This is a genomic window from Halovivax limisalsi, from assembly GCF_023093535.1.
GTDB classification, from domain to species: domain Archaea; phylum Halobacteriota; class Halobacteria; order Halobacteriales; family Natrialbaceae; genus Halovivax; species Halovivax limisalsi.
In genome coordinates this window covers 1879051-1936721 of sequence record NZ_CP095757.1, presented here as the reverse complement: position 1 = coordinate 1936721, position 57671 = coordinate 1879051, and the positions used below count along the sequence as shown (strand labels likewise).

Sequence of the window (57671 nt, the reverse complement as noted above, 5' to 3'; positions counted from 1 at the left end):
GAAGAACGGCTCGGCCGTCTCGCCCTCGACGAACTCCGGGGTCGAGACGTCGATGACGGTCTCTAAGACGTCGGCCCAGCCGTCGATGAATCCGTTGTTCATGATCTGTCCGACTTCGGTCGCCGCGGACTGGCTCAGTTCGTCGAACTCGTCGGTGTCGGCCTCGGCGAGCAACGCTTCGAGGATCGTCTGGACGCTCTCGCGCTCGAAGACCACGACCGAGTGGCCGTCGATGCCGCCGGAGAGTTCGACCCGGATGCCAACCTTGCTCGTCCCGTCCTCGAAGTCGTGGCGGATCTCGTCGCCGCGCATGAAGTTGAGTTTCGTTACGCCGACCTGCGTGTCGACGCCGGTCATGCCGGTGAGTCGGCCGGCCGCGAGGCCGGCGCCCTCGCGGGCCATCCGGTAGAACGTGCCGAGGGCGTTGACGTCCAGTTTCATGCGGGCTGTGGTTCGATCTCGTTGACCATCGAGACGAACTCCTCGAGGTCGGGGAAGGCGTAGATCTCCGCCTCGATCTGGTAGCTCGGGACTGTCAGGTTCGAGTCGAAGAACAGCGCCAGGTCGTCGCCGCCGAGCCCGGCCGTGCGGACGACGATGTCGCCCGCCGGCGCGTAGACGAGTTGCGGCGCGGCCGTGTCGATCGCCCGACCCAGGACGTCCGCCCAGCCATCGATGAAGCCCGACGCCATCATGTTGCCCATCTCCTCGACGGCGCTGCGGGCCATCTTTCCGGAGACGTTGCCCATGTCGTCGACGACGTCTCTGAGCATGAGCGCCGTGATCTTCTTCGCGCTCGACTCCGGAAAGAGGACCAGGATGTGGCCGTGCGGTTCGTCGAGCAGTCGGACGCGGACGCCGACGCGCTTCCCGGCGTCGAGCTGGGACTGGATGTCGTCGACGTCGATGAAGTTCGTCTTCGTGACCTCCATCCGGGCGTCCTCGCCGGTGAGCTTGCTCAGGTTGTCCGCGACCCCGTTCGTTCCGACCTTGGCCATCTCGTTGATGAAGCTCAGTTTTCGAATGTCTACTTTCAGCGTCATGATCTGTCGTTCCTCTCTGGTTGTCTCGGACCGGTCATAATTATAACGTTGCCACGTCGAGAATCGTAACCACCTCGCCCCGGCCGCGGACGGTCGCCCCGCCGACGCCTGGCACGTCGCGCATGAACCCCTCGAACGGGTTGACGACGACTTCCCGACGCCCGTGGACCGTCTCGCAGTGCAGCGCCACCGATCGAACGTCGTCGCGGACCCGGACGACCATTCCGTCGCGATCGTCACCGGGTCCCGGTGCGTCGAGGGCGTCGTCGAGTTCGATGACCGGCAGCGGGTCGTCGCCGTCGTCGAACACCCGCCCCTCGTCGGTCTCGGTGACGAACCGGCCGTCCGCGACGTCCCTGACGACGTCGACCGGCAGGCCGAACTGCTCGCCGCCGCTCTCGACGAAGAGGACGTCGTCGATGGCCACGCTCACCGGCAGCGTCATCGTCACCGTCGTCCCCTCGCCCGGCTCGCTCTCGATCGAGACGCTCCCGTTGAGCGTCTCCATGGTCCGCCGGACCACGTCCATCCCGACGCCGCGACCGCTGACGTCGGTTACCTCGCTGGCCGTCGAGAGCCCGGGGTGGAACACCAGGTCGTAGACCGCCGACTCCTCGAGTTCGGCGGCCTCCGTTTCGGTGACGACGCCGGCCTCGACCGCCTCCTCTCGAATGCGATCCGCGTCGAGGCCGCGCCCGTCGTCGGCCACCGTGATCGTGACTCGATCGCGCACCCGGTCGGCATCGATCGTGATCGTCCCCTCCGGCGGCTTCCCGGCGTCCTCGCGTTCCTCGGGCGGTTCGATCCCGTGATCCACCGCGTTTCTAACGAGGTGGATGAGCGGATCGCCGATCTCGTCGAGCAGCCGCCGGTCGAGTTCGACGCCGTCGTTTTCGCGCTCGAGGTCGATCTGCTTCTCCTGTTCCCGAGCCAGGTCTCGGACGAGGCGCGGCAGCCGGTTCGTCACCGTCTCGAGCGGGACGAGTCGGACGTCCATCACCGTCTCCTGGAGTTCCGTGGTGATCTCTTCGAGGTCGTCGAGTTCGCGATCGAGTTCCTCGTAGGGGGCCCGATCGTCGACCGCGGATCGCAATCGCACCCGCGAGGTGACGAGTCCCTCGACCAGTTGGAGCAGGGAATCGATGGACTCGCGATCGACGCGGACCGACTGCGCCCCGTCTTCGACCGCGGACTCGGCGTCGACCTCGGCGCGTTCGGGGATGGTGATGTCCGGGATCTCCATCGCGTCGAGTTTCGCGAGAACCGGATCCTCGGGATCGTCCCCGTCCGCCGACGCGTCTGCATCGTCGGCCGGGTCCGCGAACGACGCGTCGTCTTCGTCGAATTCGACGAACGCGTCGGCGCCGGACTCGTCCACGCCGAACTCGTCGTCGAATTCGGCCGATTCTGCCCCCGTCCCGACCGCGGAAAACGCGGCCGCGTCGTCCGCGTCTGCGTCCCAGGGTGACGGTTCCTCGCCCCAGTCGTCGACGCCAGCATCCGGTTCGCCGGTCGCCGATCCGGCTGCGTCCGCGTCCGGATCGAACGAGACGTCGCCGAGGTCAGCCGACGGGTCGAAGGCGTCGGCCGGCGCCGCGACGTCATCGGCCGAATCCGGCTCGACGTCATCGGCCGCATCCGCATCGACGTCCACGTCGGCCCCGATCGACGACGGATCCGGAATGTCGGTCGGGTCGAAGACGTCGTCGGCGTCGGAATCCGCACCCGCAGCGGCCTCGAACCCGCCGCCGTCCGGGTCGGCATCGGCCGTCGGTTCGGGTTCGTCTGGTTCGTCGACCGCCGATTCGTGACCGTCCACACCGGCCGACTCCGTGGGCGCAGGGTCCGATTCGGCAGCCGCCGAGTCGACCGAATCCGATTCTTCGATCGGCGATTCAGCTCCCTCCGGCGACTCGTCCGGCGATTCGGCTCCCTCCGGCGACTCGTCCGGCCGTTCCGACGATACTGTCGCCGCTTCGTCGGTGACGCCCTCGGCCGCTGGGGCCTCGGCGGACTCTTCGCGCTCGGACTCCCCCGGCGCAGTCGGTTCGACACCCCGGTCAGCCGGTTCGTCGTCGGCCGAGCCGTCATCCTCGGTTTCGTCGGCGTCCGACGGCGGGCCGCCGAAGAGCGCGTCGGCGAACTCGTCGGGATCGGCCTCACCCGCGGGCGATTCCGGTTCGTCGACCGCCGAACCCGTCGCCGCCGCGTCTGGATCGGTACTCGACCGATCGGCGGCGCCCGCTTGGTCCACCGAAGACGACGGAGCGTCGTCCGCGGCCGCCGCGTCGGGCCCGATTTCGGCGATCCAGTCCGGTTGGCCCTCGGCGGGCGCGTCGGCCCGGGTCGGTTCCGTCTCGGAGGAATCCGCCCGGGTCGACTCTCCCGCCGTTGCCGGTCGGGATGCGTCGTCGGCCGAGGCGCTCTCGGGCTCCGAGTCCGGTTCCCAGTCGGCCGCCGGATCCGGTTCCCAGTCGACCTCGGATTCGTCTGGGGTCGCCGATTCGCCATCCGCGTCAGCCGCGTCGTCGACGACCGTCGCCGCCTCCGAGTCGTGGGCCGTCGCGGCCTCCGCATCCGTCTCTACCGTCACGTCGGCCGCGTCGTCGGCCGCCGAACCGTCGCCCGCGTCCACCGACGGGTCCGCGTTTGCGCCGATCGTGGCTTCGTCCGTTTCGGCGGCCGTCTCCCACGACGTCGCGGCTACGTCCTCGCCCGAATCGTCGGCGCCCGCCGCCTCCTCGTCGCTCTCGATATCGAGGAAGGTCGGGTCGTCGGGGTCGACGTCGTCACCGAGGAGTTCGTCCATGCCGATCTCTTCCTCGTCGAACTCGTCGAATTCGAGCTCCTCGAGTTCGGCCTGGAGTTCGTCGAAGCCGACCATCTCGACTTCGTCCTGCAGTTCCGAGAAGACGGCGTTGGCGTCCTCCACATCCTCCGTCTCGGACGTGCTCTCCGTCGACGACGCCGGTTCCGTATCGGCCGCCGCGTCAGTCGACTCCGAGTCGAACAGATCGTCGAACGAACCGGCGTCGTCGATGTCGTCGAACTCGCTCGCATCGTCGATCGTCTCGGCGAGCGCGTCGATATCGTCGAGTTCGGAAAATTCGTCGAGCAACTCGTCGACCGAGAGCGCGTTGGCCTCGTCCGACGAGAGATCGATCGCGGCGAGATCGTCCTCGACGGTCGATCCGGTCCCCGCCGCCTCGAACCGGTCGGTCACGCGCGTGATAGTGAACGATTCGACCGCGTCGACCGGTTCCAGCGCCGCCCGGATCGCGGACGTTCCGACGGCGGTCGCGAAGACGGCGTCGATCCGGTCGCCGTACCCGTCGTTCTCGATAGCCGTCCGGGAGGGGTCGGTGCCGATCAGGTCGAACGCGTCGATCAGCGCCTCCACGACGACAAGCCCGTTGTTCAACCGGTCCGACTCGGCGATCCGCATCCGGGCGAGATACGCCTCGTGGTCCGGGTGGGTTGGCGGGTCGAACCGAGCGAGGATCGCGTCGACCGCCTCGTCCGTCGGCTCCTCGAGCGTTCGGGTCCCAGCAGCGAGAGGGTCTCGAAGCCGACGGACCATCGGTTCCGGGTCCGTTTCGATCGCACCGGTTCGAGCGACCTCCTCGATCATCGCTTCGAGCGCGTCGACCGTCTCGAAGATCGTGTCCATCAGCGAGGGCGTGACCTCGACCGTTCCGGCCCGAATCGCGTCGAGCAGGTCCTCGAACGCGTGGGCCAGATCGCTGACTCGATCGAGCCCGATCGCTCCGGCGTTGCCCTTCAGGGTGTGCGCCGTCCGAAATATCTCCTCGAGAACGGCCTCGTCAGACGGCGAGCGCTCCAGTTCGAGCAGGAGCGTGTTTAGTTCCGTGATCGCTTCGTCTGCCTCTTCGACGAACTCCCGAACGTACTCATCCATTTGTCTCGACACCTCCGATCGCGTCGTCCGTCGGCCCGGCGACGGCCCCCACGATGCGGCGAGCCAGCCGATCGATCGGGACGACGGCGTCGACGGCGTCCGTCTCGATCGCCCGTCGCGGCATCCCGAACACCGCCGCCGTGCGCTCGTCCTGCGCGAACGTCGTCCCGCCGGCGTCGCTGATCGCCTCGACGCCGCGGGCGCCGTCTCGCCCCATCCCGGAGAGAACGACGCCCAGCAGCGGCGACGAACAGGCGGCCGCCGCGGATTCCATCGCCGCGTCGACCGACGGGCGAGCGCCGTCGCGCCGGTCGGCGTGGGTCGGGGCGACGACGAGGGTTCCGTCGCTGTCGTCGCGGACCTCGAGATTCTTCCCGCCCGGGGCGACGATCGATTCGCCCGGCGCCACGGCCGTCTCCGCGGTCGCTTCGGAGACGTCATAGGCCGACACCTGATCGAGCCGGGCCGCGAACCGATCGGTGAAGTCGCCCGGCATGTGCTGGACGACGACGATTCGCGCGCAGAGGGCGCGGGGAAGGCTCGCCAGGAGGTGCTCGACGAGACGCGGGCCGCCGGTCGACGCGCCGATAACGACGACCGGTGACGGCGAAACCGGTCCGTCGAGGGCGACTGTTGCCGGTTCTAGCGGCGGTCGAACGCCGTTACTGGCTGCGTCGACGGGGGCCCTCACAGTCTGTCCGGTAGATTCGTCCGCGGATCGGGGTCGCTCGTTCGCTCGTGAGTTGTCGGGTGCCTCGTCTCCGGCGTCGTCGTAATCGGGGTCCCTGGCGGTTCGCGCCGCCGTCCGATGGGCGCTCGCGGTCGTCCGCGCCACGGCCAGCGACGACTGTGAGGCGGACGATAACTCCGTAACCGTTTCGCGAAGGGCCGTTTCGAACCGTTCGAGAGCGCGCCCGGTCGGGGGGTCGGGGCGTTCGAGGACGGCCATCGCGCCGCGTTCGTACGGCGCCATCGACTCCTCGGCCGCCGTGGCTCTCGGGGAGGTTACCGCGAGAATCGGCGTCGGCCGCGTCGCCATGATCCGCTCGACGATGGCGAGCTCGCTGCTCGTTCCCGCGTCGGCGACGACCACGACGACGTCGGGATCGCCCGCCGCGACGGCCGCGACCGCGGCGTCCGGCTCCCGTACTTCCTCGACGATGTCACCGTCGGCTGCCAGCGCGTCACCGACGACCGTCCGATCGACCGCCGAGTCGTCGACGACGAGTACGCGCGTCATGCAGCGACGACGTCTGCCAGTGCCTTCCGAACGCTCGGTTCCTCGAACGGCTTCGTGACGTAGCCGTCGGCACCGGCTTTCACGGCGAGTTTCATCTTTTCGCGCTGTCCGACGCTCGTACACATGATGACGCGCGATGTGGGATCGAGCTTCTTGATCGCCGCCGTGGCCTTGATGCCGTTGCATTTTGGCATCACGATGTCCATCATCACCACGTCCGGCGATTCCTCCTTGTACAGCTTCACCGCCTCAGCCCCGTTCGACGCCTCGCCGACGATGCGATACTCGTCCTCCATTATTTGACGAAGGAGATTACGCATAAAATGTGAATCGTCGACGATAAGCACCCCTTTCGACATTTAGTTGTACACCAAGACTCCATAGAAATACGACGACCATAAATGCTGTTCCCCGGTTATCAGAATCGATAATCCATCTCCTGGCGGGTCACGATGGGGCGACGTGGGCTGGTACAGGGTGGACAATCGACGGACGGATTGCGTTCGCGACCGGCACGCGCGGCCATCAGCGAATCGGATTACTCTTCGGTATCGACGCGTCCCTCGGTGGCGACTGAGTTCTCGCCCTCACCAGCTGCCTCCTCGCCAACGGCCGCCTCCCCGGCGGGTGATTCTACGGGATCGGCGTCGGTGTCCTCGCGAGCCGCGTCGGTGGAATCGGCGTCGGTCTCGTCAACAGTCGATTCCTCGGCACCGACGTCGGTCTCCGCTGGGGTTGCGTCCGCAGAATCGGCGTCGGTCTCGACGGAATCGAGATTCGCGACGGGCCCGGAGGCCAGAAGCAGTCGGTCGACGTCGACGAGCGGGACGACTTCGATTTCGACGGCCGCCGGATCCGACGCGACGTCCGATTCGGCCTCCTCGTCGAGGGAGAATTCGGCGACCTGGACGTCGCCGTCATCGCCCAGGCCGTCCGCGCCGACGGTCGATTCGGGGATCGACGATCGGTCAATCGACCCGGCCTGCTCGGCCCCCTCTCCATCGGCGCTCGCGTACGATTCGACGACCGTTCGGCGGTCGACCCGCTCGATACGGACCGCGTCAGAGATGAGCGGGTGGGCCAGCGCCGTGCCGTCGATCGCTTCCGGTTCGTACTCCTCGGCTCCGATAACGTCGTCTTCGGCGACCGTCTCGACGCCGTGCACTTCGTCGACGCGGATCGCGGCGGGCTGATCGGGGCGGTCGAACACGAGGAGGGAGCCGCCCGCGTCCGGACCGCCGCTGTCCGGGAAGTGGACGTGGGGATCGACGAGAACCGTAATCTGGCCGCGAACGTCGGTCACGCCCGCGATCGCGGGCGGCGTTCGCGGGACGCGCGTGACCGTCTCCGGCGGATCGATGATCGCGCGGACTGACTCGACCGGGATGGCGAGTCGATGTCGGCCGAGCTGAATGACGGCGAGTCGACGAACCGGTACCTCGTCGTCGTCCGACCCGGGCCGGTCCGCCTTCCCACCCGCTCCCAAGGCCCCGTCCGGAAGATCCGAAGACATGTACGTACCGGAGTATTACAGCGCATCGTTAAAACTGTGACCCCCGTCGGAGTCCTCGGTCGGGTGGTCGATGCGGACTGCCATCCCGGCCGACGGGTCGCGCCCATCCGGACGGCCGCCCCCAGGTCGGCCGCGGTTCGCCAGTACCCGCCGCTCGCTCATCACCGACGCCAGGGCGGCGATCCGCCGTCGTCGGTCGCGTCGAGCGAGCCGTCGATCGCCTCGCGCGTTCGCTGTAACCGCCTGAGTTTCAGGTAGGTGTACGTCAGCGCGACCGCGCCCGCACTCAGCACGACGAGGACGATACCGACGAAGATGGGGACGTCGCGCTCCTGATAGTAACTGATCGAGATGGAGCCGTCGACCTCGTCCCAGACGAGCCGCTCGCGGTCGTCCTCCACGGTCCGGTCGTAGCCCGACGGAGAGACGGAGCCGAAGAGGTACATCGACGTCCGGTGGTCCTCCGGCAGCGTGACGTCGTAGGAGCCCTCGACGTAGGCGGGCAGCGAGAACGACGACCCATCGGTGTTCGCGGTGAACGCGAGCGTGCCGTTCGAAGCGGGGAGCGAGATGTCGGTACTGCTTCGGTCCTGTTCGACGTCCAGTTCCGATCCTGTCACCATCGTGCCGTTCTCGTACCAGAAGCGAACGGCGCTGACGTCGAGGGGCTGCGTCGAGAAGAACGACGACGTGTAGAGCTCGAGTTCGTCCGTCCCGTTCAGGGTGTAGACCGCGCGGAACGAGCCCTCGTCCAAAAGCCCGCCGTCTTCGACGTCGATCGCGACCGTCGCGTTTCGCTCGCGCAGGTCGTCGTAACTGCCCTCCCGGTCGAGCTGTTCGTCGGAGATACCGCCGAAGAGCCCCGAACACCCCGAGAGCGCGAGCAGACACAGGACGGCGGCCGTCGCCAGCACGAGTCGGCGCGATCCCGACGGCATGCTCACGGGACGACGCAGCGAAGCTCCGCCGGGAGGTACGAACCGACGCTCGAGAGCAGTCCCGGCGGGTCGGTGTCGTCCGTGCAGATGATGCTCTGTTCGAGGAGGCCGAGGCGCTCGACGGTCACGTAATCCTGCGCGTGCCCGGCGCGGTTCAGCGTCGCCCGAACCTCCCCGCGCGTCGCGCTGTTGACGTTCACACGGCCCGAGCCGCGCTGCCACTCGAAGAGACGGTCCCGTTCGTCGTCCGCGAGCCGGCTCGGCTCGTCGCCGCCGTAGACGAACGCCATCGGGAGGTGCTGGACGAGCCCGAAGCGTTCGCGGACCTGGATCGGATCGCCGGGCCCGAGCCCGAGTTCGTCGGTCGGAATCCGGACGGCCGTGCCCGCGTCGAGGACGATGCCGTCCTCGTCCCAGGATTCGAACGTGCCGACGGCTCGCTCGCCGGGTTCGAGTTCCGGCAGGATCTCGCCCCACGTCTCGCGCAGGACGTTGCGCGCGACGACCGCGTCCGGGCCCTCGACCGTCACGCTCGGGAAGTCGTCGTGGCGGAGACCGATCTCGTACTCGACGTCGAGGTCGTCGAGGTCGTTCCCGACGAGCGATTCGAGCGAGCGAAGGGCTCGCTCCCGGGCGTCACCCTCGACGTAACACTTGGATGCGAGGACGACCATCAGGCCTCGGCGTCGATGTTGAGTTCGTCTTCGAGCGCGTCGATGCGTTCGTCCATCGCGTGGACGAGTCGGTCGTTGTCCATCGCGTCCATCGGCGTCCCGCACTCCGGACACTCGAAGCCGAAGTCCATCGCCTCGCCGAACTCGAAGCGGATCGAGCAGATCTCGCAGAGGTAGAACTCGTGGGTCCGCTCGTACTCCCGGCGCTCTTCGAGCGCACCGTGAAGCCGTTCGAGTTCCGATTCCAGGTTCTCCGGAATGTTCTCGTACTCGAAGGTCCAGAGGTAGGTGAGCCAGCCCGAGTCTTCGTCGCGAAGCCGGCGATAGGTGGCCAGGTCGTTCTCGTAGAGGATGAACAGCGACCGGCGCACGTCGTTGAGTTCGAGGTCGAGTTCCTCCGCGAGTTCCTCGTCGGTCACCTCGCCGTCGGGCGGCGCCGCCGCGACGGGCATCCCCTTCGGACCGACCAACTCGTGTAGGTACTTCTGGATAACGGGGTCCTCGAGCAGGTCTTCAAAAGCCATCGGCCGCCACTAGCCCGATGACACAATTAAGTCTTTTGAGGCGACCGCGCCCGCCGACGCCGCCGGGAGCGCGTCGCACGCGGTGAGACGGAGGATAACTCCAATAAACGACGGACGATTAGGCGGAGATGACTATTGTCCGACCGGGCCGTCCGATCGCCCATGGATGCCCCACATCCACTCGACCGTCGACAGTATCTGACCGCTGCCGGTGGCGCCATCGGTGCCGTCCTCGTGGCCGGCTGCGGAGACGATGGCGGCGGAGACGGCGCCGGCGGCCCCGGCGAACCCGAAGACGGAGCCGACGGCGGCGTCGGTGACGACGGGGATACTGGCGGTGGAGATGACGGCGGCGTCGGCGACGGCAACGAGACGGACGGTGGTATCGGCGACGATAACGAATCCGACGGCGGTGTCGGCGACGACAACGAGACGGACGATGGCGGCCCGGGTGACGACAACGAGTCCGACGGCGGTGACGTCGGCGACGACAACGAATCCGACGACGGCGCCTGATTCGCCGCCACGGACGGTCCAAGACCCGGTGGCACCGCCCGACGAATTGGCCCCGATCGATTCTTTTTTCGGAACGTCGATAGCGACGACGGCGGCCGACGAGGCGCGTGGACCGGATCGGGCGTCCGATCGGACGCGGCGGTCGTCGGATGAACCGTCACGTGGGCGTCGAGTCCGCCGGTTCGTCTTCGACGGAAACTACCTCCTTCCCCGTCGACTTCGGGACGACGCGCCGGTCGGCACCCTCCCACGCCCGATCGAGTTCCGCACCGTCGAACAGTCGATCGAGGAAGACGGCGAGGCCGGCGACCTCCGAGTGGGGCTGGTTCGTCACGCCAACGTTCCAGTCGGCGGCCTCGTAGATCTCGAACGGGACCTTCTCGGCGCCGACGACGATCAGCAGCGGCTCCCGGTCGTCGACGAGCGTCGTTCGCACCTCGTCCTCGACGTCCTGGACCGCCAGCCCGTACATCGTCAGGTGGACGACCCGGCCATCCCAGTTCCGGACGACGCCGCGCGGCGACTCGGTCCGTTCGACGGCGAACGGGCCGCCGAACCGGTCGGTGATGTCGCGGGCCGTCCGCGCCGCGTCCGTCGCGTTCTCGGGCAGGACGACGCGATCGGCTCCCAGCGCGCGAGCGGTCAACCCCACGTGCGTCGTCATCCGGTCGTCCCGGCCGGGCCGGTGGCCAAGCCGGCAGACCGCGACCTCGGGAAGGTGCTCCATACGGGGACTACGCGGTCGCGTCGCTTTGTCAGTTCGGATCACGCCGCGAGCGTCGGTCCACCGCTCGAACGTTTATGGTTCGACCACCGGAATCAGCCCCCATGGACGTTCGAGAACTGACCGACGAGGCCGAGCGTCGTGCGGCGGTCCCGCTCGTGCGTCAGCTGTGGAGCGAGGCGAGCGCCGACGAGGTACTGGCGTGGACCGCTGCTGAGGAGTACCACCTGTTCGGCGGCGTCGTCGACGGGGAGCTGGTCGGCGTCGCCGGCGTCGTCGTCACCGATTTCCTCCACCACGCTCGCCACGCCTGGCTGTACGATCTCGTCGTGGACGAGCCCCGACGAGGAGCGGGACACGGGACGACGCTCGTCGAGTTCGTCGAGGAGTGGGCCGCCGATCGAGGCTGCGAGTCCGTTGCGCTCGCCTCACCGTTGGAGAAGCCGGGGGTTCACCGGTACTACGAGTCGCAAGGGTACGAACGGTGGGGCTACGTCATCGAGAAAGAACTCTAATTGCGCCCGCACGCCTCCACCGACCTGGTGGCGGGGCCCTCCCGATCCGCCGCGGCCCCGCCGTTAGGACTCCGCCGCTGTGCGTTCGAGCCACGCGTCGAGCAGTTCGCCGACGGCCGCCTCCCGGTGGAGATGCGATTGCCGACAGTATTTGTCGAGGTCAGCGACCAGTTCGTCCGGGAGCGTCACCTCACAGGTGGTCATCGCCCGATCGTCGAGGGCACACGGCCGGCCGTCGACCCCGTTCGACCGAGATTCCGTATCCGCCGGCCGGTCGCCCGCCGACGCCGATTCGTCACCCGGTCCCGACTCGGCCACAGGCTCCGTCCGGCCCTCGCGAACAGGGGCACGGTCGCCCGTCGATTCGAAACGGTCGTCCATCGCCGCATCACCCCCGTCCGTGTCGCGTCAGACACTTCGAGAGGCCGATCAGTTCGACGGGCTCGGAGTTATCGGGCGAGTAGACCACCATCTGACCCTGCTCCATGTAGGGCACCTTCGACTCGAGCGATCGCGGGATGTTGACGCTCTTGATCGCGTCCTCGTCGCCGAGGTTGAGGACGATCGTCGTGTTGATCTGTTTGAACACCGCGTCGTCGATGTCCTGTGGGTCCTGCGTGACGAGGAAGAGGCCGAGTCGCTCCTTGCGACCCTGTTTGGCGGCCTCGGTGAACTTGGTGATGACCTTTCGGGCCTGGACCGACTCGGCGTCCGTGAGGAAGTTGTGCGCCTCGTCCATCCCCAGGAGCAACGGCGTCTCGGCGATCCGCTCGTAGGTCGGGTCGTTCGAGAGCTTCTGGTCGATGAGGAGGCTCGACAGCGCGAGGACGACCGCCTCCGTCGCCCGCGAGTCCGAGACGTGGTAGGTCGGGACGACCGAGAGCCGGCCGGGTTTCACGAAGTCCGAGACGAGGTCGGTTATGGGGCGGGCGTCCTGGTCGAAGACGTGGCTAAAGCCCCGTACTCGGCGACCGACGGCGTCGAACGTCGCCTCGTGGACGGCCCCCTGCTCGTCGAGTTCCTCGCGCAGGGCCGGATCAGAGAGGAACTCGACGAACTCGTCGTAGGTCGCCTCGGCGCCGTACTGGCGTTCGAACCGCGGGAGCAGGACGCGCACCAGCGCGCCGTACTGGTTGTCGTTGAGACCGCTCCCCGCGACCAGCCACGGGTCGTCGTGGACCATCGAGAAGGGGATCGTGAACTCGATCTGCTCCGCGCGGTGGTGGTCGGCGGCGTAGGTCGCCGACCCCACTTTCGGGACGAAGGCGACCGTATCGTCGTGGCCACCGTGGGCGATACCCTCCCGATCGAGTTTTCGGGCGAAGTCGGCGTCGTACTCCCCGTCGTCGTGCATCTGGGCGTACTCGTCCTGCGGATCGAACTGGACGACCGCCGGGTTGACCGTCCGCCCGTCACCCATCGGATAGCGCCGCTCCTCGGCGAGAAACTGGCGCAGCATGTTCTTCGCGGCGTGGGTCTTGCCAGACCCGGTGCCGCCGGCGACCAGCGTGTGCCGGAAGACGAGCGGATCGCCGTTCTCGTAGTCGTCGTTCAGTCGGTAGTCGATCGTCGGCGGCGTGGCAGCCGTCCGGACTTTCTCCCCGCCAACGGAGAGGTGGCCGAGGAAGACGCCGTCCTCGGGCATCTTCAGGCCCGTCTTGATCTGGGTCGGGTCGCTCGCCCGCGAGAGCGTGGTCTCGGGTTTGGGGACGCGGTCGGTCATCCGTCGCTTCAGGTCGCCGCCGTCGTCGTACAGTACCGCCACCGGTTCCAGACCCGCCAGCAAGCGGTAGTCCGCCTCGTCGAAGTCGTCGGAACGCATCGCTCGCCGGGCGTGGATCTCGGTGGCGTCGTCCGCGTGGAACTGCTGGCCGTACTCGAGTTCCGTGACGCGACAGAACAGGAGTTCGCCGTCGGGGTACGGCGCGATGAGGTAGCTCCCGAGTCGGACCGCAGGCCGGTTCTCGCGCGTGACGTAAGCCTGCAGCGTGGTGTCGTCGCCGTCCTCCGCCACGCGAAGGCCGCGCGAGACGCAGAGCGTCCCGACGCCCTCCTCGCGTCCGGCCGGGTCGACGTCGGCCGGTTCGAACCGGGCCGACGGTTCGTCGCGCCCGTCTGCCCCCGAGTGGCCAGTAGCGCCGGCCGACTCCACGTCCGCATCGGCGGAATCGACCGCCGAGGCGCCCGCGTCGTCGACCTCGGCGACCGGTTCGTCCCCTGGGTCGTCCACCTCGTCGGAGTAATTCTCGAAATCCCCAAGGTCAGTCATACCAACACTGTCAGACTCCGCGTTCAAACACGTTTCCCCTCGCCGGCAGACGCTCGTCAGACGAGCGGCCGACCCGGTAACCCATGCCTGAAGCGACGGAGAGCGCGACAGGACAGTCGCTCCCACGACCACCGCGGTCCCTCGTCGCGACGTCCCATCCGGTCACTCCACGTCGCCGTCGTGGGGTACCGCGTCGACGAGTCCGCTCGCCTCGTCGTACGTGACAACGTCGGCGGCGGAGAGCGCCGGGAGGTGCGAGTGGACGAGCGAGATCCGAATCCGGTCGACGGTGGGTGCCGAAACCGAGTCCGGTTCTCGGGCCGTTTCGGCCGCAGCGACGTCCCTCGCGAGTTCATCGAGCGAGAGGGGCGTCTCCCGCGCCCCCAGCGCCGCCAGCACGAGGCGCCGTCGCGGCTGGGACAGCGTCCGGAACAGTCTGGCGAAGGCGGGGGTGGAGACGTCGGTCGGATCGACCGGTAGCCGGGGCGGCGTCGCGTCGTCCGACAGCCCCACCACCGACTCGTCGCGGTCCCAGTCGACGACCGAGTACGAGGCGAGCCTCGGCAGGTGCGCGTGTCGAAGCGAGATGGCCAGCCGGTGGACGTCGCGGTCGTCGATCGACGTCGCGGTCGCCGATCGCTCCCCGGCGACGACACGACGGGCCAGCTCGGCGACGGACATCGGACCCTCGGCCTCGGTCAGCACTTCGAGTATTGCGACGCGGCGCGGGGAAGCCAGGAGTCGCGACGCGTCGACCGAATCCGACGGATCGGCCGCCGGCTCCCGACCGCGAACGCGTCGATCCGGTCGCATGGGACAGGTACACCAGCAGGGACCAAAAGGTCACCACACGATGGCCGTGACAATCGGACCTCTGCGCGCCCGCGCCGAAACCCCCTACGACGGTGTCAGTCGTCGTCACCGGTCTCAGTCAGACCGACGCCGCCGCGTCGGGACTGGAGTCGACGGTGACGTCGACGGCGTCGGGGTCGACGCCGATGCGCGCGAACTGGGTCCGGACGTGTTCCTTCGCGGCCGCGATCGCGCGTTCCTTCGTGTCGAACCCTCGCGGGAGCGGGGACTCGAACGCGACGTTGAGCGCGCGCCCGTCGAGTTCGAGGCGCGAACCCCCGCTCTCGACCTCGTAAAATTCGTCGCAGATCCAGACGTACGCCGCGTTGCCGTCGGGCGCGCCGCTGAACGTCGGGGCGTCCTCACCGCGTTCGTAGATCGTCCCGGTGAGTTCGGTCTCCCCCGCGCGGCCGTGGACCTGGAGCATCGTCCACCGGTACGGTCTCAGCGGAGAAAAGCTGTCGGGCGCCGCCCGGGCCGGCGTCAGCCGTCGAAGGTCGGCGGCTCGGCGCCGCCCCACCGGTGGTCGTCGTAGTCGCGCTGGCTGGTCGTCTCGAACCGGTCCTCGAACGTCTCCCGCAGGGAGTGTTTCTCCGCGGCGCTGATGCGAGCCAGTTCGTCGGCTTTCTCGACGACGCCGGGCGGCCCCTGCGCGGTCGCGACGTCGGCGAGCAACTGCCTGGCGAGCGCGTCCCGGCGATCCGCGTCGCGCGTGAACGCGTACGGCGCCTCGACGCGATAACAGAGGTCCGTCCGCGGGTCGTAGACGACGAAGAAGGTGACCTCGTACAGCGCCGGGTCGAGTTCGCGTTCGACGCCGAGCGCGTCGCCCGCGGCCGAGAGCGGGGCGTCGACGCCGCCTCGCGAGCGGAACCAGCCGGTGTAGGTGAGCGCGTCGGTGGCTCGCTCCCAGCGGGTTCCGTCGACGTCGTCGACGAACTCGCCGCGTTCGAGGACGCGGGTGAAAAACGCGGTGTCGTCCGCCCACGGAGCCGCCTCGCCCTGCTTCGCCACGGTCCGCGAGATGACCCGACTCGCGGGGTTCTTCACGAAACCGACCAGCGGGACGTCGCGCTCGACGAACGACTCGACGAGCCTGACGTAGTTCTCGAGGACGTCCCGGGGCTGCTGGTCGGTCACCAGCAGATCCGCCAGCTCCGGGTGCTGGTCGTTCCAGCGGAGGATCCCGCGCGGGTAGAGCGGCCCGTCGAGGACGAGCAGATCGGAGACCTCGCCGGCGTGCTCGCGGGCGTGTTCGCTCTCGGCCAGGTAGAGCGCGAGCGCGTGGACGATTCCCTCCGCGAACCGGGGCAACCGCGGAACCTGGATCGCGCGCGATCGGCTGTAGCTCTCGTCGAAGGTCTCCCAGCGGTCGTCGACCGACGCCGTCCGGTCGTTCGAGTGGACCGATGCGACGACCGTCCGCGAGCGGTGGAGGTCGAGGTCGGTCGGCGTCGCGGCCATCGCCGCCTGCGCGACGTCGATCACGAGGCCGTTGCGAAACGTCGTCGGGTTGATCGTCCCGGCGTCGAGTCCGTGCTCGGTGGGGAACGGCCGATCGATCAGCGCGACGTCTTCGACGTCGACGAGGTGCCGGGAGACGTCGTCGACCGGTTCGATCACGACCCTGCCATCGTCGGCGAGCGGGTCGAGAAACGACTCCCAGACCGTCTCCGCGAACGCCCGGTGATCCCGTTCCGAGGCGCCGTGGTCGATCCGTCGCGCGAGCCGCGCGATGCCGTCGAAGTGAACCGGATCGAGCGTCATGACTCGCCCATCCGACGGCACCGCCAAAAGCTTCGCGGTGGCCGACCGGCCACCCCGCTCGCCGTTTCCCCGCCGCCCCGATCGAACCGCGGCGAGAGCGATAGCTAGTTGGTCGGCGATGGAGTCCGTTCGCGCATGGACGCGGCGCTGATCGTGCTCGACGGCTGGGGCCTGGGCGACGGCGACCCGTTGTGCGACCGACTGTCGGCCGACGGACGGACGACGGGATCGTCCGCAGGATCCGAACCGATCGACGGAACGGTGACGGAACCGGGGGTCGGCTCCGAGCGGGCCGAGGACGCCGGTCGCAACGCCGTCGCCGCGGCGAACACGCCCGTCTTCGAGGAGCTGACGACCCGCGGGGCGGTCGGGAAACTCGAGGCGAAAGGCCGGACCGTCGGCCTGCCAACTGGCCAGATGGGCAACAGCGAGGTCGGCCACCTCACGATCGGCGCCGGTCGGGTCGTCGACCAGGAGTACACCCGGATCACCGACGACATCGCATCCGGCGAACTCGGCGAGAACGAGGCGATCGACGGCGCGTTCGCGTCCGCCCGCGAGCACGGGGGCCGCGTTCACTTCCTCGGCCTCGTCAGCGACGGCGGCGTCCACTCCGATCAGGCCCACCTCCACGCGCTGATCGAACTCGCCGCCGACCGCGGCGTCGAGGCCGTCACGCACGCGATCACGGACGGCCGGGACACCTCGCCGACCGGCGGACGCGAGTACCTCGCGACGCTCGAGGACGTGATCGACGAGCAGGGAACCGGCCGCGTCGCGACCGTCACCGGGCGATACTACGCCATGGATCGCGATCAGAACTGGGCACGAACGAAGCGCGCGTACGACGCCATCGCGAACCGGGAGGCCGACTACCGCGCCGCGTCGGCGGTCGACGCCGTCGAGGCGTCCTACGACCGGGGCGAGACGGACGAGTTCGTCGAACCCACGCTGATCGACGGCGGACCGGCGCTCGAGGACGGCGACGCGGTCGTCTGGTTCAACTTCCGGGCCGATCGCGCGCGGCAGCTGACCAGGATGCTGGCCGATATCCGACCGGGCGACTGGTCGCCCGAAATCGAGACGTCACCGCCCGACGCCGCGGTCGTGATGCTGACCGAATACGACAGGACGTTCGATCTGTCCGTGGCCTACCCGCCCCACCAGCCGGAGAACGTCCTCGGCGAGGTGCTGGCCGATTCGGAGAAGACGCAACTGCGGATCGCCGAGTCGGAGAAGTACGCCCACGTCACGTACTTCTTAAACGGCGGCCGCGAGGTCGAGTTCGACGGCGAGCGCCGGGAGATCGTCCGCAGTCCGGACGTTCCGACCTACGACGAGCAGCCCGAAATGAGCGCCCGCCAGGTCACCGACGCGGCGATCGAGCGCATCCGGGCGGACGATCCGGACGTCCTCGTGCTCAACTACGCGAACCCGGATATGGTCGGCCACACCGGCGACTTCGACGCGGCGGTCGCCGCGGTCGAGGCGGTGGACGAGCAGCTCGGTCGCCTCGTCGGGGCGCTGGCGGAGGCGGGCGCCCGCACGCTGATAACCGCAGACCACGGCAACGCGGACGACATGGGGACGGCCGACGATCCGCACACGGCCCACACGCTGAACGACGTGCCCGTCATCTACCTCGATCGCGACGGTGGGAACGGCGAGCGGTCGATCCGCGAGGGCGGGACGCTCGCCGATCTCGCACCGACGCTCCTCTCGCTGATCGGGCTCGATCGACCGTCGGAGATGACGGGTCGGTCACTCCTCGACAGCTGAGATGCGGTGGAGAACGTCTCCCAACGGCTGGCTCTGGAGCGGTACATAGGGCTATTATAAACCATTACCCCCTCGGGTCTCGCCTCGACCACCATGGCCACGGTGCCAGCCACTGACGACTCGACCGAATCGACCGTGGAATCGTACGGCTTCGGGATCGCCATCGTCGAACGCGACACGGACGCAGAGACCGATCGGTATCGATTCGTCGCTCCCGACCACGCCGAGATCACGTTCGAGTCGCTCGACGATGTGCGATTGTACGCGGACGTCTACTTCGACGTGAACGGGTTCGTCGAGGCCGGGACGGGTGATCGCGGCGTCCCACCGGAGATCGTGCAGGCCGGCAAAGACACGATGGCGGCCTACCTCGTGAGCGCTCCCTGGGCCGACACGAACTGGGTGGCGTCGTTCTACGGCACCACGCCGGCGGAAATTGAGCGCTACTGTGATTGGGTTCGTCGCCGTGCCGACTCGATTCGAGCGTCCGCCGACGAAGCGGCGAACGAGTAACGACCGAATTGGTCACTCACACGCTTCCACCCATCCCCTACTCACACCCCATCCCCCCGAATTCCCACCCACTCCCCTCGAATCTCCACTCACACCCCATCCCACCCACTCCCCTCGAATCTCCACTCACACCCCATCCCACCCACTCCCCTCGAATTCCCACTCACATCCACTTTTTTCACGAAGTCCCAATTCACTTCCACATATCTCGCCCTGTTGATTCCACCGTCTATTGCGTGGTATGTATCGACCGGGCCAGTATTGAGTCAGGTTGTCCCACACCGCTTCGTCCCTGGCCGAATATATCAATATTATAAAATGTAATACGGTGATGAGTACTCGACTGACGTGCATGGTGGAATTCACCAGACGCAGTCTGCTCGCAACGTCGACGGTGGCCGCGATCGGATCGGGCACGATCGGCTCGGTGGCAGCCAGCGACCGGCCGGAGGAACACGAGACGCCCGCGGCACCGTTCGTGAACGGGCGGTTGAAGCGCTTTCTGACCACGGCCCGCGGTGCGGAGGTGACGGGTCCCTTCGTCTTCGAGACGGGTGAGCTGGTCTTCAGCGTCCAGCACCCGAGTCGCGACAACCCGGCGCCGTTCGACCGGGCCGGCATCGGCGTGTTCGAGGGGTTCCAGTTCGAACTCGACGGATCGAACAGCGACTTCGAGGAACTCGAACCACCCCAGACGGAGGCCGAACGGGGACGGGTGCAATCGGCGGGCGGCGACTTTACGTACCTCGCTCAGGAAGGCGAAGAGATAAACGGCGGAAGCGAACGATGGGGGCACCCCCAGACGCCAGACGGAACGGACGTCGCGGACCTCGTCGGCGAGAGTTACGAGTCGGTCGGCTACAATCCCGACATGAACTTCTTCGTGGCCACGGACGACGCCGGGACCGAGGGTTATCTCTTTACGAACAACGAGACGACGCCCGGCTGTATCACGCGGACGCCGCTCAGTCGCGACGAATCGGGCTCCTGGACGGCCGATCTCGACGGAGCGATGGAACTCGAGAACACGCCGGCGTTCCGCGAAATCGGCGGGACGAAGATCAACTGTTACGGCGACCTGAGTCCGTGGGGGACGCCGCTGTCCGCCGAAGAGGACTACGGCCACCCGCGCGTGAACGGGCTGGCGACGGTGGGAGACATCGTCGCGGCCGAAAGCGGGGTCGGCCTGCGAGGCGGGAGCGAGTTCTTCAATCGCCCGAACCTGACCGAGGTTCCCGCTTCGCTCGAAGACATATTCGGCGACGACGCCTGGAACCCGATGGGGATCTGGGCCAACAGCGGCGTCGAGAAGCTGGCGTACTACCTCGGCGCCGATCCGATCGACCGATCTGACGGCGAGAACACCGCGACGCCGATCGACGGTCCCTTCCCGAACCGGTATCGCTACGGTAAGATCGTCGAAGTCACGAACCCGGCGAGCGACGAACCCGTGCCGGTCAAGCACCACGTCTTCGGCCGCGCCGCCTGGGAGTGCCCCGAAGTCATGCCCGACGAGCGCACCGTCTACCTGTCCTCGGACGGCGGGGCCAAGGGCATCTACAAGTTCGTCGCCGAGGAGCCGATCCCGAGTTACGACGACCGGGCCGACGTCCGCGGGACGCTGTACGCCATGCAGGCCACCGAGGACGGCGAGGGCGCCGTCGGAGAGATCGACCTCGACGTCGAGTGGCTCGAACTCGGTACCGCGAGCAACGGGGAGATCGAGTCCTGGATCGCCGACTACGACGACGTGACGCAGGTTGACTACCTCGAGACGCACGCGGAGACCGATTGGGAGGAGGACCTCGAAGGGGCGCTCCGCGAAGCCGACGAGGCGGTCGCGATCGAGGGCAACCAGGACTACGTCACCGACGAAGAGATAGTCGAGTGGGCCGGCCAGTACGACGAACGGGGCCCGGACGACGTCGACGAATCCCTCCGCCGGGTGCCGTTCCTCGAGACGCGGGCCGCGGCCAAGGAGATCGGCGCCACCGTCGAGTTCAACAAGGCGGAGGGTATCGACGCCGTCGACGACGCCGGTCCCGGCGACTACGTCTACTTCGGTATCTCGTCGCTCGGCGGGTACATGACCGACGAGCGCGGCGACCTGCGATTCGACGAGGTCGATACGGGCGTCCTCTACCGGGCCGAACTCGGGCCCGAGTACGACGTCGACCGCCTCGAACCGGTCGTCGTCGGCCCGAATCCGAGCGATCCAGGCTCGCTCCAGGACGTCTCGCTCATCAACGTCGACAACGTCTACGCGCTGGATGACGGTCGACTCTTGCTGTGTGAGGACAAGGGAAGCTTCGGTCGCTCGTACCCGAACGACGCCATGTGGGTGTACGAGCCGCCGGCCACCGTCGATGCCGGCTCGCTCGCCGTCGGCCACGGCGCGACGGGCGAACTGGCGGTGACCGTCTCGTCGCTGCCGGACGGCCTCTCCGGCGGGCGGGTCACCGTCACCGTCGAGCATCCGTCGGTCGCGAGGATCACCGACGCGTCGTACGCCGACGCGTTCGAACTCACGTCGGAGCCCGTCATCGGCGGGGAGGGCGCCACCGTCGCGTTTCGATTCGCGGACATCGACGAAATGATCGACCCCGGTGCGGGCGAAACGACGCTCGCCACCATCGAATTCGAGGGAGTGGAGACGGGGACGACGGACGTCACCGTCGACGTCAACGCGTTCGACGACGATGCCGGCCGGGCGATCGAGCCGGGTCGGCGACCCGGCGTCGTGATCGTCGGGCCACCGCCGATCGGCGACGACCCGGGCGGGATCGGTGCGCCGACCGATCCGGACGGAGACGGGCTGTTCGAGGACGTCAACGGGAACGGCCGCCTGGACTACGACGACGTCGTCACGCTGTTCGAACACTTGGAGGACGACGCCGTTCAGCTCAACGAGGACGCCTTCGACTTCAACGAGAACGGCCGGATCGACTACGACGACGTCACCGCCCTCTACGACGAACTGTGAGCCCGCTCAGCCGCGCCGCGGATCCCGCTCGCCACGGGCACCAGCGGTCACCCGATAGGTCTCCCGGCTGGAAAACGGCGATCGCGACTGGGGTCCTGGCGGCCCTCGTCATCCTGCTCGCCGGAAGCGTCGTCGGGGGTACACCTGACGGAACGGCCCTCCCAGCAGAGCAGGCAGAGCCGGCGCTCGTCGTCGAGGATGCCACCGTCGCCCCCGGCCAGGAGGCATCGGTCCCGGTCGTGCTAACACAGGCCCCCGACGGCCTGGCCGGGTACGACCTGACGCTCACCATCGACGGCGAGTCCGGTGCCTCGTTCGAGGACGCCACCTATCCGGACGCGTTCGGCCTTACCACGGACCCCGTCCTCGACGCCGACGGCCAATCGGTCACCGTCGAAGCCGCCGACCTCGACGACGAGATCGCCGCCGGCGCCGAGGACGTCGCGCTCGCCACGATCGAGGTCTCGCCGCCCAAATCGGGCGACATCGCGATCCAGGTAACCGACGCGAAAGTCGACGCGGACGACGGCAGTGCGATCGACGTGCGTCCCGATACCGGTACGGTCTCCGTCGAAAGGGCGGGCGACGGTCGCTCGCCCGGGAGTAGCGGGGGACCCACGGACCAAGACGATAGCGGGTCCGCCAATAGCAGGCCCGATGATACCGGGTCCGGCGATGACGAGTCGGTCCTCGCTGACGAAGTTCCCGGGTTCGGCCCCCTTGCTGCCGTCCTCGCCCTCTGTGCCGTCGCCGCGGGCCGCTCCCGGCGCGGATCCTGACGCGCCGGAGACGGCCACTCACACCCCCTGACTGACTCGAACGACGCCCGATTGCCGACCGGAACGAGCGATCGGGGTGCGCACCACATCGACTGTTTTTATTTGAGGTCGTCCCAAACGACCGCCAGCATGCTCGAGGTCCTCACGCTGCTCTCGATCGCCGTCGTGGGAACGGCCGTCGTCTGGGTCGGGAGTACCTGGCTCGAACGCGCGGCGGCCGACCTCGCCGCCGCGTACGGCGTGCCAGCCGTCGTTCACGGCGCCGTCATCGCCGCGGTCGGGTCGAGCACGCCGGAACTGGTGAGCGTGCTCCTCGCGGCCGTGCGGGGTGAGTTCGAACTCGGCGTCGGCGCCATCGTGGGGTCGGCGGTGTTCAACCTCCTCGTCATTCCGGGCGTCGCCGTCGTCATCGGCCGCGGGATCGAGACGAACCGCGATTTGGTCTACAAGGAGTCGCTCTTCTACATGCTCGCCGTCGCGACGCTGTTGCTCACGTTCTCGCTGTCGGTGATCTACTACCCGGGCGAGGCCGGAGGCGACCTCATCACGGGCGACGTCACGCGCGGACTGGCGTTGATCCCGCTCGTCCTCTACGCGCTGTACCTCTTCACGCAGTACCTCGACGCGCGCGAATCCGAGGGACTGCCCGATGCGAACGTCCACCTCGCTCGAAGCTGGGGGGTCTTCCTCGCCGGACTGGTCCTGATCGTGATCGGCGTCGAGGGGCTGGTCCGGTCGGCGATCGGGCTCGGCAGGGCCTTCGGGACGCCCGCATTCCTCTGGGGGATGACGATCGTCGCCGCGGGGTCGAGCCTCCCGGACGCGTTCGTCAGCATCGCCGCCTCCCAGTCGGGTCGGCCGACCGTTTCGATCGCGAACGTGCTGGGCTCGAACACGTTCGATCTGCTGGTCGCGATCCCGGCCGGCGTGCTCGTCGCCGGTTCGCTCGCCATCACGTTCGCCCACGTCGTGCCGATGATGGCCTTCCTCGTCGTCGCGACGATCGTCTTCTTCACGATTTCGCGGACGGAGATGTTCCTCTCTCACGCTGAGGGGTGGTTGCTGCTCGTGCTCTACGGCGGGTTCGTCTCCTGGCTCGTCCTCGAAAGCGTGGGTCTCACGCGGCTCTTGCCGGCCGCGACGTGAGTCCCCCGCCCGGGTCAGCCGAACCCCGCGTACCGCGCTGTCGGCCACAACGCGTACGTAGGAGAGTCGCCACGACTCGGTCGTGATCGAGGCGCCCTGGCCGGTGATCGGGTCGGTACTTCCCGTTCCCGGCGCACTCTACGTCCTCTACGCGCTCCGTCGGCATCGGGGGAAACCAGGCGTCGACTGGTTCATCGTAACGCTGGTGACGGTCGTCGTCTGGTGTCTCGGCTACGCCGTCTCGCTGCTGGTCTTCGATCCGCTCTGGCGCCTCCGGCTCGAGATGCTCACCTGGAGCGCGACGATGGGAAGCGGTATCTCCTTTCTGGCGTTCGGGCTCGATTACACCGGACGCGGCGCCATGGTCAGGAGTTCGTGGTTCGCCCTACTGGTCTCGATCCCACTCGCGGCGATCGGGCTGATCTGGACGAACCCGGCCCACCAGTACGTCTGGAGCGACTTTCGGCTCGACCCCGTCTTCGGCGTCGCGACCGTTTCCTACGAGTTCGGTGCCGCGGCGTACCTCGCCGTCCTCATCGGGACCGCGTTCGTCACCGCGGGAATGCTCGTCCTCTTCGAAGCCGTGATCAGTTACGGCCCGCTGTTCCGGAGAGAAGCGCTCGCGGTCGCACTCAGTGCGGTCGCCCCCGGGATCGCGCTGCTCGCGTGGATCACCGAAATCGGTCCCTACCCGCAACTGAATCTCACGCCGCTCATGTTCCTGCCCCACGTCGCGCTGGACGCGTACGCGTTCATCGGCGGGGATATGTTCGAGTTCAGTCCTGCGACCCGACGCCTGGCCCAGCGACGAGCCATCCAGGATCTCGACGATCCCGTCGTGGTCACCAATCGAGACGAGCGGATCGTCGAGTTCAATCCGGCCGCGGCCGCGGCGTTCGATCTCGACGACGACACCACGCTCGGCTCCACCATCGACCGACGACTCCCCGCCGAGACGACGATCGACCCGCGCCGATCCGAGCAAGAAATCGCGTGTCGACCCGGAGGCGAATACGTCGAGTACGCCGTCTCGAGTTCCGACCTGGCGGGTCCGGGGAACGCACGCGTCGGGTACGTGCTCGTCTTCCGAGACGTCACCGAGCGGCGCCGACGCAAGCAGCGCCTGACGGTGATGAACCGCGTGTTGCGTCACAACCTTCGAAACGACCTCAACGTCGTCACGGGCTACATCGACCTCGCGATCGACGGGATCGACGACGAGGACGCCATCGACCACCTGCAGCGGGCCCAGACTGACGTCCAGTCGCTACTCGACATCGGTGAGAAAGCGCGAGACTTCGAACGCGTTGTCGACGCTCTCGACGGCCCGACGACTCGCATCGACGTCGCCACCCAGTTCGAATCGATCGCCACGCACGAGCGAGTCGTGGCGGCCCGAGGCGAACCCAGCGAACTCGAACTATCGATTCCGGCCGACCTCGAACTGACCACGGTCGAGCCGGTGTTCACGTTGCTGTTCGTCACGTTGCTCGAAAACGGCTTCGAACACTCACGAGAGCGCGTTCCTCGCGTGCGTATCGAGTGTAAAGGGACGGATGCGTCCCGCGTCTCCATCGCCGTTCAGGACAACGGATCTGGCATTCCTGCGGCCGAGCTGGCCGCGATCGAGGACGGAGACGAAACGCCGCTCACCCACGCGAGCGGCCTCGGGCTCTGGATCGTCCAGTGGTGTACCACGGCGCTGGGTGGCGACCTCTCGTTCGAGACCGGGACGGAGGGAACCACCGTGACCGTGTCGCTGCCACAGGACGGGTCCAACGAACCGGCGTCGACGCCGGACGAAACGGTCGACGAACGCACGGAGCAGGCCGACACCCCCTGACGATCCTGGCATCCACCCGAGGGGTACCGAATCGAAGCGCGCCACATCCGGCTGGACCCGGCGTCACTGGTAGCGGCAGTATCCGACGCGACAGTCGGTTTACTACGACTGGGGGCCCGAGACGGAGCCATGACGGACGAGACTCCACGTCGATTCGACACGCGAACCGTCCACGCGGGCCAAGATGCTGACCCCGCGACCGGCGCCCGCGCCCCGCCGATCTACCAGACGACGTCCTACGAGTTCGACGACACCGACCACGCGGCCGCGCTCTTCGGCCTCGAGGAGTTCGGTAACATCTACTCGCGGATCATGAACCCGACGAACGCGATGCTCGAGGAGCGCGTCGCCAGCCTCGAAGGCGGCGTCGGCGCACTCGCGACGTCGTCCGGAATGGCGGCGTTCGACCTCGCGACGTTCATGCTGGCGGAGGCGGGCGACAACATCGTCTCGGCGTCGTCGCTCTACGGCGGGACCTACACGTACCTCAGCCACAGCGTCACCCGCCGCGGGATCGAGACGAAGTTCGTCGACACGCTGGACTACGGGGCCTACGCGGCGGCGATCGACGACGACACGGCGTTCGTCCACCTCGAGACGATCGGCAACCCGGCGCTGGTCACGCCGGATATCGAGCGGATCGCCGACATCGCCCACGAGCACGACGTCCCGCTGTTCGTCGACAACACGTTCGCGACGCCGTACCTCGCCAACCCGATCGAGCACGGCGCCGACCTCGTCTGGCACTCGACGACGAAGTGGCTCACCGGCGCCGGCACCACCGTCGGCGGGATTCTCGTCGACGGCGGCACGTTCCCCTGGGACGAGGGCGACTACCCCGAGATCGCCGAGGACAACCCAGCCTACCACGGCGTCAACTTCTACGATACCTTCGGGGAGCAGGCGTTCGCGATCGCCGCCCGGACGCGGGGCCTGCGCGATCTCGGCAACCAGCAGTCGCCCTTCGACGCCTGGAACACCCTCCAGAAGCTCGAATCGCTCTCCCTGCGGATGGATCGCCACTGCGAGAACGCGCTGGCGGTCGCCGAGTACCTCGAAGACCATCCCGACGTCGGCTGGGTCACCTACCCCGGCCTCGACTCCCACGAGACGCACGCCAACGCGACCCAGTACCTCGACGGCGGCTACGGCGGCATGCTCACCTTCGGGCTCGAGGGCGGCTACGAGGCCGCCGAGACGGTCTGTAACGAGGTCGAGCTGACGAGCCTGCTCGCGAACGTCGGCGACGCGAAGACGCTCATCATCCACCCGGGGAGCACGACCCACCAGCAACTCACCGAAGAAGAGCGACTCGCAAGCGGCGTCAGTTCCGACCTGATTCGCCTCTCCGTCGGGATCGAGGACGTCGAGGATATCGTCGCCGATCTCGACCGGGCGATCGAGGCGGCCGACTGAACTCGCGCCACCGCAGGTCCGATGCCCGATGCGACGCCGCGTTGCCGAGCGCGATCGGTTCCGGCGCTCGCCGGATCGTGTCCGTCCGCTTCGAGTACCCTGCCATCGGATCAGTGTCCGCCACCGTACCCGTCAGGGCCCGTCGACCGTCCGTGGCCAGTACAGTTATTGGGCTACAACGGAGAAACGCCGAAAGTTACGGGAGCACCTCGGTCGGACGCGCATACCGATCGAACGGCCCGGGCTGAAGAACGGTTCACAGCGAGATGGTGTCAGCCACCGCGGTGACGGCAAGCGGAGACGACGAGTGGATGGGAGCGAGAGGCATCCAGGGCGAGGCGACCCGCATCCGATCGATCGGGACCGTCATCGTGGCGATCGCGTTCGTCCTCGGAACGCTCGCCGTGGGCGCCGGATCGTCGTCGGCCGTCGCCCAAAGCGCGGGGCCGACGGTCCAGTGCGCCGACGGCGCGGGCGGCGGCCCGGTGTACGTCACGGATAGCGGCCTCCGGGTCGCGGACAACGATTCCGCCGCGGACCGGGCGTACCCGGCGTTCCCGGACGCGGAAACAGTCGTCCTCGACAGCGAGGGGTACGACGCCGTCTCCGTCAGCGCGGCCGGCCAGTCCACGCTCCGGCTGGAGGAGCGAAACGAGAGTCTGACCTGCCTGGCGTCGGTCAACGCGACCGAACACGACGTGACGATCGCCCCCCGCGGCGCACCGAACGTGACGCTAACCGGGTCGTTCGAGGGGTTCGCGTTCGCAGACGTCGACTTCGACGCGGCCGACGAGGCGGATCTAGCCTCGGAAGCGAACGAGTCCGTCTCGGTGATCGTCCACGACACCGGGTTGAGCCGGGGCGAAACGGTCGCGATCGAGAGCCTGCACTCGGACGCGGTCGACGTCGAAGTCACCGCCGACGGGGCGGGGAATCTGTCCATCGAACTCCCCACGGGAGAGCACGAACTGACGCTGACGACGCCGGACTCGGGCGACGGGGGCGGCGGTCTCCCGCCGCCACCGCCGGACGACGGGGAGCCCGCATCGTTCGAGGTGTCGGACCTCGCACTCGACGACGAGAGGGTCGAAGTCGGAGAGACGGTGACGGTCACGGCCACGGTGACGAACGTCGGCGACGAACCCGGATCCCACAACCTCGTGTTGGGCGTCGACGGCACGGTCGTCGAGGAGGCGTCGGTTACGCTCGATGGCGGGGAGTCGAAGACGGTGTCGCTGTCGACGACGCTCGACGCGGCGGGCAAGGTCGAGCTGACGGTCGACGGTGAGACCGTCGGTACCGTGGCGGTGACGGATCCCGGCGAATCCGACGACGGCGCCGGTTCGAGCGACTCCGCCGACGGCGAACACGGTGATGATTCGGGTGAATCCGGAGAGAGCGACGATGGCGACGATTCGAGTGACCCCGGTGACGGTCGAAACGAAGGCGACGGTATGCCGGGATTCGGCGCGGTGCTGGTGCTGTTCGCGCTCACCGTCGCGACGGTGGGTCTCGTTCGACGCTGACTCCCGTCGGTATGATTCCAGATTACCCGGGCATACCACCCAATTCGCCGAAACGGCCGCTGAGCGATCGTGCTCGAAGCGAGTGTTCCTGGATCGACGCGGCTCGGGACGATCGCCAACCAGTTCGTCGTCGCCCGTGAGGGTTCGTGACCCAACCGCTCTCAGCCCTGTCCGCTACCGCCACCGTCGATACCGGTCGGTTACTCGAAGAAGGCGACGACCCGTCCCTCGGTCTCGATCGCAGGGACAATCCGGTCGAGGCTCGCGAACCACCGGATTGTCGTGTGAGGGCGTCACGTCGGAATAGCGCCTCCGAAACTGCCATCCCCACGACTGATCGCATTCGAGCCCGGCCCGTCGACCGGCTTCTCGCCGACTCAAGACCGCGGGAGCTGCGAGCCGAGGACGGCGTGGGACAGACCGCCAGCGAGGGTCGCGGCGGCGAGTCCCGATCGGGGTGCGTCGAGTCCGGTGCTCCAGGCGAAGAGAACGGCGGCGGCAACGGCAAGCGAAAGGCTCGCCGCCAGCACGTGACCGGACGAGTGCAGTGGCGTGTCGCCGGTCGAAACGCGACCGAAGAGCGAGCGCGTGCGGCAAACGGGGGTCGGCGAGTAACAGGGACCGATCCTGGCGGCGACTGCGACGAACAGTGCGGTGAGCGACGCAGTCACAAGCGCACCGAACACCAGCGTTTCGAGCGCGGGGCCGACCCGGATAATCGCGGCGAGTGCGCCGGTGCAGGCCGTGACCACGAGCCCGGCGCGCGCCTGCGCGAGTTGCGGAGGCCGGGCGGCGGAATCGCAACTGGTTCCGTCGAGCATACAGTCACCGACGAAGCGAGCGGCGGTAGTGGTTTGCCCGCCTCTCAGACGATGCGATTGATCATCTCGTCGCGATTCCCGCTCGCGAACGCGGCGAAGTTCTCGACGACGATCTCCGCGATCCGGTCGTAGTAGTGGGGCGTCGAACCGGCCACGTGCGGGGTCACGAGCACGTTCGGCAGGTCCCACAGCGGCGAGTCGGCGGGCAGGGGCTCCGTCGCGAACACGTCGAGCGCGGCGCCGTCGACGCGGCCCTGCTGGAGGGAATCGACGAGAGCGTCCTCGTCCACGACCTCGCCGCGGGCCATGTTCAGCAGGATCGCGTCGCTCCGCATCGTTCGGAGCGCGTCTCGATCGATCAGGCCGCGCGTCTCTTCGGTCAACGGGCAGGCGAGGACGAGGTACTCCGCCCGGGCGAGGACCGCTCCGAGCTCGTCCGCCGGATAGACCTCGTCGACGGCGTCCGGTGCGGTCGACGGATCCCGCTTGGTGCCGATTACCCGACAGCCAAGCGCCGAGGCGAGTTCGGCGGTTCGCCCGCCGATCGCCCCGAGGCCGACGATGCCGACCGTCTTACCGGCGAGTTCGCCGCCGCCCTCGCGGAGCCAGACGCCGTCGCGCTGACGCTCGCGCGCGTCGAAGAGGTTGCGTTCGAAGCCGAGCATCGCGCCGAGGGCCCACTCGGCCATCGGCTGGCCGTGGACGCCAGTCGCGTTCGTCAGGACGATCCCCGCGTCCTCGAGCGCGTCGAGGTCGTAGTGATCATAGCCGGCGGTGTAGGCCTGCACCCACTCGAGCCGATCCGCCCGGTCGAGCCACTCGTCGGGCAGGCTGGTCCCGACGAGAATCGTCGCGGTCTCGATCGCCGAGAGCGACTCCGCCCTGGTCTCGGTGACCGTCACGGACGCCTCGAGTGCGTCGAGTCGGACGGCCAGCGTTTCGCGCGCGTCCCGCGAGAACCGATGCGGAACCAGAATCTCGTGGTCGGTCATCGGTTCGACGGAGTGAGCGCGACCAGTCGGTTCTTTCGGTTCGGAGCGCCGTGGAACGGCCGGCTCGCCCCGCCGACGCCGTACCGATCACCTCCTGCGGGCCCGTTAGAACTGGTACTCCCGCGGTTCGCGCTGGATGGAGATCCACTTCGTCGTGGTCAGTTCGTCGAGGATCGCGTGGGCGTTGTACCGGCCCAGTCCGGACTCTTTCATCCCGCCGAAGGGGACGTGGGGCTCGTCGTTGATCGGCTGGTCGTTGATGTGGACCATCCCTGTCTCGATGCCGTCGGCGATCCGGCGGGCCTGCGAGAGGTCCGTCGCGTGGACCGACCCGGAGAGGCCGTGGTCGGTGTCGTTTGCGAGTTCGATCGCCTCCGCGTCGTCGCCGTAAGGGATCACCGGCGCGATCGGACCGAAGTGTTCGTTGCACGCGGCGGGCATGTCGTTGGTCACGTCGGCCAACACCGTCGGTTCGACGACGAGGCCGTCGTGTCCGCCGCCGGTCACGACTCGGGCCCCGTCGTCGACGCTGTCGGCGACGTGGTCGAGCATCGAATCGCGCTGGGATTCGTCGATGACGGGACCGATGACGGTGTCGTCGTCGAGCGGGTCGCCCGTCGGGAGCGATTCGGCCCGATCGGCCAGCGCTTCCACGTACTCGTCGTAGTGGTCCTCGTGGACGAGGTGGCGATTGATCGCGATGCAGGCCTGGCCCTGGTGGAGGAAGGAGCCGAAGACGGCGCCGTCGATCGCCCGCTCGAGGTCGGCCGAGTCGGTGACGACGTGGACATTGTTGCCGCCGAGTTCGAGCGCCGGCAGCGCCAGGTTGGCGGCCGCCTGTTCCGCGACCTGTTTGCCCACCTCGGTCGAGCCCGTGAATGCCAGCACCCGCGGCGTCTCGTGGCCGGCCACCGCGTCGCCGATCTCCGAGCCGCGACCGGGAACCACGTTCAACACGCCCTCGGGCAACCCCGCCTCCTCGAACAGGTGTGCGAGCAGGAGGCCGCCCGTGATCGGCGTGTTCGAGGCGGGCTTCAGCACGACCGCGTTGCCGGCCGCGATCGCCGGGCCCACCGCGCGCATCGAGAGGTGAAACGGGAAGTTCCAGGGCGAGATGACGCCCACGACGCCGACCGGGACCCGTTCGACCAGGTTCTCCTTCCCGGGGACGATCGAATCGTGGTGCTCGCCGCCCATCCGGTACGGGTAGCTCGCGGCCTGCTGGAGCATTCCCTTGGCCGTCTGCAACTCCGCGACGGCCTTAACCGACGCGCTCCCCGACTCGATTGCGAGCAGTTCGATCACGTCGTCCCAGCGCTTCCCCACCGTCCGAAGGACACGATTGACGATTCCCGCTCGCCGTTGCGGGGGCTGGTTCGCCCAGGACGACTGTGCCGCCTCGGCCGCACGGTAGGCCGCGTCGACGTCGTCGGTCGTCGCGGCCGGGACGGTGGCGATCGGTTCGCGAGTAAAAGGATTCTCGACCTCGATCGCGTCTCGGTCGTCGGGGCTCGTCCACTCGCCGTCGAGAAACAACACGTTCCAGCCGGATTCGGGTTCGATCGGCAGTGACGACATACGCCACCTGCACCGGCGAGCGGGAAAAACGAGCGACCGGCGAGCGCAACCGGCGGTCGGAGCGTCGACGTGATCAGGTGTGCGAGGCCACCTGCCAGGGCGGGCCCCAATCGGTGGACGTCACCTAGACGATCAGGCACTCGACGAGACGGTCGCGTTCGGGATACCGAACCCGAGGGCGACGTACACCCCCAGGGCGACGACCGCGCCGATCCCGAGGCCGATCGGGAGCGTCTCCTGGACGAAATACCACCCGAACATCGCTATCGAGCCGCCCATGAGGGCGAATCCCGCCGCCAGACGGTGGAACGTGCGCACGGGATTGACGCGATCCGCCGAGCCCGACCCGTCAGCGACATCCTCCAGCGCTCCGGACATCGCGAGCGGCATGAACAGCGCGATCCCTGCACCGAGGCCCACTCCTGCCAGCGCGCCGACGGCCGGGCTGTCGACAACGAAGTAGCCGGCAGCCGTGAAGGCGACCACGTCCATCACGCCGAAAAGGAGTCCGAGCAAGTTGGGTGACAGCGGACTGTCCGCCCACGGATCCTCGTCACCGTCGGTGTCGATCGTGATGCTCATGCGAGGGCGTTGATAGGACCGGGACATAATATTTTCTGTTCCGTCTGTTCCGATATATTCTGACTGCGGCGGACGAACGGCAGGACATCTGCGGATCGGTCGGTCAGCCAATCCGCGACCCGCATGACTCGACGCTACGGCTCGCCCGTCCGGAACGAGAGGTCCAACGCGGAAGCCGAGTGCGTGAGACTCCCCATCGAGATGACGTCGACGCCAGTCCGGGCGTAGCGCGCCACGCCGTCGATCGTGATCCCGCCGCTGGCCTCCGTCAGTATCGATTCGTATCCGCGGTCAGCGAGGTCGTCGACGGCGGTCTCGACGGCCGTCGGCGACATGTTATCGAGTAGAACGATATCCGCACCCGCCGCCGCGGCGCGAGCGGCGTCCGCAGGCTCCTCGACTTCGACCTCGATTTTCGTCGCGAAGGAGACGCGATCCGCGAAGTGGTCGACGGCGCCCTCCAGTCCCATCTCGGCGACGTGGTTGTCCTTCACCATGACCATGTGCGAGAGGTCGAGCCGGTGGGTGTCCCCGCCGCCGGCGACCACGGCCCGCTTTTCGAGCCCTCGCAGGCCGGGCGTCGTCTTGCGGGTGGCCGCGACGCGCACCGATTCCGATTCCGCGCGAGCCCGGTCGACCGCCTCGCGCGTCCGGGTCGCGATGCCGGAGGCGTGACCCGCGAGGTTGACCGCGACGCGCTCGCCTCGCAACACGTCTCGCGCAGGGCCCTCGACGGTTAGAATCGTATTCCCGGCTTCGATCGACGCGCCGGCGTCCAGTCGGCTCGTCACGGCGACGTTCAGGTACTCGAACGCGCTCGCGGCCGCTTCGACGCCGGCCGCGACGCCGTCCTCCATCGCGACGAGTCGACCGGTCGTCCGGCCGGGAACCTGGTTGGTCACGTCGTGGTGGCCGACGTCCTCGCGAAGCCAGCGTTCGATCTGCTCGCTCGTGATCATCTCCCTATCCGGACGTTCCGCCGAAGTCGCTTAGCCACACCGATCCGGGTGCGGATGGGGGACGGGGACCCCTCACGGCGAACCGTGCGAGCAGACGGCAACGATTTCACGATCCGATCCCGATGGAACCCTACATGCAACGGCTGGCCCGTTCCCGACGGGAACTTCTCGCGACCGGGGCGGTCGCGTCGGCAGTCGCCGGCTGTGCGCTTCCACGCGAAGACGCCTCGCCTGCCGGGCGCGGAGAGCTCACCTTCGAAGGCGTCTCCGCGTCGTTCGCCGAGCGCGCACGGACGGTGGCCGATCGGGTGACCGACCTGTCCGGCAACGCGATCGCCGAGGAGACGACGGTCAGGCTGATCGATCCGGCCGAGATGCGCGAGCGGGGCCGCAACTGGACCGTGATCGGCGCGACGACGACCCAGCGCCTGGCCCATCGCGCGCTCGGGCTCGTCGAATCGCTCGAAGCCGATGTCGGCTTCGAGTTCGCCGGCGCGTACTACCCGGGATCGCGCACCCTCCTGCTCGTCGGCGACGAGGACGACATCGACGACCAGTTGCTCGCGCACGAACTCTGTCACGCCGTCCAGTTCCAGTCGACCACGCTCGCCGACCTCGACCGGAGCTGGGCCGCCGGCTTCGACACCCAGGCGGCGCGGCAAGCGCTCGTCGAGGGGACGGCCCAGTACCTCGAAGACGAGTACGTCGGGGGCTGCGGCGGCGACTTCTCGAACTGTCACCTCTCGACGCCCGGACCGATCGCCCTCGACCGACTCGACCCGGCCCTCCTCCTCGCCTACGGCGCGTACTGCAACGGACACGACTTCGCCGCCGCGCTGGCCGAGCGCGAGGGCTGGCGGTCGATCTGGGCCGCCCACGAGAACCCGCCGACGTCGACCGGCCAGATCCTCCGGCCGGAGTGGTACCCCGACAGAGAACCGGTCGACGTCGCGGCGCCCGACGAGCCGCCGGCTCCCTGGTCCCGGCTCGACACCGAACGGCTCGGCATGCAGTCGGTGTTTCTGGCCCTCTGGCACGCTGGCGTCCTCCCCGTCGTGGCCGCGTACCCGCGAGGCCAATCGGCCGAAGACGAGGTCTTCTCCGACCTGGTTCGGTATCGCTCGCCAGTCTCCGACGCCTGGCGCGGCGACGCGTTCACCGCCTTCGAGCGCGCCGACGGCCGCTTCGGCTGGCGCTGGCGCATCCGCTGGGCGAGTCCGAGCGCGGCCGAAACCGGCTACGAACACTTCAGGGAGCGGACGGACGCACGCGGCGAACCGACCGACGAGTCGGAGGTCTGGACCCGTGACGACCGCTACGAGGCGCTCACCCTCGACGACGAGGCCCTCGTCGTCGCGTCGGCGCCGGATCCGGAAGCGTTCGAACTGTTCTCCCCGGCGTTTCGGTGAACGATGGGGCGAACCGGCGCTTACCGGTCGGCCGTCGGGACCGCCTCCGCGTCGTCGACCAGAAAGTGACAGCCGACGGACTCGGTGTTCTCACGGGCGGCCCGCGCGATCAGGAGCGCCGTCACGCAGGCGTTGCGAAGTTCGTAGAGGTCGCGGGCGGTTCGCGTGCGAACGTACGCGTCGACCTCGCCTTTGAGTCGGCGGAGGACCGCCGCGGCCCGGGCGATCTCGTCGGGATCTCGTTCGAGCCCGAGCGCCTCGTCCATCGTCCGACGCAGGCGGGTGAACTTCTCGGCGGCGAAACGCGGCGGCAGCGCCGGATCGCTGTCCCGGAGTTCCGGCGGTTCGACCGCGTCGGCGCCGGCCAGTTCGTCCGCCCGCGCGGCGTCCTCACCCGCGCGTAGCCCCCAGACGAGTCCTTCGAGGAGGCTGGTGCTCGCGAGGCGGTTCGCCCCGTGGACGCCGGTGCGGGCGCACTCCCCGACCGCGTACAGCCCGTCGAGACCGGTCCGACCGCGGTCGTCGACATCGATCCCGCCGCAGAGGAAGTGTTCGCACGGGGCGACCGGAATCCGCTCACTCGTGATTCCGCGATCGGCGCACTTCGCCGCGAGATCGGGGAACGCCTCGTCGAACGGCGCTGCGAGCGTGCCGACGTCGAGGACGACGTCGCCGGTGCGCTCGCGCTCGGCCGCGACCGCGCGGGCGACGACGTCCCGCGGCGCGAGTTCGGCGTCCGGATGGACCTCGGGCATGAAGCGCTCGCCGTCGCCGTTGACCAGGACGGCGCCCTCGCCGCGCAGCGCTTCGGAAAGGAGGAACGTCTCCTCGCGTGTCGCGGTCGGCTCCCCTCGCTCCGCGGCGTCGGACGCCTCACCGCCGGCGTAGGCGGTCGGGTGGAACTGGACGTACTCCATGTCGGCCACGCCGGCGCCGGCGAGGGCGGCCATCGCGATGCCGTCGCCCGTCGCGCCGGGAGGGTTCGTCGACCGGCCGTAGAGCGAGCCGATCCCGCCGGTCGCCAGGATCGTCCGCGTCGCGTAGATCGGGTGGCCGGCCGGCGATTCGTCGGTGATGGCGCCGTGGACGCTCCCCTCGTGGGTGAGAAGTTCGAGTGCCGCCGTGTCGTCGCGGATGGTGATCCGATCGTGGTCGTCGAGGTACCGGAGGAACGGCCTGAGGATGTGCGTCCCCGTCGAGGCGTCGACGTGGAGGATGCGATCGGCCGAGTGGGCCGCCTCGCGCGCGTAGTCGTATTCCGAATCCGAATCGTCGTCCGAATCCGAATCGTCGACGTCGGTATCCACCCGATCGAATTCGATCCCGAGCGTCTCGACGAGGACGTCTTCGACGGCGTCGTCGGCGCCTTCGATCAGGACGTCGATCGCCGCCTCGTCGGCCGTGTTCGCGCTCGCCTCGAGGATGTCGCGCTTGAAGGCCGCCGGATCGCCGCCCGTCGTCGCGATGCCACCCTGCGCCCAGTCGGTGCTCGCGTCGTCCGGCCGCGTCGCCTTGGTCACGAGCAGGACATCGCCTCCCTCGCGGGCCGCCCCCAGCGCCGCCGCGCAGCCGGCGATTCCCGAGCCGACGACCAGCACGTCGGTCGATTCGACCGGGCGGTCCGCGTCGGTCGACTCGGCCGATCCATCCGCATCCGCGGTAGCGTTCGTCGTCGACGGTGAGTCGCCCGTCATCGTCAGACCTCAAGCATGCGTTCGAGGGCGACGCCCGCGAGTTCCTTCTCCTCGGGGGCGACCTCGATGACGTTTCGCTCGCGCCCGGCGACGAGCTCTTCGAGCACCCACGTCAGGTAGTTGGGGTCGATCTGGCGCATCGCGTTGCAGTCCATGCAGGCGTCGCCGCAGAGCGGGAGCACCTCGACCTCGGGGTGCCAGCGCGCGAGGTGCTCGGCCAGGTGGATCTCGGTGCCGATCGCCCACGTCTCGCCCGGCTCGGCGGTCTCGACCGTCTCGCAGATCGTGCTCGTCGAGCCGACGACGTCGGCGGCCTCGACGACCTCGCGACGGCACTCGGGGTGGACGACCACCCGCGCGTCGGGGTGTTCGTCGCGGACTCGTTCGACGTGGTCGGCGCGGAAGCGCTCGTGGACCTGGCAGTAGCCGTCCCAGCAGATGATGTCGGCCTCGGCGACCTCGCTCGGGGCCTTCCCCTCGGGATCCCAGGGATCCCACGTCGCCACGGCGTCTTCCATCCCCAGGCGGTGAGCCGTGTTCACGCCGAGGTGCTTGTCGGGCAGAAAGAGGACTTTGTCGCCGCGGTCGAACGCCCACTCGAACGCGCGGTGGGCGTTCGAGGAGGTACAGACGAGCCCGCCCTGACTCGCACAGAACGCCTTCAGGTCGGCGTAGGAGTTCATGTACGTGATCGGTACGATGTCGGCGTCGGGCGCCGCGGCCGTGATCTCGGCCCACGCGGCGTCGACCTGCAGAGCCTCCGCCATCCCCGCCATCGGGCACGAGGCTTCCATGCTCGGCAAGATCACCGTCTGGTCGTCGTCCGTGATGATGTCGGCGGACTCGGCCATGAAGGTCACCCCGCCGAAGATCACGTACGCGGCGTCGGCCTCGGCCGCCCGCTTCGAGAGCTCGTACGAGTCCCCGACGAAGTCGGCGTGCTCGACGATCTCCCGTCGTTGATAGTTGTGGCCCAGGACAACCACCTCGTCGCCCAGCTCCTCGAGGGCCGACTCGATGCGCGGCGCGCGCTCGGCCGCCGACAGCGTCCGGTACTCGGCCGGGAGCTGCTCCAGATTGTCGTACTTGAACAGGCTCAGGTCCGTCTCGATGTCCGCAGTTTCCATCTCTACCATGGCGACACCAGGGGTTATCGGAACGTCGGACGCCCGCTATGAAAAGATTTTATCTTCAACGTCCGGTTTCGACCGCAATTCGGTCCACAGAAGAATGACCGTCGACGGTCAGTCGTTCGTTCCGGACTCGCGGACAGTATCGAGCGCACGATCTCACGGGCCGACGGCGGCGTCACGTCGATGCGATCGGCCCCATCGCACCCGCACTGAATACTCCGAGCCGGATTCAGGCGCACGGTCGACACCCATGACCCGCCCGCCAGCATCGAACGCCACGGCTGCCGAACCGACGAACCGGACAATCGAGTGGCTAGCCAAGAGCGACCGACCCGGCCGGCAACAATCGACGGTTCAGTGGCCGAACGAGCAGGCGAGGGAGTGCGATACGAGCGCTACAGCGTGTCCAGGACGCCGAGTACCCGTTCTTCGTCCGCGCGGTCGGGGCCGTGTTCGCGACCCGTCCGATCCGAGTCGAGGTGGTCCGCCACGGATCGTTCCATCGCGGTCGAGAGGGGCGTCGACTCCCAGCCGAGGCGGGCGACCTTCTCCGTCGAGAGCATGTGCGGCGGGTCGCGGTAGAGGATGAAGTCGTCCATCGCGATGTCGGCCGCAGCGAGTTCGCGCGGGCCCGCGGTGACGATCTCGACGCCGGGATCGTGATCGGAATCGACCGCCGCCAACGACTTGTCGATCAGCTCGACCATGCCTCGGAGGGTGACCATGCGCTGGTCGCCGACGTTGTACGCTTCGCCGGGGTCGCCCTCCTCGGCGACGACGCGCATGCCGCTGGCGACGTCCTCGACGTAGACTCGGTGCCAGACGTTGGTGCCGTCTCCGGGGACGACGATCCGGTCGAATCGGTGGACGCGGTCGATCCAGTAGTCCAGTCGCTCAGTGTAGTCGTGCGGCCCGTAGACGATCGGCGGCCGGACGCTCATCGCGTTGACGCCGTCCTCGGCGGCCTCGAAGACGATCCGGTCGCCCTCGGCCTTGCGCGGGCCGTAGGTCTCGTCCGCGTCGCTGACCGCCTGCTCCGCCGTGCACGAGTGGATCGGCGTCGATGCCTCCCGTTTGGGAAGATCCTCCCGCTCGTAGGCCGACCCGCTCGAGATGTAGACGTAGGCGTCGACGTCGTCGAAGACGGTGGTGGCCTGGCGGACGTCGCGCGGGTAGTACGCCACGCAGTCGAAGACGGCGTCGGGGTCGACCGCCGCCGCGTCCACGAGGTCGCCGTCGTCGGTCCGATCACCCTGGACGCGGTCGACGCCGTCGGCGTCCGCGAACGGGTTCTCGTGATTCCCGCGGTTGAACAGCGTCACCTCGTAGTCGTGGTCGCGCAACTCCTCGACGAGGTGGCGGCCGATGAATCGCGTGCCGCCGATGACGAGCGCGTGCTCCATATCCATCCGCTCGCGGCGGCTAGCCATAACGGTGCCGGAGCGCGATCGCTACCCGTCGCGGACGACGGTGGCTCCCTACCGGAGCAGGACTAGCCGACGTCCGCGGAGGCGGGGCGATCGACGTAACCGTCCGCCCAGCCCCAGAGGTACAAGCCGACGGAGAGGGCGATCCACAGCCGGAGCAGCGGCGCCATCGGACCGCCGACGACTTCGACGGCGATCCAGGGGCCGGCGAGCCACCCCCAGAGCGTGATCGCCTCGAGAAGGACCCACGCGAGAACGAAGACGTATCCGAGTCGACGACCCGTCGGTGACCGGTTCCACAGGCCAGCTGCGGCGGCGAGTCCGACACCGGCCGTAACGATCGCGAGTCCGACGATCGCCACCAGCCACGGATAGGACGCGATTCCGCCGGCGGTCGGCGCACCCGTCACCTGGAGGAGGGCGTTCGCGACGACGTAGAGCCCCGCGCCGGAGACGAACAGACAGAGGCCGCGGTGACCGAGGGAACGATCGCCCATTACGGGAAACTCGACGAGGGGGTCAGTTAAACCCGGCTGGTTCGTTCCAGTCCGTGCGACCGGAGCGCAGGTCGGTGATCGCCGGGCCAACTGCGTCGAGCGATAGTCCTCCGAGCCGCGATTGTGACCCGACTCGGGAACCGGTGGACTCCGTCGCACCTCGCATTCGACCGCAGCCTCCGCCGACACCGACGGTCAACGATACACGACGTCGCCGTCCACGATCGTCGTCGCCACGTCGATCTCGTCGATCCGCTCGGGATTCTCCCACGGCGACTCCTCGAGCACCACCAGATCCGCGCACTTCCCGACCTCGATGGTCCCCAACCGGTCCTCGTCGAAGCCGGCGTAGGCGGCCCCGATCGTGTAGCCCCGGACGGCCTCGGTCACGGAGAGCCGCTGGCAGTCCATCGGGGCGGTGACGGCGTGGTGAATCCCGCCCAGCGGGTCGAGGGGCATGCAATCCGACCCGAGCGCGAGCGGGACGCCCGCCTCGAGCGCGTCGCTGAGCCGGTTCGAGCGCTCGCGCCGGTCCTCGCCCAGGCGCTGATCGTAGAGGCCGCCCGGCCGGGCCCACTGGTGGAAGTTCGGTTGCATCGAGGCGACGATGCCCGCCTCCGCCATTTGCTCGAGGTGGTGGTCCGTCGCGAGTTCGACGTGCTCGATCCGGTGGCGCGCCGCGTCGGCGTTCTGTGTCTCCGCGAGGACGTCGACGGCCGCGCCGATGGCCTCGTCGCCGATGGCGTGGACCGTCAACTGGTAGTCGTTCGCGGCGGCCTCGTCGGCGATCGACGCCAGTTCGTCCGGGTCGACGACCCACTGGCCGCGGGGATCGGCCGATTCGTCGTCGCTCGCCCCGGATTCGCCCGACCTGGACGACTCCGCAGCGTCCGGCAGGTCGGCGTACGGCTCGCTCACCTTCGCGGTGCGCGCGCCGATGCTCCCGTCGGTGAACGACTTGATCGCGCCCGTCTCGACGAAGTCGCTCCCCGCGTTGGTTGCCAGGCCCACGTCGATCGCGCTCTCGAGGTGATCGCTCCAGTAGTCGAGGCGAACCCGACAGTCGAGCTCCCCGTCGCGATCGAGTTCGCGGTAGATCCGGGGCGCGCGCGAGTGCCTGACCTTCTCGTGAACGCAGGTGACCCCGAGCGAGGTGGCGCGCTCGATCGCGGCGGTGACCAGTTCCCGCGTCTCCGCGTCGCTGTCCTCCGAGCCGCTCCAGACCTGCGTCGCCGCGTCCTCCACGACGATCCCCGTCGGCTCGCCGCCTTCGGTTCGGACGTCTTCGGGCGGGAGATCGTCGACGAGTCGGTCGATGGCCACCGAGTTGAGCGACGCCGTGTGCATGTCGACGCGCATCGCGACGACCGGGCGCTCCTCGCTGACGGAATCGAGGTCGTCGCGCGTGGGATAGCGCGACTCGGACCACTCGCTCTCGTCGTACCCGAAGCCGAGGATCCACTCGCGATCAGTCTCGGCCTGGCGGGCCAGCGCGTCGAGGGCATCAGCGAGGCTCCCGGCCTCCGAGAGGTCGGCGTGGACGAGATACAGACCGAGGGTTTCCATGTGCGTGTGCGCGTCGACGAACCCGGGGAGGACGACCCGCCCTTCGCAGTCGACGACGTCGGTCTCGACGCCCCGCAGGTGTTCGATCTCGGTCGTCTTTCCCACCCGGACGATGTCGCCGTCGCGGACGGCGACGGCCTCGTGCGTTTCGTCCGCGTCGGCTGAGCTCCGGCTGGCGACGATCGGCCCGTCTCCGTCCGGACTGGCGAGCGTGTGCACCTCCCCGTCGAGGAGGACCAGGTCGGCTGCAGCGGTCATACGTTCACGGGTGCGTGCGGCCTGCAAAAGGGTTGCGACGGCGGCCCGGACCGGAGCTCGCGGTCGACGATCCGTTGCGGTGGCTGGCGCCCGTCCGTCAGCAGACGGGACCGCACGATCACAATCCGAAACCGAATCGGGACCGATCGATGCGAATCAGCAACTGTTAGGGGTCGGCCGCGTCTCGGGTGAGTCATGACCGACCCCGAGACCCTCGCACAGCGCGTTCGCGACGGCGAGTTGCGATTGCACGAACTCGAGGCCCACGCCGACGCCGAGACGGCCGCGACGGCCCGAAGGCGGTTCGTCGCGGCCGAGACCGGCGCCGACCTGGCGGCGATCGGCGACTACGCCTTCCCGGCCGAAGCGGCCGAGACGGCGATCGAGAACCTCGTCGGCGGGGCGCAACTGCCGATGGGCGTTGCGGGACCGGTCCCCGTCGACGGCGGCGCGGCCGACGGCGAGTACCACCTCCCGCTCGCGACGACCGAAGGCGCGCTCGTCGCCTCCGTCAATCGCGGGCTCTCGGTCCTGCGGACGGCGGGCGGAGCGAGCGCTCGCGTCACGAAGAACGGCATGACGCGCGCCCCGGTCTTTCGCGTCTCGGGCGTCGTCGAGGCCGCCGAGGTCGTCGAGTGGGTGGGCGAGCACGAGGACCGTCTCCGCGAGGCCGCCGAGTCGACGACCAGCCACGGCGAACTGCTCGGGATCGAGCCCTACGTCGTCGGCGACTCGGTCTACCTGCGATTCGCCTACGACACGAAGGACGCGATGGGGATGAACATGGCCACGATCGCGACGGGCGCGGCTTGCGACGTCGTCGAGGCCGAAACGCCGGCCTCGCTCGTCGCCGTCTCCGGAAACCTCTGTTCCGATAAGAAGCCCGCGGCAATCAACGCGGTTGAGGGTCGCGGTCGATCCGTGACGGCAGACGTCGTGATCCCCGGCGACGTGGTCGAAGACCGCCTGGGGACGACCGCGGCCGGCATCGTGGAAGCCAACACGCGAAAGAACCTCGTCGGGAGCGCGAAGGCCGGCAGTCTCGGGTTCAACGCGCACGCGGCGAACGTCGTCGCCGCCGCGTTCCTAGCGACCGGCCAGGACGAGGCTCACGTCGTCGAGGGCTCGAACGCCATCACCACGATGGAGACCCGCGAGAACGGCGTCGACGGATCCGCGGACCTCTACGCCAGCATCTCGCTCGCGTCGCTCCCGGTCGGCACCGTCGGCGGCGGCACGAAACTGCCGACCCAGGCCGAAGCGCTCGACGTACTCGGCGTCCGCGGCGGCGGAGACCCGGCAGGGTCGAACGCCGACGAACTGGCCGAGGTCATCGCCGTCGGAGCCCTCGCCGGCGAGCTCTCCCTGCTGGCGGCGCTCTCCTCGCGCCACCTCGCGAGCGCGCACGAAGATCTCGGTCGGTAGGATCGTCAGTCGACGGGAGCGGTTGGTTGGGTGGGTCGATCAGTGGACGGGAGCGATCAGTCAGGAGGAGAAATGCGGGCGAGCGACGGGGCGGGTAAGGGGTTCGACCGACTTCCCGACCGAGAGTGAACGGTTCTCACGTCGTCCCGGATTGGGCGTCCCGACTCCGTCGTCGCGTCACGAGGACGACGTAGCCGCCGGAGACGAGGAGGACGGCGAGGCCGACGAGCACCTGCGCGCCGGACCCCGAAAGGACGAACAGCCAGCCGACGGCGACGCCGCCGAAGCCGCCCGCCAGGTCGTACTGCGTTACCGACGCGTGGAGGATCGCGACCGCTGCGAGCGTGAGCGCGAAGATCCAGCCGGCGAGCGTCAGCGGTTCGTATCCGGCGACGGACGGAGAGATGAACGTTCCGTATGCGAGAACTGCCACGACCAGAAGGGTCCCGACGCCGATCGTCGTTCCCTGAAAGTCGGCCGACTCGTCCATAGTCGCCGCACGTCGCCGGTCCGGTTATCGCTACCGATCCCGGCCGATCGGAGGCGCGGTGGGAACCTGTGCGTAACGGAGCGTACTCGCGGACTTTCGGCGTCGCAAGTATTGCCGGGCGCTAGGGGCTCAAACCCCGCTTTCGGTCGCGGACGACCGGAGGCTTCGGAAGCTTCTTTATTCGCACCGTCCACACCACAGATACAGATGGCTGTACTCTGGCTGGACGAGATCGGCGCCGGCGACGTCGAGTCCGTCGGCGGCAAAGGCGCGTCCCTGGGAGAACTCACGGGGGCAGGCTTGCCGGTCCCGCCTGGCTTCGTCGTCACCGCTTCCACCTATCGCGCGTTCATCGAGGACGCAGGCATCGACGAAGAACTGTTCGACGCCGTCGACGTCGACGTCGAAGACTCCGCGGCGCTGGCCGACGCCGCGGACCGCGCCCAGGAGCTCATCGAGGAGACGCCGTTTCCGGACGAGCTCCGCGAGGAGATCCTGCGCGCGTACGACGACGTCGGGGGCGAGGACGAGGCCTTCGTCGCCGTTCGCTCCTCGGCGACCGCCGAGGACCTGCCGGACGCCTCCTTCGCGGGCCAGCAGGAGACGTTCCTCAACGTCACCGGCGAGGACCTGCTGAACCGGGTTCGCCGGTGCTGGGCGTCGCTGTTCACCCAGCGGGCGATCTACTACCGCCAGGAGCAGGGTTTCGACCACTCCGTGGTCAACATCGCGGTCGTCGTCCAGCAGATGGTCGACGCCGAGAAGTCCGGCGTCATGTTCACCAGCCACCCCTCGACCGGCGACCCGACGATGATCGTCGAGGCCGCCTGGGGACTCGGCGAGGCCGTCGTCTCGGGCGCCGTCTCGCCCGACAACTACGTGATCGACCGCGACACCCGCGACGTCGACGTCACCGTCGCCGACAAGAAGGTCAAACACGAGAAAGATCCCGAGACCGGCGAGACGGTCGAAGTCGAGGTCGAGCCCGAGAAACGCGAGGCGCGCGTGCTTTCGGACGCCGAACTCGACCGGCTCGTCGAACTGGGCGAGCACGTCGAGGCCCACTACGAGACGCCCCAGGACGTCGAGTGGGCGATGGCCGACGGCGAGGACTTCATGCTGCAGTCCCGGCCGATCACGACGATCGACGACGAGGGCATCACCGACGCGGCCGAGACCGAGGCGGCCGCGAAGGGCATCACCGACGGCAGCGGCAGCGTCGAGAGCGTCGACCCCGAGTCCGGCGCGCCGATCGAGGACGCCGCGGCCGACGGCGACCTGCTGGTCGACGGCCTGGGATCGAGCCCGGGTCGTGTCTCCGGCCCCGCCCGGTTGATCACCAAGCTCGACGACCTCGACAAGGTGCGCGAAGGTGATATCATCGTTACCGAGATGACCACGCCAGACATGGTGCCCGCGATGAAGCGCGCGGCGGGCATCGTCACCGACGAGGGCGGCATGACGAGTCACGCCGCCATCGTCTCGCGCGAACTCGGCGTCCCCGCGATCGTCGGGACGACCAACGCCACGTCCGTCCTCGACGACGGTCGTCAGGTCACCCTCGACGGCGAGAAGGGCCAGGTCCTGGCCGGGGCGGAAGTCGAGGCGGAGGCGGAACACGAACCCGTCGAGGACGTCCGCCCGCAGTCGCCGGTCAAACCCATGACCGCGACCGAGGTCAAGGTCAACGTCTCCATCCCCGAGGCCGCAGAGCGCGCGGCCGCGACGGGCGCCGACGGCGTGGGCCTCCTGCGGACCGAACACATGATCCTCTCGCTGAACAAGACCCCGGCGAAGTTCATCGCGGACGAGGGCGTCGACGCCTACGTCGAGGAACTCGTCGAGGGGATCCGCGGCGTCGCCGACGAGTTCTACCCGCGGCCCGTCCGCGTCCGCACGCTCGACGCGCCCACCGACGAGTTCCGGGAGCTCGAGGGCGGCGAGGACGAACCCGCGGAGCACAACCCGATGCTCGGCTACCGCGGCATCCGCCGCAGCCTCGACCGTCCGGACGTCTTCGCCCACGAACTCGAGGCGTTCCGCCGGCTCTTCGAGCTGGGCTACGACAACGTCGAGATCATGCTCCCGCTGGTCAACGACGCCGAAGACGTCTACCGGACGAAGCAACTGATGAAAGAGGCCGGGATCGACCCCGAGAAGCAGACCTGGGGCGTGATGATCGAGACGCCCGCCTCCGCGCTCGGCGTCGAGTCGATGGCCGAGGCCGGCATCGACTTCGCCTCGTTCGGGACGAACGACCTCACGCAGTACACCCTCGCGGTCGACCGGAACAACGAGCACGTCGCCGACCGCTTCGACGAACTCCACCCGTCTGTGCTGCGCCTGATCGGCGACGTCATCGAGACCTGTCGGGAACACGGCGTCGACACCTCGATCTGCGGCCAGGCCGGCTCGAAACCCGAGATGGTCCGGTTCCTCGTCAACGAGGGGATCAGTTCCATCTCGGCGAACATCGACGCCGTCCGCGACGTTCAACACGAGGTCAAGCGCGTCGAGCAGAAGCTGTTGCTGGATTCGGTGCGATAATCGGGAGTCCGAGGATCGCTATTAGACACGGTCAGGGGCCGTCGTCCCGTTCGATCCGGGTATACCTTCGAAATCGATCCGGGATTTCCGTTCGAGCGTCAGCGCTCGACCGGCGATTCGAGGTACGAGACCAGCGTCGAAACCGTCGTTTCGACGAGTTCGGAATCGAGTGTTTCCTGCCAAAATTCGATGTCGTCCTCGTCCAACGTGTGAACGCTTCACGGAACGATGTTACTCGGTTCCGGTGTCCCACCGGTTATCCAGGCGTCCGCTGGAATAGGAACGAAGCCGTCGTACCAGCGTTTCGTCGTCAGCGGACCGACGACGTACTGCTCTCCATCGAACGGATGTCGGAGGTTGTTGATGATGCACCACGGTCGAGAGTAGTGGTCCCCTTTGAACGGATCCGCTCCGTACACCACGTCCGTCCGTTTCCGGCTCATTCGTCTCGATCGTCGGCGGCGGTCTCTTCGGCCGCGTGTTCACGCCACGCAGCGGGATCCTCGGCTCCGTACCGTTCGTTCAACCGTTCGGTGACGCGACGGTACCGGCCGAACGATTCGATGCGTTCGGGATCGCCGATCGCCCAGTAGTCGGCTTTGTGACGGACGAGCCCACGGTCTTCGAGTCGACCGAGAACCGTCGCGATCGAATTCGGGTTGATCCCGGTTCCCTCGGCAATCTCCGCGGCCTTGAACGCCTTGTCGTCGTTCGAGAGGAGGAACTGCAGCACCTTCTCGGGGTTGCTCAACTCACCCAGTTCCGGTTCGGGCGTTTCTTCGAACGTCTCGATATCGATGACCATACCCGAGCCTAGGTGGGCGACTGTAGTAAATGTTGACTGCGTTGGTAGTGTATTAGATGTACCTCCCCAGGATACGCGAACTACCGTTCCAGCGAGCCAGAATACTGTTCCGACGCGCGTACGGCAGAACACAACAGATAAAGCCGTCACTCACCTTCGCCGACGTATGCAGGCCGAGCCCGAGGGGTTCGACCGGGTGCTGTCCTCGATGTGCACGGAGCCGCATCCGTCCGCCCGGGACGCGGCCGAGCGCTTTCTCGCGACGAATCCCGGCGATCCCGGGACGTACCCGACCGTCGCCGACCTCGAAGATCGAGCCGTCGAATTGCTCGGCGAACTCGCGTCGCTCGACGATCCGTCCGGGTACGTCGCCAGCGGCGGGACCGAGGCGAACATCCAGGCGGTCCGGATCGCCCGCGAGCGAGCGAGAGCTCGCGGTATCGATTCGCCGACCGTCGTGCTGCCCGAGTCGGCACACTTCAGCTTCCGGAAGGCCGCCGACTTGCTCGACGTCTCGCTGACGGTCGTCCCGACGGACGCGGGCCATCGGGTGCGCCTCGACGCCGTCCGCGACGCGGTGGACGAGGAGACCGCGCTCGTCGTCGGCGTCGCCGGCAGCACCGAGTACGGACGAGTGGATCCGATTCCGGCGCTCGGGGCGATTGCGCACGACTACGGGGCGCTCTTCCACGTCGACGCGGCCTGGGGCGGCTTCGTGCTCCCGTTCACCGACCGCGAGTGGCACTTCGGCCACGCGCCGGTCGACTCGATGACGATCGACCCGCACAAGATGGGCCGGGCCGCGATCCCGGCGGGCGGGTTGCTCGTCCGCGATGACTCGTTACTCGACGAACTCGCCGTCGACACGCCGTACCTGGAGACGACCTCGCAGGCGACGCTTTCGGGTACCCGATCGGGTGCCGGCGTGGCCAGCGCCGTCGCGGCGATCGAAACCCTCTGGCCTGACGGGTACGCTGCGCAGTACGAGCGCTCGCAGGAAAACGCCGAGTGGCTCGCCGCCCGGCTGTCCGACCTGGGCTACGACGTCGTCGACCCGACGCTGCCGCTCGTCGCCGCGGACGTCCCCGCGAACACGTTCGAAGGGCTTCGCGACGAAGGGTGGCGGATTTCACGGACCGCGTCGGGCGAACTCCGGGTCGTCTGTATGCCCCACGTGACGCGGGACAAACTGGCGGCCTTCGTCGACGACCTCGCAGCCGTCGGTCCCCGGACGCCGAACGCGGTGGCCGACGACGATTGACCGAACCGGCTGGTAGTCGTCCGGCGGCCGGACGGTCCGTGGTACTACGGAAGTAGCCCCTTCAAAAAGGTTTTATACGACGTCGCCGAACCGGGTACTATCATGCGATCCGGACGCTCGGTGTGGCCGGCGATGCGTCCGCGACGATGACGGCCGGGTGGATCGTCGCGGCGCCGGTCATACGGCAGTTACGCGCGACGCGGAAACCCCGGACCGATCCCGGTTCCTCGCAGTAACTCCCGATCGAGCGGAAACCGGCGGGTTTTACGCCCGCCGCGACAACGACGACCCAAGAGACACGCATGAGTCACGAAGACTTTCCGACGGACGAGCCGGCGGTGGTGACCTGCGGGCTCCCCTACGCGAACGGGGACTTGCACATCGGCCACCTCCGCGGATACATCGGCGCGGACGCGTTCTCGCGCGCGCTCGAATCGCTCGGGCAAGAGACGGCGTACGTCTCGGGCTCGGACATGCACGGCACGCCGGTCGCCGTCAACGCCGAACGTGAGGGCGTCGATCCCGAGGACTTCGCCCTCGAGTGGCACGAACAGTACGAGGAGACGTTCCCGCAGTTCGCGGTCGACTTCGACAACTACGGCCACACCCACGACGAGACGAACACCGAACTGACCCGGGAGATCGTCCGGACACTGGACGACGAAGGCTACGTCTACGAGAAGGAGATCCAGGTCGCCTACGATCCGCAGGCCGACCAGTACCTCCCCGATCGCTACGTCGAGGGAACCTGCCCCTACTGCGGCGCGAAAGCCCGCGGCGACGAGTGCGACGAGGGCTGTCAGCGTCACCTCGAACCCGGCGAAGTCGAGGACCCGACGAGCGCGATCACGGGCAATCCGGCGGAGTACCGCGAGCGGACCCACAAGTTCTTCGCCGTTTCTGAGTTCGCCGACTACCTCACCGAGTTCCTGGACTGCCTGGAAGGGACCTCGAACGCGCGGAACCAGCCGCGCCAGTGGATCGAGGACGGGCTCCAGGACTGGTGTATCACCCGCGACATGGACTGGGGGATCGACTACCCATCCGACGAGGATGGTGAGGAGGACCTCGTCCTCTACGTCTGGGTCGACGCGCCGATCGAGTACATTTCGAGCACGAAGCAGTACGCAGAGCGCGTCGGCGCCGACGCGTACGACTGGGAGGACGTGTGGCGAGCGGACGGCGAGATCGTCCACGTCATCGGCCGCGACATCATCCAGCACCACACGATCTTCTGGCCGGCGATGCTCGAAGCGGCGGGCTACAACGCGCCCCGCGCGGTCGCCGCGACCGGTTTTATCACCATCAACGGGAAGGGGCTCTCGACGAGTCGAAATCGGGCCATCTGGGCGAAGGAGTACCTCGACGAGGGCTTCCACCCGGATCTCCTCCGCTATTACCTCACGACGACCGGCGGCCTCCAGCAGGACGTCGACTTCTCGTGGGACGCCTTCCAGGAGAAGGTAAACGGCGAACTCGTCGGGACCGTCGGCAACTTCTGGTACCGCAGCCTGCTGTTTTCCCACCGCAATTACGACGGCACGCCCGAGACCGACGTCTCCGACGAAGTCGAATCGCGCATCGAGGCGGCGATCGACGAATTTCACGGCGCGGTCAACAACTACTCGCTGCGCGAGGTCGGCCTCGCCGCGACCCGCCTCGCCCAGTTCGGCAACGAGTACATCCAGCGCAACGAACCCTGGAAGCTCACCGACGACGCGCCCGACAGGGCCGCCCAGGTCATCCGCGACTGCGTCCAACTCGCGAAGGCCGTCGGCGTCCTGCTGTACCCGATCGCACCCGGGAAGGCCCAGGCGCTCTGGGAGCAACTGGGCGAGGACGGTGACGTCGCCGACGCGGAGGTCGAGGCCGCGCTGGCGGCCCCGCCGCGCACCTTCGAGGAACCCGCGGAACTGTTCGAGACGCTCGAGGACGACCGCGTCGCGGAACTGAACGACGCGCTCGAAACGCGCATCGAGGAGGCGGCGAGCGGCACCGACGCTGGAGGGACGACGGACGGTGACGACGGTCCGGACGCCGCTGCGGCCGAAACCGAAAGCGACGACACGACCGGCGGCGAATCGGCTGGCATGACCGACACCGACGACCTCGAACCGCTCCTCGAGGATCGCATCAGCTTCGAGGACTTCCAGGACCTCGACATCCGCGTCGGCCGCATCGAGTCGGCCGAGGGAATCGACGGCGCCGACGACCTCGCACGCCTCGAGGTCGACATCGGCTTCGAGACCAGGCAGGTGGTCGCCGGCATCAAGCAACTGCACGACCTCGACGAACTGCCCGGGACGCGCTGTATCCTCCTCGCGAACATGGAACCTGCGGAACTGTTCGGCGTCGAATCCAACGGTATGGTCCTCGCCGCGGGCGAGGACGCCGACCTGCTCACCACGCACGACGACGCGGCGCTGGGCGAGAAAGTGCGCTGACGCACCGGACCGGGGATCGAGCCGACTCGTTCGGTCCGACCATCCGGGACGCCCACAACACACCTGCGGCGGTCGATATTTCGATGCCCCCGTACCCGGTACCGTCTCCCCGCCACAGTCCGCGTCGATCACCGCCCGTCCGGGTCAGGGCCCGCCAGCAAGGCGAGCGACTTTGAAGAACGGCACCGCACACCACGGCAGATACTCGTCCTCGGCGATGCCCACGCGTCAGCGCCGGACCGCCGAGAGGCACTCCTGGCTCCGTACCAGATCGAAGCGCTCGACGCCGCGCTACAGGGGGCGATCTGGAGCGCCAAGACCTCCCCGCGCCGACCCCGTTCGTCGCCGGCAACAACGAGGACCTCGACGTGATCGACGCGCTGCGTGGACCCGCTGATCGAAATCCACCCGGGCGACCCGTCTCCCTCGACCACGTCCAACACCACCCCGCTCGCGACGTCGGTCGCCCGGACTGCATCGTGTTGGCCACCGTCGAGCCAGGGACGAATCCGGCTCCGCGGGACGTCGAGCGCGCTCGCGATCGCTTCCGAACCCTTGTCGGGGTGTCGACTCGAGTAGTCCATCACTCGCAGTACTGCTCGACGATCGGCCAGACATCGTCGTGGTATCCCCCGTCGTAGGTGCGCGCGAGCGCTTCGGCGTCGACGAACGCGTCTGAAGTCCTAATCAGTTACGAGTTTTGAAACGCCCAAAACTATTATGGTATCAAAAGGTAGCCCTTTATTCAAGCGAATTCGAGCCTCTGAGAGCTTTCAAGAGGTGCTTGGAGGTCTTCTACGGTAGATTGGAGTCGGCTCGGATACCTGATGACAAGTTCTATCACTGACAAGATAGCGTGACCGGCAAGAACCTTTATATTAGCATAGGGCTGTGATGAATCTCGTACACGGCCACCGAAACGGAAAACGCAGTTTGACGGACGAAGCGGAAGTCCCATTCCCTCGATCCGTCGCGTGTGGGTGCTCAGTCGCCCGCGAGATAAGGTTTCCGTCATGTGGCTGTGCACGGGTGCAAACACGCATGAACGGAACACTAAGCGAACGACTGATCGGATCGGACGACGAACGCGCCGTATCACCGGTGATCGGCGTAATCCTCATGGTTGCGATAACGGTGATTCTTGCAGCTGTGATTGCGGCCTTCGTGATGGGGATCGGGCCAGGCAGTGATGCAGTGACTGCAAATGTCGACATCGCAGGAGATGGCACGAGCGAAGTTACTGTTACTGTTCAAGATGGCGGTAGTGCGGATAATCTAGTTATAGTGAATCCGGACAATGGCCAAGTCCTGTCTGACACCAATTCAGAGGCGGCCAATACGGGAGTTGAGTATACAATCTCGAATACTGGTTCGAACTCTGACTTTACTGGGTCGGACAGTACCTTCGGCACCGGGACTGAGTATACTATCTACGCAATCCAGGGAGACCTGTCGGCCGGAGATCCCCTAGATGGAGCTGAGGGCAGTACTCAGGTCGGTACCTTCGAACTCGGATAACCTCTTATTTATCCTTTCTTTGACACACGTACAAAACATTGATAATCAATTTAAATACCATTTAGGGGTTTAAGTCACAAATCCCGACCGTTCTGCCTGGGTATCATCCCATGGCAACGAGACAAATTGCGATCGGCGGCGGAACGAATAACAACCATATCGCCCTGCTCGACGTCCTGGCCATCACCATCCTGACGGTGGCCTGGGCACTGCAACTCGGCGTCTTCACCTGGCAGATCAACGTCTTCGGCGGCTACGACTTCACGCAGAGCCTGTGGACGATCGGCGGCGTCGCGATCTCGCCCGCGCTCTTGCTGACGCTCGGGTCGGTCGCGACACGCCGACCGCGCTCGATTCGTCGCGAACAGATCCGACGGTGACCGGCCTCAGAGTGGCCGTCGAGAAGTCGAGTACATTGGCACCCGCATTCGGGCCGGCGGAACTCGCGATCCGTCGTCGGCGACGGTGCAGTGGCGACCCGCTTTCGGAAAATCTCGGGGTCGATATCGGAAACCCCGGTCACGCCGACCACCCCGCGTTTGCGAACAGAATCGACCGACGGAACGGTTCCGCAACCCGTCGCCCGTTGGGATCAATTTCAGACTCCTTTTCGTCGATACTGGATTCCGCCGAACACAGTCGATTACAAGGGCCTACGGTAGAATTAGGTTTGGCGCAGAATCGAGGCGTAAACGAATGGGCGCTGCAGGATTTGAACCCGCGACAGCTTGGTCCGAAGCCAAGTACTCTGTCCAGACTGAGCTAAGCGCCCTCGGTCAGTTTCGGGCTGACAGGAATACGTTTTCGTCGCTCCTTTAAGACCGTTTCTCTTTCGAGGTGCGCGCACCCGGTGTGCGGTAGCAACTGTTCCCAGCAATCGACTCGCAAGGGCGTCGCCGATCACACAATCCGAGTAAGTTCGCCGGCAAATTTATTAATACACGCTCTCCCCTTGATTCCAACTACAAATAGCGGCAGTGACCCCCAGTTTCGCTTCATTTAAGTAAATGGAGCTTGTGATATCAATTACCATGTCCGTCCAGGACCCACCCGTCGGCGGGAGCGCGGATGCGGGATCCGAAGAGCTCGAACTACTCACGGACGACGAGCGGGTATGGACAGCAGTGCCGACCGACGCGGAGGGCGAGCAGCGATTGACACAGTGGTTGTCGGTCGAGACGGAACTGCTCTGTTCGCTCGAGGACTGGCGATAAACCGCCGCCCCGGCGACGTACATCGCACCCTTTTTACTCGGCGCTTGCGGAAGAGGAGCCATGACGCTGCCGGAGACTGGCCGGGGCCTGTTCGAATTGCTGCGGCCGGTGAACGCCCTGGCCGCCGCAATGCTGACCCTGATCGGGGGCTTCGTCGCCGGCGGCGTTCCGGATGCCGGCCTCGCGATCACGGCGGCGACCGTCGCGACCTTTTTCGGAACCGGTGCCGGCAACGCGATCAACGATTACTTCGACCGCGCGATCGACGCTCACAACAAGCCGGGGCGGCCGATCCCCCGCGGGGCCGTCACGCCGAGACAGGCACTCTGGTTCTCGATCGCCTGTTTCGCCGGCGCGGTCGGGCTGGCACTAACCCTCCCGCCACTCGCGATCGCGATCGCGACTGCGAACCTCGTCGCGCTGGTGATCTACACGAAGGTGTTCAAGGGGCTCCCCGGCGCGGGGAACGCGGTCGTCGCCTACCTGGTCGGGAGCACGTTCCTCTTCGGTGCGGCGGCTGCAACCAATATCGCACCGGCGCTGGTCCTCTTTGCGCTCGCGGCGCTCTCGACGGTCAGTCGCGAGATCGTCAAAGACGTCGAGGACGTCGAGGGCGATCGAAAGGAGGGCTTGAACACGCTGCCGATCGCGATCGGGGAGCGCCGTTCGCTCTGGATCGCCACGATCGTCCTCGTCGTCGCGATCATCGCCAGTCCGCTCCCCTACCTCCTGGATCAGTTCAGCGCCGCGTATCTCGTGGTAGTCGTCCCGGCGGCGGGATACATGCTCTTTGCCGCACGGGCGAGCTTCCGCGATCCCGCGACGGGGCAGTCCTATCTCAAATACGGCATGTTTCTGGCTGCGCTGGCCTTCGTCGTCGGACGGGCATCTGTGTACGTCGAGGTGCCGCTGTAGTCGGGAAATGGCTACGCCAACCGCGACACAAGTGTTACTTATTATCGGAATCCATGACCGGGGCGGGTTGCTGTTGGATAGCCTATGTAATCAAAAGGAATATAACCCGTTCGCCGCTTCTATATCAGTACACAATCGAGCTCCCGGTCACGTGGGATGACGAAGGGATGTGAGAATTTGGCATGTATGACCTCGCAGATGTCGCGGTCGGTGACGAGCTGGACGCCGGCACGAACGTTCTCGTCGCTGGTCCACCACTGACGGGCAAGCGGGATATGGCGCTCGATATACTGGCCTCCGGCGCGGATCGGGGCGACGGCTCGATCATCGTAACGACCAAAGACAGCGCCGAGAAGATCTTAGAACAGTTCACGGAACGATGCAACACGACCGATCCCGACATCGGCATCGTCGATTGCGTCACCAAACAGCGCGGAATCGGGACGGTCGATAACGATCCCCGAATCCGCTATGCCTCCTCGCCGGTCGACATGACCGGCATCGGGATCAAGCTCTCGGAGTTCCTCCAGGAGTTCTACGAGACGCGCGGGCTCACCCAGAACCGCATCCTCTTACACTCCGTCTCGACGCTCCTGATGTATTCGGACTTACAGACGGTGTTTCGGTTCCTGCACGTCTTCACCGGTCGCATTCAGAGCGCCGACGCGCTGGGCCTGTGCGTGATCGATTCGACCGCGCACGACGACCAGACGATGAACACCCTCAAACAGCTGTTCGACGTCGTACTCGAAGTCGAGGAGAACGAGGACGGCGAACCGACGATCCGAACCGCGGGCCTCTCCTGAGGGGCGTCCGATTCGACAGTCCCGGTCCGAGCCGGGCGCGACCCGGGGGTCGACGGTCGAACTCAATCGACCGAGCGCGCCCGACGCCGGCGGATCCACCCGGCGACGCCGTTTTCCAGTCGGCGACCGAAGAACCGGTATGCCAACCCAGAGCGACGCCGAGATGCGGGCGGTGCTCGAGCACCGTCGCATCGCCGTCGTCGGCTGTTCACGGACGCCGGGCAAGGCGGCGCACGACGTCCCTGCCTACCTCGAACGCCACGGCTACGAGATCGTCCCGGTCAATCCGTACGCAGACGTAGTCATCGGAGCCGAGGCGGCCGACTCGCTATCGGCCGTCGAGGGGCGGGTCGAGGTGGGCTGCGTGTTCCGTCCGAGCGACGAGGTGGCGGGAATCGTCGACGAGGCGATCGATCGCGACGACGTGGAGGCGCTCTGGACCCAGCTCGGCATTCGCGACGACGCAGCGGCCGAGCGGGCCGAGTCGGCCGGCCTGACCGTCGTCCAGGATCGGTGCATGAAAGTCGAACACGGCCGGCTCACCGCCTGAGAACCGATATTCGGTTCCTCCGATCGAACGCTGACGGTTAGATCGGCAGCGCCTCGCGGACGATCGAGGCGTAGAGTCCAGGTGCGCGACGACGAGAACCGTCCAGCGCATCGTGCAGGGCGGCTCCGGCGTCGGGTTCCACCGGAGGGCCGTGTCCGACGAGAATCCGTGTCGGGTCGAAGTCACCGAGTTGCGCCCGCGGCGGGTTGAGACGACGAACCGGGTGGACGCCCAGGCGTTCCGCACCGGCCAGGTAGTACGCCGCCGTTCCGACGCTCTCCGGGACCACGAGCGTGTCAGCTATCGGATCGAACAGCGCGATCTCTCGCCAGAAGCGGCTCCGAGCGACCACGCGTGACTCGATGCCGGTGTCCGCCAGCGTGGCCCCGAATCGTTCGATCGGGGCGTCGACGCCGTCGGCCACGCCGTCGAACCAGTCCGGGAGCCAGACCGCCACGTCGTGTCGCTTCGCGATCGCCGCCGCGTCGCGGCGGTGGCGATCGAGCGCGACGACGACGCCGGCCACGGGCCCGTACGCGGACAGTACCTCGTCGACGCCGTCCCCGTCGACGGGGTCGACGACCCAGACGTCACCGTCGGCTACCAGCGCGTGACTCGCTCGTTCCATCGATTCGTCGGGGTCGGCGATCCAGCTACAGCCGCCGTCGAAGCGCGCGACGACCTCGATCCCCGATTCCGGTATCTCACTTCGGGACGTCATACCGTTCGTACGGGCCTCGAACTCAAAAACGCCCGCCGACGACCGCCCGGACGGCAACTCGCCGAGAACGGACTCGTCCGCTCGCTCCCAAGTCCGCCGAACCATTCGACGCCGTGTCGTCGAGTCGTGCGCTACCGCTGCGCGAGGGCGATCGGTGCGGTCGATACCAGATAAATTATAACCTAGTAATACAACTCAGTTGTATGGCTCGCACGCAGTTGCAGGCGGCTCGTGACGGGATCGTAACGGACGAGATGCGCCGCGTCGCCGAGCGCGAACGATGCGAGGGTGAGTTCGTCCGCGAACAGGTCGCAGACGGAACGGCGGTAATTCCCGCGAATCACGGCCACGAGACGCTCGATCCGATGATCATCGGCCGGGCGTTCGCGACGAAGGTAAACGCGAACATCGGCAACAGCGAGACGACCAGCGAGCTCGACGAGGAGCGGGCAAAACTACACGCGGCCGTCCACCACGGCGCAGATACGGTGATGGACCTGGGGACGGGCGCCGACCTCGACGCGATCAGGGAGGACCATCTCGCGCGCTCCCCGGTTCCGATCGGCACGGTACCGGTCTACGAGGCGCGCAAGCGCGCGGGCGCCCCCGGCGATCTCAGCGTCGACCTGCTGCTGTCGGTCATCGAGAAGCAAGCCCGACAGGGCGTCGACTACATGACGATACACGCCGGTATCCTCGCCGAACACCTGCCGCTCACCGAAGAGCGCACGACGGGCATCGTCTCGCGAGGCGGGTCGATCCTGGCGAAGTGGATGACGGCCTCCGGGAAGCAGAATCCGCTCTACACGTCGTTCGACAACATCTGCGAGATATGTGCGACCCACGACGTGACGATCAGTCTCGGCGATAGCCTCCGACCGGGTTGCCTGGCCGACGCGTGCGATGACGCCCAGTACGCCGAACTCGATACACTCGGCCAGCTGACGCGTCGGGCCCGGGACCACGGCGTGCAGGTGATGGTCGAGGGACCGGGCCACGTCCCGATGGACCGCATCGCCGAGAACGTCCGGCGCCAACAGCGCGTGTGTGACGGCGCGCCGTTCTACGTCCTCGGACCGCTCGTTACGGACATCGCGCCGGGATACGACCACATCACGAGCGCCATCGGCGCGGCGATCGCCGCCCAGCACGGCGCCGCCATGCTCTGTTACGTCACGCCGAAGGAACACCTCGGACTCCCCGACGAGGCGGACGTCCGCGACGGCCTCGCCGCGTATCGGATCGCGGCCCACGCCGCCGACGTCGGGACCAATCGGCCGGGCGCTCGGGACTGGGACGACGCGCTCTCGGCGGCACGGTACGCCTTCGACTGGACCGAACAGTTCGCCCTCGCGCTCGACCCCGAACGGGCCCGCGAGTACCACGACCAGACGCTCCCCGGGGACAACTACACCGACGCCCGCTTCTGCTCGATGTGCGGCGTCGAGTTCTGCTCGATGCGCATCGATCAGGACGCCCGCACGGACGGCGACCTCGACGAGTTGACGACCGAGACGGACCTCGAGGCGTCGCCGGCCGCGGAGGTCAACCGTCCGCCCGTCGGCACCCACGAGGAGAGC

51 protein-coding genes, 1 tRNA gene and 1 pseudogene (2 of these 53 only partly in view) are annotated in these 57671 nt (G+C 67.4%); 23 read left to right on the top strand and 30 right to left on the bottom strand.

Translation table 11 applies throughout. From position 1 onward, the window contains the following. From MXA07_RS08845 to MXA07_RS08805, 9 genes are all read right to left on the bottom strand, one after another. Positions 1-441, bottom strand: partial view of a chemotaxis protein CheC gene (locus MXA07_RS08845; protein ID WP_247731675.1) — the beginning only. 798 nt of this gene lie to the left of the window's left edge; 441 of the gene's 1239 nt are visible here — the first part of the coding sequence; it begins with the start codon at positions 439-441; its stop codon lies beyond the left edge, outside the window. Then, on the bottom strand, positions 438-1043 hold the full coding sequence (locus MXA07_RS08840) for a chemotaxis protein CheC (RefSeq protein ID WP_247731674.1): 606 nt from the start codon (positions 1041-1043) through the stop codon (positions 438-440). The genes MXA07_RS08845 and MXA07_RS08840 overlap by 4 nt, the downstream gene beginning before the upstream one ends. A gap of 40 nt (positions 1044-1083) precedes the next feature. Further along, the gene (locus MXA07_RS08835) at positions 1084-4962 is read right to left on the bottom strand and encodes a chemotaxis protein CheA (protein ID WP_247731673.1); all 3879 of its coding nucleotides are present in this window, start codon (positions 4960-4962) and stop codon (positions 1084-1086) included. Beyond that, positions 4955-6202, bottom strand: coding sequence for a chemotaxis protein CheB (locus tag MXA07_RS08830; RefSeq protein ID WP_247731672.1), 1248 nt, complete (start codon positions 6200-6202; stop codon positions 4955-4957). The genes MXA07_RS08835 and MXA07_RS08830 overlap by 8 nt, the downstream gene beginning before the upstream one ends. Further along, entirely contained in the window at positions 6199-6561 is a 363-nt protein-coding gene (locus MXA07_RS08825; protein ID WP_247731671.1) for a response regulator, read from the bottom strand. The genes MXA07_RS08830 and MXA07_RS08825 overlap by 4 nt, the downstream gene beginning before the upstream one ends. Before the next feature lie 179 nt (positions 6562-6740). Continuing rightward, complete coding sequence (locus tag MXA07_RS08820) at positions 6741-7715, bottom strand: chemotaxis protein CheW (protein ID WP_247731670.1); 975 nt, start codon at positions 7713-7715, stop codon at positions 6741-6743. Positions 7716-7876: 161 nt separating this feature from the next. Beyond that, entirely contained in the window at positions 7877-8653 is a 777-nt protein-coding gene (locus MXA07_RS08815) for a DUF5803 family protein (RefSeq protein WP_247731669.1), read from the bottom strand. 2 nt (positions 8654-8655) lie between these two features. Continuing rightward, entirely contained in the window at positions 8656-9327 is a 672-nt protein-coding gene (locus MXA07_RS08810) for a DUF2110 family protein (RefSeq protein WP_247731668.1), read from the bottom strand. Then, positions 9327-9851, bottom strand: coding sequence for a transcription factor (locus MXA07_RS08805; RefSeq protein WP_247731667.1), 525 nt, complete (start codon positions 9849-9851; stop codon positions 9327-9329). The genes MXA07_RS08810 and MXA07_RS08805 overlap by 1 nt, the downstream gene beginning before the upstream one ends. 162 nt (positions 9852-10013) lie before the next feature. On the opposite strand from MXA07_RS08805, the gene MXA07_RS08800 reads away from it, so the two are divergent. Beyond that, the gene (locus tag MXA07_RS08800) at positions 10014-10367 is read left to right on the top strand and encodes a hypothetical protein (RefSeq protein ID WP_247731666.1); all 354 of its coding nucleotides are present in this window, start codon (positions 10014-10016) and stop codon (positions 10365-10367) included. A gap of 157 nt (positions 10368-10524) precedes the next feature. Here the strand turns inward: MXA07_RS08800 and MXA07_RS08795 are convergent, their stop codons facing one another. After that, entirely contained in the window at positions 10525-11094 is a 570-nt protein-coding gene (locus MXA07_RS08795) for a tRNA (cytidine(56)-2'-O)-methyltransferase (protein ID WP_247731665.1), read from the bottom strand. Between the two features lie 101 nt (positions 11095-11195). On the opposite strand from MXA07_RS08795, the gene MXA07_RS08790 reads away from it, so the two are divergent. After that, a complete protein-coding gene (locus MXA07_RS08790) occupies positions 11196-11606 on the top strand; it encodes a GNAT family N-acetyltransferase (protein WP_247731664.1) in 411 nt (136 codons plus the stop codon). A 63-nt stretch (positions 11607-11669) separates the two neighbouring features. On the opposite strand, the gene MXA07_RS08785 is transcribed toward MXA07_RS08790, so the two are convergent. The 5 genes from MXA07_RS08785 to MXA07_RS08765 form a co-directional block, all read right to left on the bottom strand. Then, entirely contained in the window at positions 11670-11987 is a 318-nt protein-coding gene (locus tag MXA07_RS08785; RefSeq protein WP_247731663.1) for a hypothetical protein, read from the bottom strand. Positions 11988-11994: 7 nt separating this feature from the next. Next, entirely contained in the window at positions 11995-13875 is a 1881-nt protein-coding gene (locus MXA07_RS08780) for an ATP-binding protein (RefSeq protein ID WP_247731662.1), read from the bottom strand. Positions 13876-14037: 162 nt separating this feature from the next. After that, on the bottom strand, positions 14038-14688 hold the full coding sequence (locus MXA07_RS08775; RefSeq protein ID WP_247731661.1) for a DUF7344 domain-containing protein: 651 nt from the start codon (positions 14686-14688) through the stop codon (positions 14038-14040). Between the two features lie 118 nt (positions 14689-14806). After that, entirely contained in the window at positions 14807-15154 is a 348-nt protein-coding gene (locus MXA07_RS08770) for a DUF7113 family protein (protein WP_247731660.1), read from the bottom strand. 56 nt (positions 15155-15210) lie between these two features. Then, positions 15211-16494: a DNA double-strand break repair nuclease NurA gene (locus MXA07_RS08765; RefSeq protein WP_247731659.1), complete on the bottom strand. Its 1284-nt coding sequence runs from the start codon at positions 16492-16494 to the stop codon at positions 15211-15213. 135 nt (positions 16495-16629) lie between these two features. Between MXA07_RS08765 and gpmI the strand changes: the two genes are divergently transcribed. The 8 genes from gpmI (at position 16630) to MXA07_RS08725 (ending at position 28479) form a co-directional block, all read left to right on the top strand. Next, entirely contained in the window at positions 16630-18273 is a 1644-nt protein-coding gene (gene gpmI, locus MXA07_RS08760) for a 2,3-bisphosphoglycerate-independent phosphoglycerate mutase (protein ID WP_247731658.1), read from the top strand. A 93-nt stretch (positions 18274-18366) separates the two neighbouring features. Continuing rightward, entirely contained in the window at positions 18367-18786 is a 420-nt protein-coding gene (locus tag MXA07_RS08755; RefSeq protein WP_247731657.1) for a hypothetical protein, read from the top strand. A 352-nt stretch (positions 18787-19138) separates the two neighbouring features. Then, positions 19139-21769: an alkaline phosphatase PhoX gene (locus MXA07_RS08750; protein WP_247731729.1), complete on the top strand. Its 2631-nt coding sequence runs from the start codon at positions 19139-19141 to the stop codon at positions 21767-21769. Beyond that, positions 21766-22548, top strand: a complete 783-nt coding sequence (locus MXA07_RS08745; RefSeq protein ID WP_247731656.1) for a hypothetical protein — start codon at positions 21766-21768, stop codon at positions 22546-22548. Before MXA07_RS08750 ends, MXA07_RS08745 begins: the two co-directional genes overlap by 4 nt. 129 nt (positions 22549-22677) lie before the next feature. Then, positions 22678-23694, top strand: a complete 1017-nt coding sequence (locus MXA07_RS08740; protein ID WP_247731655.1) for a sodium:calcium antiporter — start codon at positions 22678-22680, stop codon at positions 23692-23694. An 82-nt stretch (positions 23695-23776) separates the two neighbouring features. After that, complete coding sequence (locus MXA07_RS08735) at positions 23777-25537, top strand: sensor histidine kinase (protein ID WP_247731654.1); 1761 nt, start codon at positions 23777-23779, stop codon at positions 25535-25537. A gap of 129 nt (positions 25538-25666) precedes the next feature. Beyond that, positions 25667-26953, top strand: coding sequence for an O-acetylhomoserine aminocarboxypropyltransferase/cysteine synthase family protein (locus MXA07_RS08730; protein ID WP_247731653.1), 1287 nt, complete (start codon positions 25667-25669; stop codon positions 26951-26953). Positions 26954-27264: 311 nt separating this feature from the next. Then, positions 27265-28479 (top strand): CARDB domain-containing protein, encoded by a 1215-nt coding sequence (locus tag MXA07_RS08725; RefSeq protein ID WP_247731652.1) that lies wholly within the window; start codon positions 27265-27267, stop codon positions 28477-28479. 377 nt (positions 28480-28856) lie between these two features. Here MXA07_RS08725 and MXA07_RS08720 read toward each other — a convergent pair whose 3' ends face one another. From MXA07_RS08720 to nadC, 5 genes are all read right to left on the bottom strand, one after another. Further along, a complete protein-coding gene (locus MXA07_RS08720) occupies positions 28857-29300 on the bottom strand; it encodes a hypothetical protein (RefSeq protein WP_247731651.1) in 444 nt (147 codons plus the stop codon). A gap of 44 nt (positions 29301-29344) precedes the next feature. Beyond that, positions 29345-30292 carry a D-2-hydroxyacid dehydrogenase gene (locus MXA07_RS08715; RefSeq protein WP_247731650.1) on the bottom strand — a complete coding sequence of 316 codons (948 nt, stop codon included), beginning with the start codon at positions 30290-30292 and terminating at the stop codon, positions 29345-29347. A 105-nt stretch (positions 30293-30397) separates the two neighbouring features. Next, complete coding sequence (locus MXA07_RS08710) at positions 30398-31870, bottom strand: aldehyde dehydrogenase family protein (protein WP_247731649.1); 1473 nt, start codon at positions 31868-31870, stop codon at positions 30398-30400. 132 nt (positions 31871-32002) lie between these two features. Next, positions 32003-32452 (bottom strand): hypothetical protein, encoded by a 450-nt coding sequence (locus MXA07_RS08705; RefSeq protein WP_247731648.1) that lies wholly within the window; start codon positions 32450-32452, stop codon positions 32003-32005. Between the two features lie 134 nt (positions 32453-32586). Next, positions 32587-33411 (bottom strand): carboxylating nicotinate-nucleotide diphosphorylase, encoded by an 825-nt coding sequence (gene nadC / locus MXA07_RS08700; RefSeq protein WP_247731647.1) that lies wholly within the window; start codon positions 33409-33411, stop codon positions 32587-32589. A 134-nt stretch (positions 33412-33545) separates the two neighbouring features. On the opposite strand from nadC, the gene MXA07_RS08695 reads away from it, so the two are divergent. Then, a complete protein-coding gene (locus MXA07_RS08695) occupies positions 33546-34820 on the top strand; it encodes a hypothetical protein (RefSeq protein WP_247731646.1) in 1275 nt (424 codons plus the stop codon). A 20-nt stretch (positions 34821-34840) separates the two neighbouring features. Here MXA07_RS08695 and MXA07_RS08690 read toward each other — a convergent pair whose 3' ends face one another. The 5 genes from MXA07_RS08690 to MXA07_RS08670 all read right to left on the bottom strand — a co-directional run bounded on the left by MXA07_RS08690 (position 34841) and on the right by MXA07_RS08670 (position 41395). Further along, positions 34841-36514 carry an L-aspartate oxidase gene (locus MXA07_RS08690; protein ID WP_247731645.1) on the bottom strand — a complete coding sequence of 558 codons (1674 nt, stop codon included), beginning with the start codon at positions 36512-36514 and terminating at the stop codon, positions 34841-34843. Between the two features lie 2 nt (positions 36515-36516). Continuing rightward, positions 36517-37650, bottom strand: a complete 1134-nt coding sequence (gene nadA / locus MXA07_RS08685; protein ID WP_247731644.1) for a quinolinate synthase NadA — start codon at positions 37648-37650, stop codon at positions 36517-36519. 392 nt (positions 37651-38042) lie between these two features. Next, positions 38043-39050: an NAD-dependent epimerase/dehydratase family protein gene (locus MXA07_RS08680; protein WP_247731643.1), complete on the bottom strand. Its 1008-nt coding sequence runs from the start codon at positions 39048-39050 to the stop codon at positions 38043-38045. 89 nt (positions 39051-39139) lie between these two features. Then, the gene (locus MXA07_RS08675) at positions 39140-39571 is read right to left on the bottom strand and encodes a hypothetical protein (RefSeq protein ID WP_247731642.1); all 432 of its coding nucleotides are present in this window, start codon (positions 39569-39571) and stop codon (positions 39140-39142) included. A 195-nt stretch (positions 39572-39766) separates the two neighbouring features. Then, a complete protein-coding gene (locus MXA07_RS08670; RefSeq protein WP_247731641.1) occupies positions 39767-41395 on the bottom strand; it encodes an amidohydrolase in 1629 nt (542 codons plus the stop codon). Positions 41396-41590: 195 nt separating this feature from the next. On the opposite strand from MXA07_RS08670, the gene hmgA reads away from it, so the two are divergent. Continuing rightward, complete coding sequence (gene hmgA / locus MXA07_RS08665; protein ID WP_247731640.1) at positions 41591-42820, top strand: hydroxymethylglutaryl-CoA reductase (NADPH); 1230 nt, start codon at positions 41591-41593, stop codon at positions 42818-42820. A gap of 136 nt (positions 42821-42956) precedes the next feature. On the opposite strand, the gene MXA07_RS08660 is transcribed toward hmgA, so the two are convergent. Further along, entirely contained in the window at positions 42957-43310 is a 354-nt protein-coding gene (locus MXA07_RS08660) for a hypothetical protein (RefSeq protein WP_247731639.1), read from the bottom strand. Positions 43311-43517: 207 nt separating this feature from the next. Between MXA07_RS08660 and ppsA the strand changes: the two genes are divergently transcribed. Beyond that, complete coding sequence (gene ppsA / locus MXA07_RS08655; protein WP_247731638.1) at positions 43518-45857, top strand: phosphoenolpyruvate synthase; 2340 nt, start codon at positions 43518-43520, stop codon at positions 45855-45857. A 218-nt stretch (positions 45858-46075) separates the two neighbouring features. On the opposite strand, the gene MXA07_RS08650 is transcribed toward ppsA, so the two are convergent. Beyond that, entirely contained in the window at positions 46076-46300 is a 225-nt protein-coding gene (locus MXA07_RS08650) for a hypothetical protein (RefSeq protein WP_247731637.1), read from the bottom strand. After that, the gene (locus MXA07_RS08645; RefSeq protein ID WP_247731636.1) at positions 46297-46662 is read right to left on the bottom strand and encodes a TrmB family transcriptional regulator; all 366 of its coding nucleotides are present in this window, start codon (positions 46660-46662) and stop codon (positions 46297-46299) included. Before MXA07_RS08645 ends, MXA07_RS08650 begins: the two co-directional genes overlap by 4 nt. A gap of 166 nt (positions 46663-46828) precedes the next feature. Here MXA07_RS08645 and mfnA point away from each other — a divergent pair, with 166 nt between their 5' ends. From mfnA to MXA07_RS08615, 5 genes and pseudogenes are all read left to right on the top strand, one after another. Beyond that, on the top strand, positions 46829-47923 hold the full coding sequence (mfnA, locus tag MXA07_RS08640; RefSeq protein ID WP_247731635.1) for a tyrosine decarboxylase MfnA: 1095 nt from the start codon (positions 46829-46831) through the stop codon (positions 47921-47923). 302 nt (positions 47924-48225) lie between these two features. Continuing rightward, positions 48226-50367 carry a methionine--tRNA ligase gene (gene metG, locus MXA07_RS08635; protein WP_247731634.1) on the top strand — a complete coding sequence of 714 codons (2142 nt, stop codon included), beginning with the start codon at positions 48226-48228 and terminating at the stop codon, positions 50365-50367. A gap of 201 nt (positions 50368-50568) precedes the next feature. Beyond that, positions 50569-50777, top strand: a pseudogene (locus tag MXA07_RS08630) (metallophosphoesterase family protein); the annotation flags it as partial. 631 nt (positions 50778-51408) lie between these two features. Further along, complete coding sequence (locus MXA07_RS08620) at positions 51409-51885, top strand: type IV pilin domain-containing protein (protein ID WP_247731633.1); 477 nt, start codon at positions 51409-51411, stop codon at positions 51883-51885. 110 nt (positions 51886-51995) lie between these two features. Then, positions 51996-52265, top strand: coding sequence for a DUF8023 family protein (locus MXA07_RS08615; RefSeq protein ID WP_247731632.1), 270 nt, complete (start codon positions 51996-51998; stop codon positions 52263-52265). 317 nt (positions 52266-52582) lie between these two features. Here MXA07_RS08615 and MXA07_RS08610 read toward each other — a convergent pair. After that, a tRNA-Arg gene (locus tag MXA07_RS08610) sits at positions 52583-52657 on the bottom strand. Positions 52658-52916: 259 nt separating this feature from the next. Between MXA07_RS08610 and MXA07_RS08605 the strand changes: the two genes are divergently transcribed. The 4 genes from MXA07_RS08605 (at position 52917) to MXA07_RS08590 (ending at position 55370) form a co-directional block, all read left to right on the top strand. Then, positions 52917-53099 (top strand): DUF7511 domain-containing protein, encoded by a 183-nt coding sequence (locus MXA07_RS08605; RefSeq protein WP_247731631.1) that lies wholly within the window; start codon positions 52917-52919, stop codon positions 53097-53099. 60 nt (positions 53100-53159) lie between these two features. Next, positions 53160-54014 carry a geranylgeranylglycerol-phosphate geranylgeranyltransferase gene (locus tag MXA07_RS08600; RefSeq protein WP_247731630.1) on the top strand — a complete coding sequence of 285 codons (855 nt, stop codon included), beginning with the start codon at positions 53160-53162 and terminating at the stop codon, positions 54012-54014. Positions 54015-54196: 182 nt separating this feature from the next. Beyond that, positions 54197-54820, top strand: a complete 624-nt coding sequence (locus tag MXA07_RS08595; protein ID WP_247731629.1) for an RAD55 family ATPase — start codon at positions 54197-54199, stop codon at positions 54818-54820. Positions 54821-54959: 139 nt separating this feature from the next. Further along, on the top strand, positions 54960-55370 hold the full coding sequence (locus tag MXA07_RS08590; protein ID WP_247731628.1) for a CoA-binding protein: 411 nt from the start codon (positions 54960-54962) through the stop codon (positions 55368-55370). A gap of 37 nt (positions 55371-55407) precedes the next feature. On the opposite strand, the gene MXA07_RS08585 is transcribed toward MXA07_RS08590, so the two are convergent. Next, positions 55408-56091 (bottom strand): hypothetical protein, encoded by a 684-nt coding sequence (locus tag MXA07_RS08585; RefSeq protein WP_247731627.1) that lies wholly within the window; start codon positions 56089-56091, stop codon positions 55408-55410. A 203-nt stretch (positions 56092-56294) separates the two neighbouring features. Here MXA07_RS08585 and thiC point away from each other — a divergent pair, with 203 nt between their 5' ends. Continuing rightward, a protein-coding gene (gene thiC / locus MXA07_RS08580) for a phosphomethylpyrimidine synthase ThiC (protein ID WP_247731626.1) crosses the window boundary here: on the top strand, positions 56295-57671 show its 5' portion. The gene runs 6 nt beyond the window's last position; the window shows 1377 of its 1383 coding nt (coding positions 1-1377); it begins with the start codon at positions 56295-56297; its stop codon lies off the right edge, out of view.

Coding starts and splice junctions, on each gene's coding strand:
- MXA07_RS08840 (WP_247731674.1), bottom strand. CDS start 1,043: ATGACGCTGAAAGTAGACATTCGAAAACTGAGCTTCATCAACGAGATG.
- MXA07_RS08835 (WP_247731673.1), bottom strand. CDS start 4,962: ATGGATGAGTACGTTCGGGAGTTCGTCGAAGAGGCAGACGAAGCGATC.
- MXA07_RS08830 (WP_247731672.1), bottom strand. CDS start 6,202: ATGACGCGCGTACTCGTCGTCGACGACTCGGCGGTCGATCGGACGGTC.
- MXA07_RS08825 (WP_247731671.1), bottom strand. CDS start 6,561: ATGTCGAAAGGGGTGCTTATCGTCGACGATTCACATTTTATGCGTAAT.
- MXA07_RS08820 (WP_247731670.1), bottom strand. CDS start 7,715: ATGTCTTCGGATCTTCCGGACGGGGCCTTGGGAGCGGGTGGGAAGGCG.
- MXA07_RS08815 (WP_247731669.1), bottom strand. CDS start 8,653: ATGCCGTCGGGATCGCGCCGACTCGTGCTGGCGACGGCCGCCGTCCTG.
- MXA07_RS08810 (WP_247731668.1), bottom strand. CDS start 9,327: ATGGTCGTCCTCGCATCCAAGTGTTACGTCGAGGGTGACGCCCGGGAG.
- MXA07_RS08805 (WP_247731667.1), bottom strand. CDS start 9,851: ATGGCTTTTGAAGACCTGCTCGAGGACCCCGTTATCCAGAAGTACCTA.
- MXA07_RS08800 (WP_247731666.1), top strand. CDS start 10,014: ATGGATGCCCCACATCCACTCGACCGTCGACAGTATCTGACCGCTGCC.
- MXA07_RS08795 (WP_247731665.1), bottom strand. CDS start 11,094: ATGGAGCACCTTCCCGAGGTCGCGGTCTGCCGGCTTGGCCACCGGCCC.
- MXA07_RS08790 (WP_247731664.1), top strand. CDS start 11,196: ATGGACGTTCGAGAACTGACCGACGAGGCCGAGCGTCGTGCGGCGGTC.
- MXA07_RS08785 (WP_247731663.1), bottom strand. CDS start 11,987: ATGGACGACCGTTTCGAATCGACGGGCGACCGTGCCCCTGTTCGCGAG.
- MXA07_RS08780 (WP_247731662.1), bottom strand. CDS start 13,875: ATGACTGACCTTGGGGATTTCGAGAATTACTCCGACGAGGTGGACGAC.
- MXA07_RS08775 (WP_247731661.1), bottom strand. CDS start 14,688: ATGCGACCGGATCGACGCGTTCGCGGTCGGGAGCCGGCGGCCGATCCG.
- MXA07_RS08770 (WP_247731660.1), bottom strand. CDS start 15,154: ATGCTCCAGGTCCACGGCCGCGCGGGGGAGACCGAACTCACCGGGACG.
- MXA07_RS08765 (WP_247731659.1), bottom strand. CDS start 16,494: ATGACGCTCGATCCGGTTCACTTCGACGGCATCGCGCGGCTCGCGCGA.
- gpmI (WP_247731658.1), top strand. CDS start 16,630: ATGGACGCGGCGCTGATCGTGCTCGACGGCTGGGGCCTGGGCGACGGC.
- MXA07_RS08755 (WP_247731657.1), top strand. CDS start 18,367: ATGGCCACGGTGCCAGCCACTGACGACTCGACCGAATCGACCGTGGAA.
- MXA07_RS08750 (WP_247731729.1), top strand. CDS start 19,139: ATGGTGGAATTCACCAGACGCAGTCTGCTCGCAACGTCGACGGTGGCC.
- MXA07_RS08740 (WP_247731655.1), top strand. CDS start 22,678: ATGCTCGAGGTCCTCACGCTGCTCTCGATCGCCGTCGTGGGAACGGCC.
- MXA07_RS08730 (WP_247731653.1), top strand. CDS start 25,667: ATGACGGACGAGACTCCACGTCGATTCGACACGCGAACCGTCCACGCG.
- MXA07_RS08725 (WP_247731652.1), top strand. CDS start 27,265: ATGGGAGCGAGAGGCATCCAGGGCGAGGCGACCCGCATCCGATCGATC.
- MXA07_RS08720 (WP_247731651.1), bottom strand. CDS start 29,300: ATGCTCGACGGAACCAGTTGCGATTCCGCCGCCCGGCCTCCGCAACTC.
- MXA07_RS08715 (WP_247731650.1), bottom strand. CDS start 30,292: ATGACCGACCACGAGATTCTGGTTCCGCATCGGTTCTCGCGGGACGCG.
- MXA07_RS08710 (WP_247731649.1), bottom strand. CDS start 31,870: ATGTCGTCACTGCCGATCGAACCCGAATCCGGCTGGAACGTGTTGTTT.
- MXA07_RS08705 (WP_247731648.1), bottom strand. CDS start 32,452: ATGAGCATCACGATCGACACCGACGGTGACGAGGATCCGTGGGCGGAC.
- nadC (WP_247731647.1), bottom strand. CDS start 33,411: ATGATCACGAGCGAGCAGATCGAACGCTGGCTTCGCGAGGACGTCGGC.
- MXA07_RS08695 (WP_247731646.1), top strand. CDS start 33,546: ATGCAACGGCTGGCCCGTTCCCGACGGGAACTTCTCGCGACCGGGGCG.
- MXA07_RS08690 (WP_247731645.1), bottom strand. CDS start 36,514: ATGACGGGCGACTCACCGTCGACGACGAACGCTACCGCGGATGCGGAT.
- nadA (WP_247731644.1), bottom strand. CDS start 37,650: ATGGTAGAGATGGAAACTGCGGACATCGAGACGGACCTGAGCCTGTTC.
- MXA07_RS08680 (WP_247731643.1), bottom strand. CDS start 39,050: ATGGAGCACGCGCTCGTCATCGGCGGCACGCGATTCATCGGCCGCCAC.
- MXA07_RS08675 (WP_247731642.1), bottom strand. CDS start 39,571: ATGGGCGATCGTTCCCTCGGTCACCGCGGCCTCTGTCTGTTCGTCTCC.
- MXA07_RS08670 (WP_247731641.1), bottom strand. CDS start 41,395: ATGACCGCTGCAGCCGACCTGGTCCTCCTCGACGGGGAGGTGCACACG.
- hmgA (WP_247731640.1), top strand. CDS start 41,591: ATGACCGACCCCGAGACCCTCGCACAGCGCGTTCGCGACGGCGAGTTG.
- MXA07_RS08660 (WP_247731639.1), bottom strand. CDS start 43,310: ATGGACGAGTCGGCCGACTTTCAGGGAACGACGATCGGCGTCGGGACC.
- ppsA (WP_247731638.1), top strand. CDS start 43,518: ATGGCTGTACTCTGGCTGGACGAGATCGGCGCCGGCGACGTCGAGTCC.
- MXA07_RS08650 (WP_247731637.1), bottom strand. CDS start 46,300: ATGAGCCGGAAACGGACGGACGTGGTGTACGGAGCGGATCCGTTCAAA.
- MXA07_RS08645 (WP_247731636.1), bottom strand. CDS start 46,662: ATGGTCATCGATATCGAGACGTTCGAAGAAACGCCCGAACCGGAACTG.
- mfnA (WP_247731635.1), top strand. CDS start 46,829: ATGCAGGCCGAGCCCGAGGGGTTCGACCGGGTGCTGTCCTCGATGTGC.
- metG (WP_247731634.1), top strand. CDS start 48,226: ATGAGTCACGAAGACTTTCCGACGGACGAGCCGGCGGTGGTGACCTGC.
- MXA07_RS08620 (WP_247731633.1), top strand. CDS start 51,409: ATGAACGGAACACTAAGCGAACGACTGATCGGATCGGACGACGAACGC.
- MXA07_RS08615 (WP_247731632.1), top strand. CDS start 51,996: ATGGCAACGAGACAAATTGCGATCGGCGGCGGAACGAATAACAACCAT.
- MXA07_RS08605 (WP_247731631.1), top strand. CDS start 52,917: ATGTCCGTCCAGGACCCACCCGTCGGCGGGAGCGCGGATGCGGGATCC.
- MXA07_RS08600 (WP_247731630.1), top strand. CDS start 53,160: ATGACGCTGCCGGAGACTGGCCGGGGCCTGTTCGAATTGCTGCGGCCG.
- MXA07_RS08595 (WP_247731629.1), top strand. CDS start 54,197: ATGTATGACCTCGCAGATGTCGCGGTCGGTGACGAGCTGGACGCCGGC.
- MXA07_RS08590 (WP_247731628.1), top strand. CDS start 54,960: ATGCCAACCCAGAGCGACGCCGAGATGCGGGCGGTGCTCGAGCACCGT.
- MXA07_RS08585 (WP_247731627.1), bottom strand. CDS start 56,091: ATGACGTCCCGAAGTGAGATACCGGAATCGGGGATCGAGGTCGTCGCG.